The organism is Mycobacterium attenuatum (assembly GCF_900566085.1).
GTDB lineage: Bacteria > Actinomycetota > Actinomycetes > Mycobacteriales > Mycobacteriaceae > Mycobacterium > Mycobacterium attenuatum.
On the sequence record NZ_UPHT01000164.1, the window covers coordinates 1 to 57671 of the forward strand.

Annotated in this window: 57 protein-coding genes and 2 pseudogenes (1 of these 59 running past the window's edge); 24 read left to right on the plus strand and 35 right to left on the minus strand. The window is 66.8% G+C overall.

The annotated features are described in order from the left end of the window. The coding region (locus EET13_RS26065) for a PE family protein (protein WP_136623258.1) at window positions 1-557 on the minus strand (557 nt) is incomplete at its 3' end. 241 nt (window positions 558-798) lie between these two features. Between EET13_RS26065 and EET13_RS26070 the strand changes: the two genes are divergently transcribed. The 3 genes from EET13_RS26070 to disA are packed head-to-tail and all read left to right on the plus strand — an operon-like array spanning window position 799 to window position 3921. Beyond that, window positions 799-1356 (plus strand): copper chaperone PCu(A)C domain-containing protein, encoded by a 558-nt coding sequence (locus EET13_RS26070; protein WP_122444963.1) that lies wholly within the window; start codon window positions 799-801, stop codon window positions 1354-1356. A gap of 58 nt (window positions 1357-1414) precedes the next feature. Beyond that, complete coding sequence (radA, locus tag EET13_RS26075) at window positions 1415-2824, plus strand: DNA repair protein RadA (RefSeq protein ID WP_122444964.1); 1410 nt, start codon at window positions 1415-1417, stop codon at window positions 2822-2824. 20 nt (window positions 2825-2844) lie between these two features. Further along, a complete protein-coding gene (gene disA / locus EET13_RS26080; protein ID WP_122444965.1) occupies window positions 2845-3921 on the plus strand; it encodes a DNA integrity scanning diadenylate cyclase DisA in 1077 nt (358 codons plus the stop codon). A 13-nt stretch (window positions 3922-3934) separates the two neighbouring features. On the opposite strand, the gene EET13_RS26085 is transcribed toward disA, so the two are convergent. Next, window positions 3935-4729, minus strand: coding sequence for a hypothetical protein (locus tag EET13_RS26085; RefSeq protein WP_122445014.1), 795 nt, complete (start codon window positions 4727-4729; stop codon window positions 3935-3937). Between the two features lie 121 nt (window positions 4730-4850). Further along, window positions 4851-5468, minus strand: a complete 618-nt coding sequence (locus EET13_RS26090; protein ID WP_122444966.1) for a carbonic anhydrase — start codon at window positions 5466-5468, stop codon at window positions 4851-4853. On the opposite strand from EET13_RS26090, the gene EET13_RS26095 reads away from it, so the two are divergent. The 7 genes from EET13_RS26095 (at window position 5467) to EET13_RS26125 (ending at window position 13812) form a co-directional block, all read left to right on the plus strand. Next, window positions 5467-6378, plus strand: a complete 912-nt coding sequence (locus tag EET13_RS26095; RefSeq protein WP_122444967.1) for an HhH-GPD family protein — start codon at window positions 5467-5469, stop codon at window positions 6376-6378. The two genes, EET13_RS26090 and EET13_RS26095, sit on opposite strands and share 2 nt — an antisense overlap. Before the next feature lie 369 nt (window positions 6379-6747). Continuing rightward, window positions 6748-8316, plus strand: coding sequence for a proton-conducting transporter transmembrane domain-containing protein (locus tag EET13_RS26100; protein WP_122444968.1), 1569 nt, complete (start codon window positions 6748-6750; stop codon window positions 8314-8316). Next, a complete protein-coding gene (locus EET13_RS26105) occupies window positions 8313-10919 on the plus strand; it encodes a DUF2309 domain-containing protein (protein ID WP_122444969.1) in 2607 nt (868 codons plus the stop codon). Before EET13_RS26100 ends, EET13_RS26105 begins: the two co-directional genes overlap by 4 nt. Continuing rightward, window positions 10901-11224, plus strand: coding sequence for a P-II family nitrogen regulator (locus EET13_RS26110; protein WP_122444970.1), 324 nt, complete (start codon window positions 10901-10903; stop codon window positions 11222-11224). The genes EET13_RS26105 and EET13_RS26110 overlap by 19 nt, the downstream gene beginning before the upstream one ends. 46 nt (window positions 11225-11270) lie before the next feature. After that, window positions 11271-11885 (plus strand): carbonic anhydrase, encoded by a 615-nt coding sequence (locus EET13_RS26115; protein WP_168990894.1) that lies wholly within the window; start codon window positions 11271-11273, stop codon window positions 11883-11885. 67 nt (window positions 11886-11952) lie between these two features. Continuing rightward, complete coding sequence (locus tag EET13_RS26120; protein ID WP_122444972.1) at window positions 11953-12843, plus strand: DUF6671 family protein; 891 nt, start codon at window positions 11953-11955, stop codon at window positions 12841-12843. Window positions 12844-13047: 204 nt separating this feature from the next. Continuing rightward, on the plus strand, window positions 13048-13812 hold the full coding sequence (locus EET13_RS26125; protein WP_122444973.1) for a hypothetical protein: 765 nt from the start codon (window positions 13048-13050) through the stop codon (window positions 13810-13812). Window positions 13813-13863: 51 nt separating this feature from the next. Here the strand turns inward: EET13_RS26125 and EET13_RS26130 are convergent, their stop codons facing one another. Beyond that, the gene (locus EET13_RS26130; protein ID WP_063466410.1) at window positions 13864-14187 is read right to left on the minus strand and encodes a helix-turn-helix transcriptional regulator; all 324 of its coding nucleotides are present in this window, start codon (window positions 14185-14187) and stop codon (window positions 13864-13866) included. A gap of 266 nt (window positions 14188-14453) precedes the next feature. Continuing rightward, on the minus strand, window positions 14454-15230 hold the full coding sequence (locus EET13_RS26135) for an alpha/beta fold hydrolase (protein WP_122444974.1): 777 nt from the start codon (window positions 15228-15230) through the stop codon (window positions 14454-14456). A gap of 14 nt (window positions 15231-15244) precedes the next feature. Between EET13_RS26135 and mhuD the strand changes: the two genes are divergently transcribed. Next, the gene (gene mhuD, locus EET13_RS26140; protein WP_122444975.1) at window positions 15245-15562 is read left to right on the plus strand and encodes a mycobilin-forming heme oxygenase MhuD; all 318 of its coding nucleotides are present in this window, start codon (window positions 15245-15247) and stop codon (window positions 15560-15562) included. Then, window positions 15546-16901, plus strand: coding sequence for a serine hydrolase (locus tag EET13_RS26145; RefSeq protein ID WP_211189142.1), 1356 nt, complete (start codon window positions 15546-15548; stop codon window positions 16899-16901). Before mhuD ends, EET13_RS26145 begins: the two co-directional genes overlap by 17 nt. Before the next feature lie 10 nt (window positions 16902-16911). Here the strand turns inward: EET13_RS26145 and EET13_RS26150 are convergent, their stop codons facing one another. From EET13_RS26150 to EET13_RS26240, 18 genes are all read right to left on the minus strand, one after another. After that, complete coding sequence (locus tag EET13_RS26150) at window positions 16912-17451, minus strand: histidine phosphatase family protein (RefSeq protein WP_122445015.1); 540 nt, start codon at window positions 17449-17451, stop codon at window positions 16912-16914. Between the two features lie 7 nt (window positions 17452-17458). Continuing rightward, a complete protein-coding gene (locus EET13_RS26155) occupies window positions 17459-18250 on the minus strand; it encodes a CbtA family protein (protein ID WP_122444977.1) in 792 nt (263 codons plus the stop codon). A gap of 15 nt (window positions 18251-18265) precedes the next feature. Continuing rightward, entirely contained in the window at window positions 18266-18475 is a 210-nt protein-coding gene (locus tag EET13_RS26160) for a CbtB domain-containing protein (protein ID WP_122444978.1), read from the minus strand. A gap of 225 nt (window positions 18476-18700) precedes the next feature. Next, complete coding sequence (clpC1, locus tag EET13_RS26165; RefSeq protein ID WP_122444979.1) at window positions 18701-21256, minus strand: ATP-dependent protease ATP-binding subunit ClpC; 2556 nt, start codon at window positions 21254-21256, stop codon at window positions 18701-18703. Between the two features lie 369 nt (window positions 21257-21625). Next, window positions 21626-21964: a histone-like nucleoid-structuring protein Lsr2 gene (lsr2, locus tag EET13_RS26170; protein ID WP_063466417.1), complete on the minus strand. Its 339-nt coding sequence runs from the start codon at window positions 21962-21964 to the stop codon at window positions 21626-21628. A gap of 115 nt (window positions 21965-22079) precedes the next feature. After that, window positions 22080-23579 (minus strand): lysine--tRNA ligase, encoded by a 1500-nt coding sequence (lysS, locus tag EET13_RS26175; protein WP_122444980.1) that lies wholly within the window; start codon window positions 23577-23579, stop codon window positions 22080-22082. 107 nt (window positions 23580-23686) lie between these two features. Then, window positions 23687-24505, minus strand: coding sequence for a type III pantothenate kinase (locus EET13_RS26180; RefSeq protein WP_122444981.1), 819 nt, complete (start codon window positions 24503-24505; stop codon window positions 23687-23689). A 2-nt stretch (window positions 24506-24507) separates the two neighbouring features. After that, window positions 24508-24936 (minus strand): aspartate 1-decarboxylase, encoded by a 429-nt coding sequence (gene panD / locus EET13_RS26185; RefSeq protein WP_122444982.1) that lies wholly within the window; start codon window positions 24934-24936, stop codon window positions 24508-24510. Next, window positions 24936-25880: a pantoate--beta-alanine ligase gene (gene panC, locus EET13_RS26190; protein WP_425293732.1), complete on the minus strand. Its 945-nt coding sequence runs from the start codon at window positions 25878-25880 to the stop codon at window positions 24936-24938. Before panC ends, panD begins: the two co-directional genes overlap by 1 nt. Window positions 25881-25882: 2 nt before the next feature. Further along, a complete protein-coding gene (locus EET13_RS26195; protein WP_122444984.1) occupies window positions 25883-26794 on the minus strand; it encodes a Rossmann-like and DUF2520 domain-containing protein in 912 nt (303 codons plus the stop codon). Window positions 26795-26877: 83 nt separating this feature from the next. After that, on the minus strand, window positions 26878-28335 hold the full coding sequence (locus EET13_RS26200; RefSeq protein WP_122444985.1) for a DUF6779 domain-containing protein: 1458 nt from the start codon (window positions 28333-28335) through the stop codon (window positions 26878-26880). A gap of 109 nt (window positions 28336-28444) precedes the next feature. Further along, window positions 28445-28921 (minus strand): DUF3180 domain-containing protein, encoded by a 477-nt coding sequence (locus EET13_RS26205; RefSeq protein ID WP_122444986.1) that lies wholly within the window; start codon window positions 28919-28921, stop codon window positions 28445-28447. After that, a complete protein-coding gene (gene folK / locus EET13_RS26210) occupies window positions 28921-29448 on the minus strand; it encodes a 2-amino-4-hydroxy-6-hydroxymethyldihydropteridine diphosphokinase (protein ID WP_122444987.1) in 528 nt (175 codons plus the stop codon). Before folK ends, EET13_RS26205 begins: the two co-directional genes overlap by 1 nt. Further along, window positions 29445-29846 carry a dihydroneopterin aldolase gene (gene folB / locus EET13_RS26215; protein WP_122444988.1) on the minus strand — a complete coding sequence of 134 codons (402 nt, stop codon included), beginning with the start codon at window positions 29844-29846 and terminating at the stop codon, window positions 29445-29447. Before folB ends, folK begins: the two co-directional genes overlap by 4 nt. Further along, window positions 29839-30681, minus strand: a complete 843-nt coding sequence (gene folP, locus EET13_RS26220; protein WP_122444989.1) for a dihydropteroate synthase — start codon at window positions 30679-30681, stop codon at window positions 29839-29841. Before folP ends, folB begins: the two co-directional genes overlap by 8 nt. After that, complete coding sequence (gene folE, locus EET13_RS26225; protein ID WP_122444990.1) at window positions 30678-31286, minus strand: GTP cyclohydrolase I FolE; 609 nt, start codon at window positions 31284-31286, stop codon at window positions 30678-30680. The genes folP and folE overlap by 4 nt, the downstream gene beginning before the upstream one ends. Window positions 31287-31303: 17 nt before the next feature. Continuing rightward, window positions 31304-33544, minus strand: a complete 2241-nt coding sequence (ftsH, locus tag EET13_RS26230) for an ATP-dependent zinc metalloprotease FtsH (protein ID WP_122444991.1) — start codon at window positions 33542-33544, stop codon at window positions 31304-31306. A gap of 397 nt (window positions 33545-33941) precedes the next feature. Then, window positions 33942-34355 carry a VOC family protein gene (locus EET13_RS26240; RefSeq protein ID WP_122445016.1) on the minus strand — a complete coding sequence of 138 codons (414 nt, stop codon included), beginning with the start codon at window positions 34353-34355 and terminating at the stop codon, window positions 33942-33944. Between the two features lie 183 nt (window positions 34356-34538). Between EET13_RS26240 and EET13_RS26245 the strand changes: the two genes are divergently transcribed. Genes EET13_RS26245 through EET13_RS26255 form a run of 3 tightly spaced genes read left to right on the plus strand, consistent with a single transcriptional unit; the run spans window position 34539 to window position 37710 of the window. Then, entirely contained in the window at window positions 34539-35504 is a 966-nt protein-coding gene (locus tag EET13_RS26245; protein ID WP_122444992.1) for an alpha/beta fold hydrolase, read from the plus strand. After that, on the plus strand, window positions 35501-36691 hold the full coding sequence (locus EET13_RS26250; protein ID WP_122444993.1) for an LLM class flavin-dependent oxidoreductase: 1191 nt from the start codon (window positions 35501-35503) through the stop codon (window positions 36689-36691). The genes EET13_RS26245 and EET13_RS26250 overlap by 4 nt, the downstream gene beginning before the upstream one ends. Then, entirely contained in the window at window positions 36691-37710 is a 1020-nt protein-coding gene (locus EET13_RS26255) for a zinc-binding dehydrogenase (protein ID WP_122444994.1), read from the plus strand. Before EET13_RS26250 ends, EET13_RS26255 begins: the two co-directional genes overlap by 1 nt. On the opposite strand, the gene EET13_RS26260 is transcribed toward EET13_RS26255, so the two are convergent. From EET13_RS26260 to EET13_RS26275, 4 genes and pseudogenes are all read right to left on the minus strand, one after another. Next, entirely contained in the window at window positions 37707-37991 is a 285-nt protein-coding gene (locus EET13_RS26260; protein ID WP_122444995.1) for a WXG100 family type VII secretion target, read from the minus strand. The genes EET13_RS26255 and EET13_RS26260 overlap by 4 nt on opposite strands. Window positions 37992-38019: 28 nt before the next feature. Continuing rightward, on the minus strand, window positions 38020-38316 hold the full coding sequence (locus EET13_RS26265) for a WXG100 family type VII secretion target (protein WP_122445017.1): 297 nt from the start codon (window positions 38314-38316) through the stop codon (window positions 38020-38022). A gap of 74 nt (window positions 38317-38390) precedes the next feature. Continuing rightward, window positions 38391-39557: a PPE family protein gene (locus EET13_RS32485; protein ID WP_122444996.1), complete on the minus strand. Its 1167-nt coding sequence runs from the start codon at window positions 39555-39557 to the stop codon at window positions 38391-38393. 524 nt (window positions 39558-40081) lie between these two features. Further along, window positions 40082-40378: pseudogene (locus EET13_RS26275) on the minus strand (PE family protein); the annotation flags it as partial. A 198-nt stretch (window positions 40379-40576) separates the two neighbouring features. Between EET13_RS26275 and EET13_RS26280 the strand changes: the two are divergent. Next, a complete protein-coding gene (locus EET13_RS26280; RefSeq protein WP_122444997.1) occupies window positions 40577-40927 on the plus strand; it encodes a helix-turn-helix domain-containing protein in 351 nt (116 codons plus the stop codon). Window positions 40928-41551: 624 nt separating this feature from the next. Then, window positions 41552-43096, plus strand: a complete 1545-nt coding sequence (locus EET13_RS26285; RefSeq protein ID WP_122445018.1) for an adenylate/guanylate cyclase domain-containing protein — start codon at window positions 41552-41554, stop codon at window positions 43094-43096. An 83-nt stretch (window positions 43097-43179) separates the two neighbouring features. Here EET13_RS26285 and EET13_RS26290 read toward each other — a convergent pair whose 3' ends face one another. The 3 genes from EET13_RS26290 to EET13_RS26300 form a co-directional block, all read right to left on the minus strand. Further along, on the minus strand, window positions 43180-43974 hold the full coding sequence (locus EET13_RS26290) for an alpha/beta fold hydrolase (protein WP_122444998.1): 795 nt from the start codon (window positions 43972-43974) through the stop codon (window positions 43180-43182). Window positions 43975-44156: 182 nt separating this feature from the next. After that, the gene (locus EET13_RS26295) at window positions 44157-45395 is read right to left on the minus strand and encodes a PPE family protein (protein ID WP_122444999.1); all 1239 of its coding nucleotides are present in this window, start codon (window positions 45393-45395) and stop codon (window positions 44157-44159) included. A 13-nt stretch (window positions 45396-45408) separates the two neighbouring features. After that, window positions 45409-45708 (minus strand): PE family protein, encoded by a 300-nt coding sequence (locus EET13_RS26300; protein WP_122445000.1) that lies wholly within the window; start codon window positions 45706-45708, stop codon window positions 45409-45411. Between the two features lie 944 nt (window positions 45709-46652). Between EET13_RS26300 and EET13_RS32995 the strand changes: the two genes are divergently transcribed. The 3 genes from EET13_RS32995 (at window position 46653) to EET13_RS26315 (ending at window position 49110) form a co-directional block, all read left to right on the plus strand. Then, window positions 46653-47126, plus strand: a complete 474-nt coding sequence (locus EET13_RS32995; RefSeq protein ID WP_425294275.1) for a PE family protein — start codon at window positions 46653-46655, stop codon at window positions 47124-47126. A 15-nt stretch (window positions 47127-47141) separates the two neighbouring features. Then, on the plus strand, window positions 47142-48299 hold the full coding sequence (locus EET13_RS26310) for a PPE family protein (RefSeq protein ID WP_122445002.1): 1158 nt from the start codon (window positions 47142-47144) through the stop codon (window positions 48297-48299). Window positions 48300-48360: 61 nt separating this feature from the next. Further along, window positions 48361-49110 (plus strand): SIMPL domain-containing protein, encoded by a 750-nt coding sequence (locus EET13_RS26315; protein WP_122445003.1) that lies wholly within the window; start codon window positions 48361-48363, stop codon window positions 49108-49110. A 4-nt stretch (window positions 49111-49114) separates the two neighbouring features. On the opposite strand, the gene hpt is transcribed toward EET13_RS26315, so the two are convergent. Genes hpt through dacB form a run of 4 tightly spaced genes read right to left on the minus strand, consistent with a single transcriptional unit; the run spans window position 49115 to window position 53159 of the window. After that, window positions 49115-49705, minus strand: a complete 591-nt coding sequence (gene hpt / locus EET13_RS26320; RefSeq protein WP_168991339.1) for a hypoxanthine phosphoribosyltransferase — start codon at window positions 49703-49705, stop codon at window positions 49115-49117. Between the two features lie 45 nt (window positions 49706-49750). Next, window positions 49751-50737, minus strand: a complete 987-nt coding sequence (gene tilS, locus EET13_RS26325; protein WP_122445005.1) for a tRNA lysidine(34) synthetase TilS — start codon at window positions 50735-50737, stop codon at window positions 49751-49753. Continuing rightward, window positions 50716-51777 carry a zinc-dependent metalloprotease gene (locus EET13_RS26330; RefSeq protein WP_122445019.1) on the minus strand — a complete coding sequence of 354 codons (1062 nt, stop codon included), beginning with the start codon at window positions 51775-51777 and terminating at the stop codon, window positions 50716-50718. Before EET13_RS26330 ends, tilS begins: the two co-directional genes overlap by 22 nt. Then, window positions 51774-53159, minus strand: a complete 1386-nt coding sequence (gene dacB / locus EET13_RS26335) for a D-alanyl-D-alanine carboxypeptidase/D-alanyl-D-alanine endopeptidase (protein ID WP_122445006.1) — start codon at window positions 53157-53159, stop codon at window positions 51774-51776. The genes EET13_RS26330 and dacB overlap by 4 nt, the downstream gene beginning before the upstream one ends. A 140-nt stretch (window positions 53160-53299) precedes the next feature. Here dacB and EET13_RS26340 point away from each other — a divergent pair, with 140 nt between their 5' ends. Next, complete coding sequence (locus tag EET13_RS26340; RefSeq protein WP_122445007.1) at window positions 53300-53788, plus strand: inorganic diphosphatase; 489 nt, start codon at window positions 53300-53302, stop codon at window positions 53786-53788. Between the two features lie 9 nt (window positions 53789-53797). Here the strand turns inward: EET13_RS26340 and EET13_RS26345 are convergent, their stop codons facing one another. After that, entirely contained in the window at window positions 53798-54865 is a 1068-nt protein-coding gene (locus EET13_RS26345) for a DUF475 domain-containing protein (protein ID WP_122445008.1), read from the minus strand. A 224-nt stretch (window positions 54866-55089) separates the two neighbouring features. On the opposite strand from EET13_RS26345, the gene EET13_RS26350 reads away from it, so the two are divergent. From EET13_RS26350 to EET13_RS26360, 3 genes and pseudogenes are all read left to right on the plus strand, one after another. Next, complete coding sequence (locus tag EET13_RS26350; protein ID WP_122445009.1) at window positions 55090-56265, plus strand: PPE family protein; 1176 nt, start codon at window positions 55090-55092, stop codon at window positions 56263-56265. Window positions 56266-56296: 31 nt separating this feature from the next. Continuing rightward, window positions 56297-56489 (plus strand): annotated as a pseudogene (locus tag EET13_RS26355) (hypothetical protein); the annotation flags it as partial. Window positions 56490-56519: 30 nt separating this feature from the next. Then, window positions 56520-57671 carry the 5' portion of a hypothetical protein gene (locus tag EET13_RS26360; protein WP_122445010.1) on the plus strand. It continues 126 nt past the right edge of the window, so 1152 of the gene's 1278 nt are visible here — the first part of the coding sequence; its start codon is at window positions 56520-56522; its stop codon lies off the right edge, out of view.

Genomic DNA, 57671 nt, shown 5'->3' on the forward strand with positions numbered 1-57671 from the left:
CCAAAGATCAGCCCGCCGGACCCGCCGGCCCCACCGGCCGCACCCACACCGCCGGACCCACCAACCCCGCCATTACCGATCAAGCCCGCGGACCCACCGGCACCACCAACCTGACCAACGCCACCAGCCGCACCACGGCCGCCATTGCCCCACAACAACCCGCCGTCACCGCCCGCCTGCCCCGGCGCCGACCCGTCAGCACCATCACCAATCAACGGGCGCCCCAACAGCGCCTGAGTCGGCGCATTGAGCACGCCCAACACCGCCTGCTCAGCATTAGCGAATTCGGTCGCGACATACGCGGCTGCACCGCCGTTCAGCGCGCGCACAAACTCGTCCTGAGCCGACGCGACCTGCGCCGAAAGCTGCTGATACTGCCGCCCATAGGTGCTGAACAACGCCGCGATCGCCGCCGACACCTCGTCGCCGGCCGCGGCCGCCAACTGTGTGGTCGCCGCCGCGGCCGTCACATTGGCCGCACCCACAGCCGAACCGATCGTCACCAGACTCGAGGCCGCCTCCGCTACCGACCCCGGCGCCACCATGAGAAAGGACATGGCAATACCTCCACCAGCGCGACAGCCTCCGTAACTGCCGGTATCCGCCCGGTATAGGCAGGGGCAATGCAGCGACCATGAAATCTTCGTGAAGTCAGCACCTCCACGGCGAAGTCGCATATACCGGCGCTACCGCCGGCGACACCGTGCTACTACTGTGCATAGTCGAGCCGCGGCGGCGGACTGCTGCCGCCGTGGGTGCCAGCATCAAGCGACAACAACGCCCAGCAGGAGGCATTGAGTGAACCGCTTCAAGATCCGCCTCACCCTGGTGGGCCTGGTCACACTGATTGCCGCATCGGTGAGCGCTTGCGGGACCGGCCAGATCTCGCAAACCGCGAACCAGGAGCCCGCCGTCAACGGCAACCGGGTCACCATCAACAATGTGGCGCTGCGGGACATCCGGATTCAAGCCCTGCAGCGCCACGGTGACTTTCTCGAGCCTGGCAGAAAAGTGGATTTGGTGCTGGTAGCCGTCAACCAATCCCCGGATGTGGCGGATCGATTGGTCAGCATCAGCAGTGATATCGGCTCGGTGACGGTGACCGGTGATGCGCGACTGCCGGCGGGCGGGATGCTGTTTGTCGGTACGCCGGATGGCCAGCTCGTCGCGCCGGGCCCGCTGGGATCGAATCAGGCGGCCCGCGCGAGCGTCGTTTTGACCAAACCCATCACGAACGGTTTGACCTACAGCTTCACCTTCAACTTCGAAAAGGCCGGCCAGGGCACGGTGATGGTGCCGATAGCGGCGCCGTTGGCCCAGCCGCACGAGCAAGCGACCGCTCCGGCCCGGCACTAACGTCCACCGCACATCCTGCAACGAAAGGGTTGTCGTACCCGGTCGCTACGGTCACCGAGTGACTAATGCGCGTTCGCAATTCCGCTGCTCGGATTGTCGCCACCGCACCGCAAAGTGGGTGGGGCGCTGCCTGGAATGTGGTAGCTGGGGCACCGTCGAACAGGTACCCGCACTCAACGGCGTCGGCGGTAGAGGCCGCGTGCCAGTACCGGCATCGCACGCCGTCCCGATCAGTTCCGTCCGACCCAACCTGAGCCGGCACCGCCCGACGGGCATCGACGAGCTCGACCGGGTACTGGGCGGCGGCGTGGTGCCGGGGTCGGTAACACTGCTGGCCGGTGAACCCGGTGTGGGCAAATCGACGTTGCTGCTAGAGGTCGCCCATCGCTGGGCGCAGTCGGGGCAGCGCGCCCTGTACATCTCCGGCGAAGAGTCCGCCGGGCAGATCCGGCTGCGGGCCGACCGGATCGGCTGTAAGGGCGAGCAGGTATATCTGGCCGCCGAATCCGACGTGCATGCGGTACTGGGCCACATCGAGGCAGTGCAGGCGGCCCTGGTCATCGTCGACTCGGTGCAGACGATGTCCACCAGCGAGGCCGACGGCGTCGCGGGCGGGGTGACCCAGGTGCGCGCCGTGACCGCCGCCCTGACCGCGGCCGCGAAGGGTCACGGGTTCGGGCTGATCCTGGTCGGTCACGTCACCAAGGAAGGGTCGATAGCCGGGCCGCGCTCCCTGGAGCATCTCGTCGACGTGGTGCTGCATTTCGAAGGCGACCGCAACGGCGGGTTACGGATGGTCCGAGGGGTCAAGAACCGCTTCGGCGCCGCCGACGAGGTTGGATGTTTCCTGTTGCACGACAACGGGATTGAAGGCATCGCCGACCCGTCGAACCTGTTTCTCGATCAACGTTCCGCTCCTGTGCCCGGCACCGCCATCACCGTAGCCCTCGACGGGAAGCGGCCGCTCATCGGGGAGGTTCAGGCGTTGCTGGCCACACCGGTCAGCGGTGCACCGCGACGAGCCGTCAGCGGGATCGACCACGCCCGGGCGGCAATGATCACCGCTGTGCTGGAAAAGCACGCAAAGTTGACCATTGCTGTCAACGACATCTATCTGTCCACGGTGGGGGGGATGCGATTGACCGATCCGTCGGCCGATCTGGCGGTTGCGATCGCGCTGGCGTCGGCGTACGCGAACCTGCCGCTGCCCACCACCGCCGTGACGATCGGCGAGGTGGGGCTGGCCGGCGACCTGCGGCCGGTCAGCGGCATGGACCGGCGGCTGGCCGAGGCAGAACGCCTGGGATTCAACATCGCATTGATCCCACCCGGCCGCGAGGAGGTGCCGACGGGTCTGCGGGCGCTGCGCGCGCCCACTATCGTCGCCGCTCTCGAGCACATGATCGACATTGCCGATCATCGCAGCAGCGCCCCCGCAAAGGTGTGTCGTTTGGACACTCCTCACTAACTGGCCCCGCACATAGCAGAATGCTGGCTGTGACACGTCCGACCCTGCGCGAGGCCGTCGCCCGCCTGGCGCCCGGCACCGGGCTCCGGGACGGCCTGGAACGCATCCTGCGCGGCCGCACCGGCGCGCTGATCGTGCTCGGCTACGACGAGAATGTCGAGGCGATTTGCGACGGCGGCTTCTCCCTCGACGTCCGCTATGCCCCCACCCGGCTGCGTGAGCTGTGCAAGATGGACGGCGCCGTGGTGCTCTCCACCGACTGCAGCCGCATTGTGCGGGCGAACGTGCAATTGGTCCCAGATCCATCGATACCGACCGACGAATCCGGAACACGCCACCGCTCGGCGGAACGGTCTGCGATCCAGACCGGCTACCCGGTGATCTCCGTAAGCCACTCGATGAACATCGTGACGGTATACGTCGGCGGGGACCGGCACGTGTTGACCGACTCGGCGACCATCCTGTCCCGAGCCAACCAGGCGATCGCGACGCTGGAACGGTACAAGACCAGGCTCGATGAAGTCAGCCGGCAACTCTCCCGGGCCGAGATCGAAGACTTTGTCACACTGCGCGACGTGATGACGGTGGTACAACGGCTCGAGTTGGTTCGGCGGATCGGCCTGGTGATCGACTACGACGCAGTGGAGCTCGGCACCGACGGGCGTCAACTGCGGCTGCAACTCGAGGAGCTGCTCGGCGGCAACGACGTCGCCCGGGAGTTGATTGTCCGCGACTACCACGCCAACCCCGAACCGCCGACCAAGGCCCAGATCGACGCCACCCTGGATGAGCTGGACGCACTCTCGGACACTGAGCTGCTCGATTTCACCGTGCTGGCACAGGTTTTCGGCTATCCCACGACGGCGGAGGCACAGGACTCGGCGCTGAGCCCGCGTGGCTACCGCGCGATGGCGGTCATCCCGCGACTGCAGTTCGCCCATGCCGATCTGCTGGTGCGTTCCTTCGGAACCCTGCAGGGTCTATTGGCCGCCAGCGCCGGCGATCTGCAATCCGTCGACGGTATCGGCGCGATGTGGGCCCGCCATGTGCGCGAGGGGTTGTCGCAGCTGGCCGAGTCGACTATCGCAGACCAATAAGCCAACCGGCGAGTTACCCGCCCTGGACCGGCGGGGCCTCAGGCGGTGGGGCCAGCGCCGGACCCGGAGCCGGCGGCGGCCCGGGCGGCTGCGGCGGCTGGTTCAACACGAACGGAACCGGAAGCGACCGGAGGTTGCCCAGCTGCACGACGAGGTTGTACGTACCGGGGCCGATCGCCGGCCGCGGCAGCGGGCAATGCGGCGCTGACCCCATGCCGGTCCAGGTCACCGCGGTTGTCACCTGCTCACCCGGAGTGAACATCTTGACCAGGGTCTCGTTGGAGGGCGCGCAGTCCAGGTTGGACCACAACCGCTTGTTGTCCAGCGAATAGACGTATGCAGCCAGCACCGCGGCCCCCACGTCGCGTTTACAGGCCACCAGCCCGATGTTGGTGACGACCATGGTGAATTTCGGCTGGTCACCGATGTAGTACTGGGGCGCGTTGGTCAGTCCCTTGACGGCGAGCGTGGAATCCGGGCAGTCGTCCCCCTCTTTCAGCACCGGCGGCGGCTGCACCGCGGCGGTGGGAGTCGGCATCTCGGGATTTTGACCCTGCGGAGCTGCCGGCGTGTTGGCGCCGCTTTGCCCGGCCGGTTGCGGCGCCTCGGGTGCGTTGGAGCCCGGATGACTTTGCGCGGAGCCCGGTTTCTCCGCGCTGACCGGTTTGGCGCCGGCGGTGTTTCCGACGAAGGCGACGACCACAGCCACCGCGATTCCGATTACCACGACCGCGATACCCAGGGCTAGTCCCCTGCGCCGCCAGTAGATCTCGGTAGGTAGCGGGCCACGCGGTTCCAGATCCAGCACATTCACACCGTAGGCCCAGGTCACACCGACTCGTTTGACCTGCCTCGGCGTGTCGCGAGGTTAGCTGGGGCTATCGGGGACGAAACGTGTTAGTGCGCCAGGAACTCAGCCCTACTCGGCCCTACTCGCCGATGTCACCGATGTGGTCACGCAACACGGCACGGCCGTCGGCGAGCTGGTATGTCAGGCCCACGATGGCCAGGGTGCCCGCAGCCACCCGCTCCGATATGGCCCTCGAACGGGCCATCAGTTGCGCACCCGTTTCGCGGATGTGGCGCTGCTCGAACTCGTCGACGCGGGTCAGGCCGTCGCGCCTGCCCAGCAGGATCGACGGTGTCACCCTTTCCACCACATCGCGCACGTAGCCCTCGGGCAAAGTCCCGCTGTCCAGTGCCGTCAGCGCGGCATTCACCGCGCCACAGCTGTCGTGGCCAAGGACGACCACCAGCGGCACGTTCAGCACCGTCACCGCGTACTCGATCGAGCCCAGCACCGCCGAGTCGATGACGTGTCCGGCCGTGCGGACCACAAACATGTCGCCGAGACCCTGGTCGAAAATGATCTCTGCGGCCACCCGGCTGTCTGCGCACCCGAAAATCACGGCGGTCGGCTGCTGCCCTGCGGCGAGGCTGGCGCGATGCTCCACACTTTGGCTGGGATGCTCGGGCTTGCCGGCGACGAATCGCTCGTTACCCTCTTTGAGTGCTTTCCACGCGGTTACCGGGTTGGTGTTGGGCATGTCACGCATTCTGCCGTACCAGCCGGTGACCGCTTCCCAGCACATACCATCCGCCAATCTTCTTGGTTGGTACGAGCAATCCTGTCGCGACCTGCCCTGGCGCCGGCCGGACGTCGGCGCATGGCAGATCCTGGTCAGCGAGTTCATGCTGCAGCAGACTCCGGTGTCGCGGGTGCTATCGATCTGGCCGGACTGGGTGCGTCGCTGGCCCACCGCGTCAGCCACGGCCGCGGCGACTGCCGCCGACGTACTGCGCGCCTGGGGGAAGCTGGGCTACCCGCGCCGGGCGAAGCGGTTGCACGAATGCGCGACCATCATCGCTCGCGACCACGACGACGTGGTTCCCGACGACGTCGAAACCCTGGTGACGCTGCCGGGTGTCGGTAGCTACACCGCGCGAGCGGTGGCGTGTTTCGCCTACGGCCGGCGGGTGCCGGTGGTGGACACCAACGTGCGCCGGGTAGTAGCCCGGGTGGTGCACGGACGCGCCGATGCGGGTGTGCCGTCGGCCGCCCGCGACCATGCCGATGTACTGGCGCTGCTGCCGAATAGCGCTGTAGCGAAACAATTTTCGGTAGCTCTCATGGAACTGGGCGCCACTGTGTGCACGGCCCGGAGCCCGCACTGTGGTTCGTGCCCGCTTAGCGACTGCGCATGGCGGACGGCCGGATACCCGGCCGCGGCCGGCCCGTCACGGCGCGTGCAGACATATGCGGGCACCGACCGGCAGGTCCGCGGGCGGTTGCTAGATGTGTTGCGCGACAAAGATTCTCCGGTCAGCCGTGCCGAGCTCGACGTGGCATGGCTGACCGATGTCGCGCAGCGCGACCGGGCGTTGGCGTCGTTGCTTGTCGACGGTCTTGTGACCCGTACTCCCGACGGACGGTTCGCGCTGGCAGGCGAGGAGTAGCTCGCTTTAGCCGGAATGGCCGTGGGAGCCGGCGGTACCGACCCGTGACGAGGCGGTCCAACGACGCCGCACTCACCGGCGCCGGTTGTCGAATCGCACCATCAGCCATGCCCCTCCTGATCACCGAATGACAAAGCAACACAATGGTTTACGCATATTGATGAACGTGCACGGCGACAATGTGGGCAACGACCGGTCGGCCTTGACCTAGCACGATGCGCCCGGCCGATCCGGTGCGGCCGAAAGCACTCGTGCGTAGCAGAAGATATGAATTATATTTCGTGATGTTTGACAGACGTAATCATCATCGCGTAGTTTGCTTCGCATGAACACTCAACGTACCGCGTCAGGGACTGGCGGTGAGCCGCAGTGAACGTCGTCCTCGTCGGCGCCTTGACATTGCCTCTGCTCGCATCGCTGAGCGCGGTCCTTGCCGGCAGGCGGCATCCTGGCCTCGTCGGCCGTTTCGGCGCAGCGGCCGCCGCCGCGGGCCTGGTCTCTGCATTGCTGATAGCAGCGCACGTTGCGGTCGACGGCTCCATTTCCGCCACTCTGCGGTCAGCGCAAGGCAACCTGATCGCGGGGCTGGGAGCTAACCGGCTCAGCGCGTTGCTACTGGTGTTGGTGTACGGAGTGAGCACGGTCGTACAGGTTTTCGCCCTGCGCTACCTTGCCGGTGACCGCCGATCGGGATGGTTCACCGCCGGTACCGGCCTGCTCACCGCGGCCTCCGCCGGCCTCATGACCTCGGGAACACTGATCGGCCTGGCCGTCTCGTGGACCTTGGCCGGCACCGCGCTATGTCTGCTGCAGGCCACCTACTGGGAGCTGCCCGCCGCCCGCGACGGCGTGCTGCGCACGGCGACAGCGTTCCTGCTGGGCGATCTGGCGCTGTGGGCTGCGGTGGGTTTGATCACCACGCAACGGGGCAACGTCAGCCTGTCCGACCTCGGACCCGCCGCCTACCACGACTCGTCACCGGCCCTGCCGGTGGCAGCGGGTTTGATCGTGGTGGCAGCTCTGTCGCGATCGGCGCAGATCCCCTTTCATCGCTGGCTGCCGGCCACCCTCGCTGCGCCCACGCCCGTCTCGGCGCTCCTGCACGCCGGTGTCGTCAATGCCGGCGGCGTGCTGCTGGTGCGGCTGAGCCCGATAGTCAGCGGATCGGCCGCCGCCATGGGCCTGGCCTTCACCGCCGGAACGCTCAGCATGCTCTACGGCGGCGTCGTGATGCTCACCAAATCCGACATCAAGGGCTCGCTGGTGTATTCGACGATGGCCCAGATGGGCTTCATGATCCTGACCTGCGGCCTGGGCCTGTCCGCGGCCGCGGTATTCCACCTGGTGGGCCACGGCTTTTACAAGGCCACCCTGTTCTTGTCTTCCGGCTCGGCGATAGCCAAGCGACGCCAAAAGGCAGCTCGGCCACCGGTGCCGGCGCTGACCTCGGCCCGGTGGGCGGCGATCCACGCCACCGCGCTGCTGCTGCCGGCCGCCGCACTGTATGCGGCCAGCAGCATCGTGCGATTGCCGCACGCCGGGCACGGCTCGGCCCAGGTGCTGCTGGTCTTCACCTGGGCGACGGCCGCGGCGGCGCTGACCGGCTGGTTGGCACGCAGCCCGGGTGCCCGGGCCGCTGTCATCGGAGCGGTCGCACTGCTCGCGGCGGCCGTCGGATACGTCGCACTGGTGGGCGCCGTGACCGGATTCCTGGCTCCTGATCTGCCCCCGGTCACCGTACCGTCCGCCTCGACTGCCGGCATTGTCGCAATTGCGGTCATCCTTGCCGCGCTGACCTTGCTGCCCCGGGCCCCGGCCAACGGCTGGTTCGGCCGACTGCAACGCGCCCTGTACGCCAAAGCGCTTGTCGCCGGCCATGTCCCGGCAAGCCGTCCGCAACAGACCCCGAACAACCAACTGACAGGAGCGCTCCAGTGACCACCGTGGCCGACACCGTCTCAACCCAGACCCGTCGCGCACAGTTGCGCAGCGACGTGAACCTGGCCGCCCGGGTGATACCGACCCACTACCCGCTGGAAACCTTTATCGCGGTCAATCCGCTGGCCGGGCTGGAGTCGATGCCCTTCGAGCAGGCGGTCCGCCGGGCCGGCGACCTCTACGGCAGCCCGGGCGTGCTGGCCGAGACGACGTTTCGCGAGCTGTACCGGGCCGGACGGATCACCGACGCGGACCTCGAGTCGACGCTGCGGCTGCGCTACCCCACCTTGCTGGACGGCCAGCCGGTCCAGATGGGAAACCGCGTGATGACACCTGCGCAACTGTTGCGCGGCGACTTGCTGCACGGCAGCTTGGCCCCCAAGCCGTTGCGCCGCAACATGACTCGTAGCGAGCAGACTGCAGCAGCGGTGGCCGAGCAGGTCGACGCCCAGGCCACCAAATGGTGCGCGGCTTTCTTTGGATCGACGGCTGCGGGCTGGCCGATGCCCGACCACCACAAGGGCTTCTACCACGCGTGGCGGATGTTGGCCCCCGCTGACCACAAGCTGAGCCGACGGGTGCGGGCGTCCTTGCGCGCGTTGCCCATCCGGGCGGACGACGCCGCGCTGCAGGCCCTGGACCTGTTGGGGATACCCGAACACGACCGCATCACCTATCTGCAAGCGCACTTGACGCGGCTTCCGGGGTGGGCCGCCCACGTCCGCTGGTCGGCCGAGCGCGCCACCGGCGTGGATCTACTGGACTACCTGGCCATGCGGCTGACGTACGAGGCGATCCTGATGTCGCACAACAGTTTCAGCGCGACGACCGAGCCGGCGGCCATCCGGCCGAGCATTCCCTCAGCCCGCGACCGGGCTGCCGCGCTGGCCCTAGAATGGGGACTCGACAACACCGGCGACGACATCGACTTGAGTGCTGCCGCAAGAGTTTTGTCAGCATTGCCGGTTACCGCCCGGCAGCTGGTGTGGCAGCAGGCCTACGAGGCGCACTATCGCGACGCCCTCCTGCAAGCCCTGGCGGAAAACGCTGCGGCGCCAAGTACCGGGCGCGCAGCCGCCCAGATCGTGTGCTGCATCGACACCCGGTCCGAAGGACTGCGCCGCCACATCGAATCCCTGGGCGAATACCAGACTTTCGGGTTCGCTGGCTTCTTCGCCGTCGCCATCCGGTTCACCGGCCTGCTCGGCGGGACACCCAACGACCTGTGCCCGGTGCTGATCCGCCCAGAGCATGAAGTTGTCGAAAGCCCGCTGCCGTCAGCCGCCGATGCGGCGCAGCGGGTGCGCAACGGCAGCCTGCTCATGGCCGGCGCCGAGGCGGCATTTCATGCCGCCAAGCAGGCGCTGATCGCCCCATTCGCGTTAGCCGAGGCGGCAGGCTGGGCCGCCGGTCCATGGGCCGCGGCCAAAACGCTGAGCCCGCTGGCCAGTGGCGAACTGCGGCGCCGCCTGCGAGACCGGCTGGCACCCCCGGCCCCTACCGTGCTGTCGATCAACGACACCGTCGCGCTGGCCCACCGCGCCCTGTACGCACAAGTCGCACTCACCACCATGGGCCTCACGAAGCAATTCGCCCGGCTGGTGGTCCTGTGTGGGCACGGCAGCGTCACCGAGAACAACCCGTACCAGGCCGCCCTGGACTGTGGGGCCTGCGGCGGGCAGGCCGGCGGCCCCAACGCCCGCACCGCCGCCGCGATCCTCAACGACACCGATGTCCGGGCCGAATTGGGCACCTTGGGGATCGCCATTCCCAACGACACCTGGTTTGTCGCGGCTCAGCACGACACCGCCACCGACGGCGTCACCGTGTTGGACCAGCACCTGATTCCCGACAGCCATGTACCGGACGTGCGCCGGCTGGCCGCGGATCTCCGGATCGCGGGCGCCGAACTGGCTGCCGAGCGCTGTTCCGGGCTTCCCGGTGGCCCTGCCGACCCCGACCCCGCGCGTGCGTCGCGCCACGTCGCGAACCGGTCGGTCGACTGGGCGCAGGTCTTTCCGGAGTGGGGCCTGGCCGGTAATGCGGCCTTCATCGTCGCCCCGCGCGCGCTCACCCGGGGCATCGACTTGCGGCGACGGGTGTTCCTGCACTCCTACGAAGCCGACGTCGATACGGAGGGAGGCGCGCTGGAAACCATTCTCACCGCACCCATGGTGGTGGCTCAGTGGATCAACTGCCAGTACTACTTCTCCACGGTGGCGCCGGACATGTTCGGGGCCGGAACCAAGACCATCCACAACGTGGTCGGCGGCGTGGGTGTGCTCGCCGGACACGGCGGCGACCTGCAGCTGGGCCTGCCCCGACAGTCACTCACCGACGGCCGCTCATTCGGGCACGAGCCCATGCGCCTGCTGACCGTCGTGCAAGCGCCGCTGCAGCGCATCGACATGATCGTCTCGCGCAACCCCGTCCTGCAGCACCTGTTCGGCAACGACTGGGTGTGCCTGGTCGCCCGGGAAGGCCCCGACGACGGCTGGCAGCGCTGGACCCGCGGCGGTTGGCGGCGCTGGGAGAACACAGCAACCGCCGACGACCCCTACCCCACCTACCAGGAGGTAATGCCATGCCAACCAACGGCTTGACCAAGATGACCAAGATCGAAGTAGTCGTGGCCGGAGAACACGCGCCCGCCGTACGAGATCAGTTCCACAGTGCGGGGGCAACGGGATTCACCAGCGTGTCCGGCGTCTCGGGGCTGGGCCATCACGGCTACCACCAGGGCCGGCTGCTCTTCAACCAACAGGCGGCGCTCGAGTTGCTCATCACAGTTGTCCCGGACGTCAAATCCGAGGCGTTGATCGCCGGGCTGCGCCGCCTGCTCGACGGCTCGCCCGGGGTCATGTTCGTCACCGACACCTATGTCAGCCGACCCGAGTACTTCAGTTAGACCCCGCCCGAACCCCATCAAGACCCCACTAAGAAAGGGAACCATCATGTCCAACCCGTCAATCGCCTGGCAGCGCCTGCAAGCCGGTAATCAACGCTTCTACGCCCCGTTGCGGTCAAGGCAGAAGGCCACCGCCAAGGACCACTCACCGATCGCGGTGGTGTTCCGCTGTGCAGATGCCGACACGCCAAGTGAGGTGGTGCTGGGTCAAAGCTGGGGCTCACTCATTGACATCAGCACCTGGGGGCACGTCATCGACACGGGCGTGCTGGCCACCGTCGAGTACGCCGTCGGCACCCTCAAGACGCCGCTGATCGTCGTCCTCGGCCATGAAGACTGTGCCGCCATGGAGACCGCGCTGGCGGCCTGGAACAACGTCGCCATTCCGGAGGGCGCGGCCCGGGCAGTCGTCGAACAGGCGATATCGTCACTCGCCCGGCAGGACGCCGACATCAGCACTGCCGACGAGCTGTCGGCCGCGCACGCCGTGCACACCGGTGTCTCTCTACTGCACAAGTCGGCGGTGATCGCCAAGGCCGTCGACACCGGACAGACTGCGATCGTCTGTCTGGTCAGCAACGCCGAAGATGGCCGGTTGCGCACCTGCGCGACGTTCGGCCACGTGGACGACAGCGACTCGGCGCTGTTGGAGTGCGTCTAGTCCCCGGGGTGCTGGTCCGGCCGCGAATTCGCGGCCGGACCAGCACCCCTGTCGAGGATGAGCTCAGGTGACCCGGCACGAGGGGTCACGTGATGCCGCAGCGGTTGCGGCGGAGCGCTCGGGCAGCTATGCCGGGGCGATGATCGCGATGGGCACCATGCATGGCAAACAGCGACAAGTGGCACCGGCGTTCGCCGATGAGCTTTGTGCGCACGTCTTCGCCCCGAAGGGGATTGACACCGATCAGTTCGGCACTTTCACCGCAGAGGTGGACAGACCGCTGGCGCCGCTGGCGACGGCCACCGCGAAAGCACGCCTGGGCATGTACGCCGGCGGGGTGCCCTACGGGCTGGCCAGTGAAGCCAGCTACGACACCTGGTTCGGCACGGTGGTGGTGCATGAGGAAATCCTGGTGTTCGTCGATGACACCCGCGGCATCCAGGTTGCCGAGAGTGTCAACACACTGGTCTCGCCAGGCGTGCCGCAACTGGTCGGCACCGCCGATCAGGCCGTTGCCGCAGCACGGCGGTTCGGCTTCCCGCGTCAAGCGGCCGTGGTCAGGGCCAACGTCAACGACGGCTGGCGCGTCATCGGTAAGGGGATCACCGACACGCGAATCCTGGTCAAAGCCGTCGCCGCCGCGGCGGCGGCCGGCGACAATCGCCAGGTCTGGTTGGAACCCGACTTGCGCGCACACCACAACCCCATCCGCCGAGACGTTCTGATCGCCCTGGCGCGGCGGCTCGCCCGGCGACTGGCCACTGCCTGCCCGAAATGCGGATGCCCCGGTTACGGCAAAATCGGGGCACGAGCCGGGCTGCCATGCCAGGTATGCGGATGGCCGACCGCCGCGATCGCCGCCGACATCCACGGGTGTCCGTCATGCGAGCATCGCGACAGCATCGCGCGCGCCGTGGCTGCCGCAGAGCCACACTGTTGTCCGCAATGTAATCCGTGACAAGCGCGGCATTCACACCCAGCGACCGAACCCGTTGCACCGCGGCTCAAGCAGGGCGCGCGGTCGCGTCTGCGACGTAACACCGATTTCGTATCGCCGGACCCCCAACCTCATTCATAGCAAACTCATGTGAATTGTTATTGATGAAAATAACTTCGTTATATACCTTTCGTATTAGACGACGAAGACTTGGAGGAAGGGCATATGGATCTCGACCGCATCACCAACCCTCTGCGGTTGGCCAAAGGCCCTCACCAGCCCGGAACTGGCACCGGCTGCGCCATGAACGTCATCTCGTACATCAACGGCGACGCGAGGATCACCGATTACCCGGCGTGTTCGGCTCGCCCGTTGGCCGCTTTCGTCCAATCGTGCAACGACCTACTGGCCGGACCGGGCGGTTACCTGACACCCGAAAACAGCATCATCGCCCTCGATCTCGGCTGGCAGACGGTGGGAACCGCCGGGGTTTCGTCGCGTGTAGTCCACGCCTGGGTGGCCGAGCTGTTGACCAGCCCGACCTGGGGAGTCGTCCAATACGCCAGAATCACCACGGTCAAGGCGATCTCCGATATCGCCGAACTGCACCGGCGCGTTTCGCGCGGCACTATGCCGACGCTCGCCAGTTGGCATAACGCTCGCGACATCGCGATAGGCGAAGCAAGCACCTTGGTCCCCGCCTCGAACCCCGCCGGCTTCCATGCCTTGCAGGCGGCACATCAGTCGGCCGAGCTCATTGAAGGTCGCCGCCAAGCGAGCATGGACGATGTCACCGGCAGCGCCCTGCGTGCCCACATGCTCGGTACCGGCATTGACTCACCGAGCCGATACGCCCTGGTCACCTCCGAAGCGATTCAGTCATGGCGCCGTCTGGCCGGACTGCCCCAAGCCGCCCGGGCGTCGCGGAATCAGCCGGCAGGTGGCGCACTGGCACGAACCGATCGACACCTCGCCCGGACCTCGGCATGATGCGCCGGGGCGGCGACGAGCGGTCACATCGACCGGGCGTTCACGGGGTGTTCAGGACAGCGCCGCAACAAGCTCGCCGACGGTATGACTGGCCTCGAGTGGGTGGCGTAGCCGACCCTGCGGATTGAGCTCATAGACGTTGCGACGACCAATCTTGGACTTGATGAGGTAGCCCTCGTCGGTCAAGTCGGTCAATATCGCTTGCACAGAACGCTCGGTGATGCCGATTCGCAGCGCCAGCTCTCGAGCAGTCAGGGGCTCGCCAGTCGACACGCACAGCAACACGTGTGCATGGTTCGTCAGGAAGGTCCAGGTACGGTCGGGAGCTTCGACAGCAGGCTGGGCGGCCGCGCTCCGTTTTTCGGCAACGTCCATGGCCCTATTATAGGCTGTTTGAAATTCACGTAAACCACTTCGCTAATCGACCATCGCCTGACGGGCGTCCGGGCGTTCGTCACGGGTGGACTGGCCTGCTTCAAAAGATCGGCCCTAGCCTGAGCGCCACCCCGCATCCCGACACCGAATGTTGTTGTCGCCCCGTTCGGGGGATCAGCTACGTCGCGTCCCTCGAAGGTGCTCGACCATAACGCGGCCGCCTGGGCGCGTCGCCGGATATCGCCGAGCAGTTTCCCGGCGTCGGCTCAGCCGGCACCGATCTCGCCAAAGAAGGATTCGACCGCGCGGCGATACACCAGCGGCGCTTCGTCGTGCACCAGATGACCCGCTTCAGGAACCTTTAAATACGTTGTAGAACAGTTTCTTTCAGCCATCTCACGCATCTGGCCGGGCGGCGTGACCGAGTTGCCGGCCTCGATGAGCAGCGCTGGAACCCGTACCGCCCGCCACTGCGCCCAGTAGTCGCGAGTACCCCATTCGGCGGCGATCTCGATCCACCGTGAGGTATGTCCGTGCAGCCGCCAACCGGCGGCGGTGCGGTCGAAGGCCTCCAGAAAGTATTGGCCGGCGACCGGGCCGAATTCAGCGAAAACCTGTTCGGCGGAGGCGAATTCGACGGGAAGAGCATGCAGCCACGGTTCCCACGGGCCGGTGGTGCGGCCGACGAAATCCGGTGCCATGTCCTCGACCACCAGGGCCGATACCAGGTCCGGAGACCGCGCGGCCAAACACCACGAGTGCAACGCACCCATCGAATGTCCGACCAGCCGCGCCGGTGCCCCCAGCGCACCAACCGCATCACCCAAGTCTGCTACGAAGCGTTCGGTGCTGATCGGGTACGGATCGTCGACGTCACGGCCCCGATGCCACGGTGCGTCATAGGTATAGACGCTTCCCAACCGGGTCAGCCACGGCAGTTGCCGCGACCACGTGCTACCCCGGCCCATCAACCCGTGTACCAGGACCAGCGGTTGGCCCCGCCCGCCGCGATGGGTCAACAGATCGGTCGGCATGCCGGGCACGGTAGCCTAGCGGCATGCCAGTGGTGAAGATCAACGCAATCGAGGTGCCTGCCGGCGCTGGCCCCGAACTGGAGAAGCGCTTCGCCCACCGCGCGCATGCGGTGGAGAATTCTCCCGGGTTCCTCGGCTTTCAGTTGCTGCGACCAGTCAAGGGCGAATACCGCTATTTCGTGGTGACACACTGGGAGTCCGATGAAGCATTCCAGGCCTGGGCGAACGGGCCGGCCAAAGAGGCCCACGCCGGCCACCGCGCCAACCCCGTGGCGACCGGTGCTTCGCTCCTGGAATTCGAGGTTGTGCTCGACGTTGCCGGGACTGGCGAAACGAAGTAGCCGGCAGGCGCCGCCGCCCCGTGCGAGGGCGTTAGGCGCCGCCGCCGCATTAGTGGTCGCCCTGGCACCCGGTTGCGCACACTCGCCCACGCCAACCGCCAACGCAGCCGATCCGGGGCGCCGCATCGACACCAGAACGCCTCCGGGTCTGCGCGCCCAGCAAACCGTGGACATGCTGAACTCGGATTGGCCGATCGGCCCGGTGGGAGTCGGCACGCTGGCCACGCCCACCCAGGTCGGCTCCGTCGAGCACACCATGGAAGAGCTGTGGTGGGACCGTCCGTTCAGCGTCGAGGGCGTAACTATCGGCGCCAGTGTGGCCACGCTACATCTCATCTCGTCTTACGGCGCGCACCAAGACATTCGGATCCACACCGACGACCAAGGCCAGGTCGACCGGTTCGAGCTCGAGACGCAGCCGCCGTCGATCGGCTCGTGGCACGACGTCGACGCCGTGTTGAGCCGCACCGGCGCGCGCTATTCGTACCAGGTCGCCAAGGTGACCAACGGGAACTGCGACCCGGTAGCGGGCGTCAATACCCGCGAATCCTTGCCGCTGGCTTCGATTTTCAAGCTGTACGTGTTGCATGCCCTGGCGGACGCGGTGAAGGACGGCACGGTGTCCTGGGACGAAATGCTTACGGTCACTGTCAAGAGCAAAGCGGTGGGCTCGTCGGGCCTGGAACTGCCTCCCGGTGCGCATGTTTCGGTTCGCACCGCCGCGGAGAAGATGATTGCCACCAGCGACAACATGGCCACCGACTTGCTGATCGAGCGGCTGGGCACCCACGCCATCGAGGAGGCGCTGGCCACCGCCGGCCATCACGATCCCGCCAGCATGACGCCGTTTCCCACGATGTACGAGCTGTTTTCCGTCGGCTGGGGTCAACCGGATCTGCGTGACCAATGGATGCACGCGTCCCAGCAGGTCCGCGCCGAGTTGCTGCAGCAGGCCGATGCCAAGCCCTACCAGCCTGACCCAACGCGAGCCCACACTCCAGCCTCCACGTACGGCGCGGAGTGGTACGGCAGCGCCGAAGACATCTGCCGGGTGCACCTGGCGCTGCAGGCCGATGCGGTTGGCCGGGCCGCGCCGGTCCGTCAGATCCTGTCCGCCGTTGCCGGTATCCAACTCGATCGAAACGAATGGCCCTATATCGGCGCCAAGGCCGGTGGCCTGCCTGGGGATCTGACCTTCAGCTGGTATGCCGAGGACAAGACCGGTCAGCCGTGGGTAGTGAGCTTCCAGCTGAACTGGCCCCGCGATCACGGACCGACCGTGACCGGGTGGATGCTGGAGGTCGCCAAGCAAGTCTTTACGCTGGTGGGTCCGCGATAGACCGCTGAAGCTAGAGCCGCAGCGTCCAGCGATGCTTGCGCAAGTGCATGACGGTTCGGCTAACCGGCGCAATGTCGATGCGCCAGAACGATTTCGGTGGCCCATCCAGAGCCACCAGGATCGCCGCTCTTATCACCGCGGGATGTGTCACCGCCACCGTGTCGGCGGTCAGCGACTGCAGCCATCCGGCGATCCGGCCGATCAGGTCGACGACGGACTCGCCGCCATGGGGCGCCCGGGCGGGATCGGTCAGCCACGTCTGAAGGTCATGGTGGTCGATGTTCTCGAGGGTGGTGCCGCGCCAACGCCCGCAGTCAAGATCAGCCAGCCGGGGGTCCGTTGCTGCTTGTAGACCCAACAGCTCGGCGGTCTGCCCGGCCCGCCGCTCGGGTGCTGCCAGTTGCGTGACACGCCCGATGCCGAGCCGCCCAGCGGTTTCGGCTTGCCGGCGGCCGATATCGTTGAGCGGCTCGTCACCCGGAAACCGCCCGACCGCCATGGCATCGGTCATCGCGTGGGACACCAGGGTCAGCCTGTTGACGTGACTCACCGGCGGATCACGCGGGGATGCGCGCCGGCCGTTCCGTCCCGGCTCCCGCACCCAGCAGCCGCCCCGCCAGTGTCGAGAAGACCAGCCCGATGGTTGCCCACAGCACCACCTGGGTGCCCAGTGACACCAATCTGAATTCGTAGAGAACGTCGGCGGGGAAGCCAGGATAGCTGATCGTTCCGGCAGCGTCGCGCATCGGAGGAGGCGTCTCGTCGAAGGTCGGCAACACCAGCATGACCACCGCGGTCGCGGCGATGTAGGCACCGATGGCAGCTAGCCCGCCGTTCCACGCACCCAGCCGCGGAGCCAACCGGCCACCCAACCACACCGCGGCCAGCGCCAGCACCGCCGACGCCAGCACCATGACCAGATACCACAGGGTGCGCGAGCCGATTGTGTCCGCCTGCCCCACCGCGGGCGGGTTGGGCGGATACTTCACAAACGGGACTAGATACACCGCGATAACGGCTCCGGCGGCCAGGCGCATCGAAAGCTGTTGCGGCCCCATGCTTGCGACTCGTGGGTAAGCAGCGCAGAACAGGACGGCGAACAACGCGCCCATAGCGATGCCGAAGATCAGGACGCCGAAACCTAATCCGGCGTTGCCCTGCACGCTCCGGCTGAACAATTCGGTACCGTGCTCATGCACGCCCTGAGTGTGCGCCGCTTCGGTGCGGCCGTCCTCGTATTCGATTGCGCGGCTCACGACGGGCTCGGCGAACACCCGCGAGAACGCAAAGGCCAGGACAGCGCCCACGGCACCGGCCAGGAGTCCGCGCGCTATCAGACGCTTCTCCATGGTGTCGGAGGCAGCTCAGTGGCAGGGGAAGCCGAGCAGGTGCCTTGCGTCGTGGAAGAACTCGTGCACGTGCGAGTCGCTGCCGAAAAGCGACACCGCACCCTGGTCGAAGCCGACGAAGTAGACGGCCAGCAACGCCAGGACGGCGGTGGCCGCCAACCATAGCGCGGCGCTTACCGCCGAAACATCAACCGGCCGAGTGCGGGCTGCCTGGGAATTCGCCACGGGTGGACTCCTTCTGGGGATCTCGCGTCCCACGTCGGGTGCTGGTGACGGGCAATGGGTCTGACTATGTACAGTGGCGCGACCGTTCTGGACTCTCACCAGATTCCGTTGCCGTCGATGACAACGTCAGTGTAAACCGCCGTTGCCTGCGCGAGCAGACGTTAAAGGCCCCCATTTTGGTACAAATGGGGGCCTTTAACGTCTGCTCGCGCTACTGTGTGGCCGCTACTGCGTGGTCGGCCCCGGAGTCCCAGCGCCGTGCGCTCCGGCCTTCGCCAGATCCGGCTCGACCGGCGGCTTGCGGGTTCCGGTGAAGGTGAACACGGCGTCCTCGCCGGGACCTTGATTGTCTGAGCCGTCCCAGTTGTCGACGTCGACCGTGACTACCTGCCCCGGCCCGACCTCCTCGAAGAGGATCTTCTCCGACAGCTGGTCCTCGATCTCGCGCTGGATGGTACGTCGCAGCGGACGAGCACCCAGCACCGGGTCGAAACCACGCTTGGCCAGCAACGCCTTGGCCTTGTCGGTCAGCTCCAGCGCCATGTCCTTGCTCTTGAGCTGGCCGGCGACCCGGCCGATCATCAGGTCGACCATCTGGATGATCTCGTCGCGGGTCAGCTGGTGGAAGACGATGATGTCGTCGATGCGGTTGAGGAACTCCGGACGGAAGTGCTTCTTGAGCTCGTCGTTGACCTTCTGCTTCATCCGCTCGTAGTCGTTCTCGCCGCCACCCTTGGTGAACCCGAGGCCGACAGGCTTAGAAATATCGGATGTCCCCAAGTTCGACGTGAAGATCAGCACGGTGTTCTTGAAGTCCACCGTGCGACCCTGACCGTCGGTGAGCCGGCCGTCCTCGAGCACCTGCAACAGACTGTTGTAGATCTCCTGGTGGGCCTTCTCGATCTCGTCGAACAACACCACGGAAAACGGCTTGCGGCGCACCTTCTCGGTGAGCTGGCCACCCTCCTCGTAGCCGACATACCCGGGCGGAGCGCCGAACAGCCGCGACGCGGTGAACCGGTCGTGGAACTCACCCATGTCGATCTGGATGAGCGCGTCGTCGTCCCCGAACAAGAAGTTGGCCAACGCCTTGGACAGCTCGGTCTTACCCACACCGGAGGGGCCGGCGAAGATGAACGAGCCCGACGGGCGCTTGGGGTCTTTCAGCCCGGCGCGAGTACGCCGAATGGCTTTCGAGACGGCCTTGACGGCGTCCTCCTGGCCGATGATCCGCTTGTGCAGCTCCTCTTCCATGCGCAGCAGGCGGGTGGTCTCGGCCTCGGTGAGCTTGAACACCGGAATACCGGTCCAATTGCCCAGCACCTCGGCGATCTGCTCGTCGTCGACCTCGGCGACCACGTCGAGATCCCCAGAGCGCCACTGCTTTTCGCGCTCCGCACGCTGGGCAACGAGGGTCTTCTCCCGATCCCGCAGGCTGGCCGCCTTCTCGAAGTCCTGGGCGTCGATCGCCGATTCCTTCTCCCGGCGCGCCTCGGCGATCTTCTCGTCGAACTCGCGCAGGTCCGGCGGCGCGGTCATCCGGCGGATCCGCATCCGGGCCCCGGCCTCGTCGATCAGGTCGATCGCCTTATCCGGCAGGAACCGGTCGTTGATGTAGCGGTCGGCCAACGTCGCCGCCGCCACCATCGCGCTGTCGGTGATGGACACCCGGTGGTGGGCCTCGTAGCGGTCGCGCAGACCCTTGAGGATCTCGATGGTGTGCTCCACCGTCGGCTCGCCGACCTGCACCGGCTGGAAGCGGCGCTCCAAGGCGGCGTCCTTCTCGATGTACTTGCGGTACTCGTCGAGCGTGGTGGCGCCGATCGTCTGAAGTTCACCACGCGCGAGCTTCGGCTTCAGAATGCTGGCCGCGTCGATGGCGCCCTCGGCGGCACCGGCACCCACCAGGGTGTGCAGCTCGTCGATGAACAAGATGATGTCGCCACGGGTGTTGATCTCCTTGAGCACCTTCTTCAGGCGCTCCTCGAAGTCACCGCGGTAGCGGCTGCCGGCGACCAGCGATCCCAGGTCCAGGGTGTAGAGCTGCTTGTCCTTCAGTGTCTCGGGGACCTGGCCGTGCACGATGGCCTGGGCGAGGCCTTCGACGACGGCCGTCTTGCCGACACCGGGCTCGCCGATCAGCACCGGGTTGTTCTTGGTGCGCCGGCTCAGCACCTGCATCACCCGCTCGATTTCCTTCTCGCGGCCGATGACCGGGTCCAGCTTGCCCTCCATGGCGGCCGCCGTCAGGTTGCGGCCGAACTGGTCGAGCACCAGCGAGGTGGACGGTGTGCCAGATTCGCCACCCCGGCCACCGGTGCCTGCCTCGGCGGCTTCCTTGCCCTGGTAGCCGGACAGCAACTGGATCACCTGCTGACGCACCCGGGTCAACTCGGCGCCCAGCTTCACCAGAACCTGAGCCGCCACACCCTCACCCTCGCGGATGAGGCCCAGCAGAATGTGCTCGGTGCCGATGTAGTTGTGGCCCAGTTGCAGCGCCTCGCGCAGGCTCAGCTCGAGGACCTTCTTGGCCCGCGGAGTGAACGGGATGTGCCCGGACGGCGCCTGCTGTCCCTGGCCGATGATCTCTTCGACCTGGCTGCGGACCCCTTCCAGCGAGATACCCAGCGACTCCAGCGACTTGGCGGCGACACCCTCGCCTTCGTGAATAAGACCCAACAGAATGTGCTCGGTGCCGATGTAGTTGTGGTTCAGCATCCGGGCCTCTTCTTGCGCCAGGACGACGACCCGGCGGGCACGGTCGGTAAATCGTTCGAACATCGGCGGTTACCTGCTCTCCTCATCGGTACATTGGTCGGCCCCGAACTAGTCCAGCTCGGCCCCGCGTACCTGCTGTCCACTGTAATGGTCGGCCCGCCAGGGTTCATAACCTTGCGGTGCCTAGCGGTTCCGGACCGTAACGCGCCGTCGCGTCCGAGCCGGCCTTCGTCCTCTTACAACAGAACCGCACCACGTTAACGAGGAAAATGCCCGTCGCGTTTCCGACACGGTCCGGTGGCTGGTTACGCCCCCAGCGAACACCGGACCTGGAAAAGACCCAAGCGGAAGCCCGAGCGAAAAGCTCGAGAGAAGACAAGAAAGACGCAGCGCGGCGCCCGGGCCGGAGCCCGGGCGCCGGTGAGGCGATTGCTAGGTCGCGGCGTGGAACGCGTCGATGACGTCAGCCGGGATGCGGCCGCGAGTCGACACATTGTGTCCATTGCGACGCGCCCATTCGCGGATCGCGGCGCTTTGTTCGCGGTCGATCGCGCCGCGGCCACGCCCGGTGCCCGAACGCCCGCGCCGGCGACCGCCGACACGACGGCCGGCCTCAACCCATTGCTTCAAGTCACCGCGTAGTTTCGCGGCATTCTTAGAAGAAAGGTCAATCTCATAGGTCACCCCGTCAAGCCCGAATTCGACGGTTTCGTCGGCGGCGCCGGAACCGTCGAAATCGTCGACCAAGGTGACGGTTACTTTCTTCGCCATTGGCTTACCCTCGCATTTCTTCCCGTGCAGTTACTGTGCAGGATGGATAGACTCCCCGCTCACCAATCTGCCATAAGAACGGGAAATACTCAATCTGGACACATCGTCGGGCAGTTCAGTTGGAGTGCGGTCGAACAATCGGGAACAAAACTGTCTCCCTAATTGACAGCCCGGTCAAAGACATCAACAACCGATCGATACCCATTCCCGTTCCAGTACACGGCGGCATCCCATACTCCAGGGCGGCCAGAAAATCCTCGTCGAGCAGCATCGCCTCGTCGTCGCCGGCGGCCGCTTCGCGCGCCTGGTCAGCGAGTCTATCCCGCTGCACCACCGGATCGTTTAATTCAGAGTATCCGGTGGCCAGTTCCACTCCGTGCAGGTAGAGGTCCCACTTCTCGGTTACTCCGGCGATACTGCGGTGCTGGCGGGTCAATGGAGTTGTCTCGACCGGAAAATCCTTGACAAATGTGGGCGCCGTCAACGCGTTGCCCACGGTGAGCTCCCACAGTTCCTCGACGAGTTTGCCGTGACGGTAGCCACACTTGGCAAGAATCTCTTCATCGAGTCGGCGCGCGATGTCAGCTAACCGATCGACCGAGGTCTGCGGTGTGATCTCTTCCCCGAGCGCCCCCGACAGGGAGGAATACATCTGGATAGTTGCCCATTCTCCGTCGATGTCGTAGACACTGCCGTCGGGCATCGGAAGTTGTCGGGTGCCGATCGCCTCGTCGGCTACCTCTTGAATAAGCTCCCTGGTGACCACCGCGGAATCGTCATACGTGCCATAGGTCTGGTAGGTCTCCAACATCGAGAATTCCGGGGAATGTGTAGAATCGGCGCCTTCGTTTCGGAACACCCGATTTAGTTCGAAGACCTTGTCGAAGCCCCCGACTATGCAACGCTTGAGGAACAGTTCGGGCGCGATGCGAAGGTAAAGGTCGATGTCGAGGGCGTTGGAATGGGTGACGAACGGCCGGGCCGCCGCGCCGCCGGCCAGCGTCTGCAACATGGGCGTCTCGACCTCGACGAAGCCGCGGCGTTCCAGCGCATTGCGCAACGCCCGGATGACGGCAATGCGCTGCCGGGCCACTTCTCGCGCCTGCGGACGGACGATCAGGTCGACATAGCGCTGCCGAACCCGCGCCTCCTCACTCATCTCCTTGTGCGCGACCGGCAGCGGCCGCAGCGATTTGGCGGCCATCCGCCAGGAATCGGCGAGGACCGACAACTCACCGCGGCGTGAGCTGATCACGGTGCCGTGCACGTACACGATGTCGCCCAGATCGACATCGGCTTTCCAGGAATCGAGCGTTTCCTGGCCGACCTTTTCGAGGCTGATCATCACCTGCAGGCGGGTGCCGTCGCCGTCCTGCAGTGTCGCGAAGCACAACTTTCCGGTGTTGCGCGCGAAGACCACCCGCCCCGCGACACCGACGACGTCGTCGGTCGCGGTGTCGACCGGCAGATCAGCGTGGGCGGCGCGGACCTCGGCCAAAGTATGGGTGCGGTCGATAGCAACCGGGTAGGGGTCATGCCCATCTGCCAATAGCCGAGCACGCTTGTCCCGACGGATCCGGAACTGCTCGGGAATGTCTGTCTCGGCCGAGTCCACGACGAGCCAGCTTAAGGGGTCGAGTCCGCGATCACGGCAGCGAGCCTGCGCTGGCGGCGTGAATGCCGGGCCCGCGGCGCGCGCTGTACGCAGGCTCGCTGCGGGTTCTAGCGCGCGCTCTTCAGGCGGCCGCCCTGGGCGTCGCGGTTTCGTTCAAAGACAAGCCGCAGACCATGCAGGGTCAGGTACTGGTCGTGATGATCGACGGTGTGCAGCTCCGGCAGCAGCAGCGGCGCGGTATGCCCGGTGGCCACCACCGCGATGTCGTCGTCGGCGGAGAAACCCTTGACGTCTTCGCGGATGCGTCCGACCAGGCCGTCGACCAGCCCGGCGAAACCGAACACCGCGCCGGCCTGCATGCACTCCACGGTGTTCTTGCCAACGACCGAGCGCGGCCGGGTCAGCTCGACGCGGCGCAGGGCCGCCGAGCGGGCCGCCGCAGCGTCGGACGACACCTGCACGCCGGGCGCGATAGCGCCGCCGAGGAATTCACCCTTGGCCGACACCACGTCCACGCAGATCGATGAACCGAAATCCACGACGATGGCGGCCTTACCGAACTTGTGGTGCGCCGCCAGACAGTTGACGATCCGGTCGGCGCCCACTTCTTTGGGATTGTCGACCAGCAGCGGGATACCCGTGCGCACCCCCGGTTCGATCAGCACGTGCGGGACCGCCGGCCAGTACTGGTCGAGCATGATGCGCACCTCGTGCAGCACCGAGGGCACCGTGGACAGCCCGGCGGCGCCGGTGAGCCGCTCGGAGTCCTCGCCGATCAAGCCGTCGATGGTGAGCGCCAATTCGTCGGCGGTGACTTCGGATTCAGTGCGTATCCGCCACTGCTGCACCACTTTTGCGTGCTGCTTGGCTCCGGACAGCAGGCCGACGACGGTATGGGTGTTGCGGACGTCGATGGCCAGCAGCACGGCTACCGTACACCCATCCGCGGGTTCAGCAGCTCGGCTGCGTCGGGTATGTCGAAGGGCACATACGCCGGATCGCTGCCCAGGTCGACCTGTTTGTTCCCGGCGTCGACGAACACGATCCGCGGTTGGTAGGCGCGCGCCTCGGCATCCTCCATGGTCCCGTAGGCAATCAGGATGACCAGGTCGCCCGGGTGGACCAGATGAGCGGCAGCACCGTTGATTCCGATGACGCCGCTGCCGCGCTCGCCGGTGATCGCATAGGTGACCAGGCGGGCGCCGTTGTCAATGTCGACGATGGTCACTTGTTCACCCTCGAGCAGATCGGCGGCCTCCATCAGATCGGCGTCGATGGTGACCGACCCGACGTAATGCAAGTCGGCCTGCGTCACCGTCGCGCGATGGATCTTCGACTTCAGCATTGTCCGTAACATCAATTCCTCCAAGGTGATTGGGCATATCGTGCCCGGGGTTCGTCCGGCCCGATGGTGCCGGCGACATTTCCGATCTGGATTTCCACGTTGTCCAGCAGTCTGGTGGCGCCGACGCGCGCGGCAACCAGCAGCCGGGCAGATCCGCTAGCGGGCGCCGGGCCGAGCCCGGTGTCGCGCAACTCTACATAGTCGACCGCAATCCTGGGTGCGGCGTCGAGCACCGCGCGAGCCGCGTCCACCGCGGCGCGGGCACCGGCGCCGGACAATGCAGCCGCATGGGCGCCTGCCGTCAGCGCCGCCGACAGCGCCACCGCCGCTTCCCGCTGGGCCGGGTCCAGGTAGCGGTTGCGCGACGACATCGCCAGCCCGTCGGCCTCCCGCACGGTCGGCACGCCCACCACCTGGACGTCGACATTCAGGTCGGCGACCAGCTGCCGGATGAGCACAAGCTGCTGGTAGTCCTTCTCGCCGAAGTAGGCGCGGTCGGGCCGCACGATCTGCAGCAGTTTGAGCACCACGGTCAGCACCCCGGCGAAATGGCCCGGCCGGGCGCTGCCTTCGAGCTCGACACCCAGCGGGCCGGGTTGCACCGTGGTACGCATCCCGTCGGGGTACATCCCCGCGGCCGTCGGCGCGAACACGATCTCCACCCCTTCGGCACGCAGCTGCGCCACATCGTCCTCGAGGGTGCGGGGGTAAGCGTCCAGGTCCTCGCCGGCGCCGAATTGCAGCGGGTTGACGAATATCGACACCACCACCACCGCGCCGGGTGTCCTCTTGGCCGCCCGCACCAGCGCAAGATGGCCGTCGTGCAGCGCGCCCATGGTGGGCACCAGCATCACTCGCCGGCCGGTGTGACGCAGTGCCCGGCAGACGTCGCTGACCTCACGCGGCACCGAATACCGATTGAGTTCGCCCGGCTTGAACGTGGTCTTGTTACGCATCGTCATCGCGCCAGCACCTCGACAACCGCCTCGGGCGCATGCGCCCGCTGCGCGGTCCGCAGCGCGTTCACCCGATAGGCGTGGGCCAGTTGCGGGTCGGCGTCGATCAGCGCGGCCAGATGCCCGGCGACCGCCGCCGCATCACCCCGAGCGATCGGCCCGGTCAGCGCGGCCTGCCCGCGCTGCAGCGTGTTCTCCAGCGCCGCGCGGGCCAGCGGTCCGATGATGCGTTCGGCGATCCCGCCCGGCTGGTCGTCGACGCACTGCTGGCCCAGCAGTTCGTCGCCGCGCAGTGCGGCACGCAACGCCTCCAGGGCGTCGGCGAGCACCGTCACGATGTGATTGCTCGCATGGGCCAGCGCCGCGTGGTAGAGGATGCGGCTGTCCTCGCGGACGCTGAACGGCTCCCCACCCATTTCCAGGACCAGCGATTGTGCGATCGCATACCCGACGCCGTCGGCCGCGGTGATCCCGAAGCAGGTATCCGGCAGTCTGCTGATGTCCTCGTCGGAACCGGTGAACGTCATCGCCGGGTGAATGGCCAGCGGTATGCAGCCCTGCCCGGTCAGCGGTGCCAGAATCGCGATCCCGTTGGCCCCCGACGTGTGCGCCACCAGCGTCCCCGGTCGCACCGCCGAGGTGGCTGCCAGTCCGGATACCAGACCCGCGAGTTCGCTGTCGGGCACCGCCAGCACCAGCAGCTCAGCCGCGGCAGCGACCTCCGGCGGCGACAGTACCGGGGTATCGGGCAGCCGGCGCTCGGCCCGTTGCAGCGACGCATGCGAGACGGCGCTGCATGCCACCACAACGTGGTCGGCGCGCTCCAGCGCGGCCCCTAACGCGGTGCCTACCCGGCCGGCGGAGATGATCCCCACCTTGAGCCTGGCCGGGCGCAATCCGTCGAACTGCACCATCGCAGACGACCTCACAGGTTTCTTTCGTGCGTTCCAGTCCCTTGGCTGAGCGGGTACCGGACGGTCACTCAAACTGTAGTCGATCAGCTGCCGCGACGGCGACGCCGACCACCGCCCGACGGCTGGACCTGCAGCCGGGCCAGCAGGTCGGCGACCGATTGGCCGGTCTGCGAGTCAGAGCCGTGGCCTCCCGGCTCCGGCTCCGGGCCGCGATGACGGGCCGCCGGTTCCGGAAGCGGCGGCGCGGCAAGGCGGGGTGGCGGCGCGTCTGTCGGACGCATGGGCGGCGATGGTGGTGCCGGGGCCTGCGGACGCGGGGGCGGGGCGGCAGACGGAGGTGGAGCAGCAACGGACGGCACCCCCGATCCTGCAACGTCGGCCCTGGGGACGGCTCCCAGACTCCCCACGCCATGGTCGCGGTATTCCGTCGAATGACGAGGTCGTGATCGGCGACCACCGTAGTCTCGGGGCACCTCGACATGGCCCAGCCTGACGTCACCCTGATCTTCCTCGGGGCCGGAATGCCGGTAACGCCGTCGGCGTCCCGACGGCTGGACGGGCGGCATGGTGGTGGGTTCGGCGGACGCCCAGTGGGTGCCGGGTGTCCCGGGCGGCATCCACGCACCGTCGGCGGCGACGGGTTCCCACGACGGTTCCGGTTGCGGCGCGGGCGACGGACGCGGCGGCCGGTGACGAGGCTCATAGTGCGGACCGGGCCGCTCAGGCGCGGTTTCATAGCTTTGGGGGCTTTGGGGACTTTGGGGGCTTTGGCGACTTTGGGGGCTTTGGGGGCTTTGGCGGCTTTCGTAACGCGGCCCGACCCGCTCGGCCGGATGTTGCTGCCCTGCAGACTCGCCGGGCGGCGGCAATGTGCCCACTGGGGGGACATCTTGGTCGTCGTATGGGGGCATCCCCACCTCGGGAACGTCGATGATCGCTTCCTCGGCGCGGTTGACTGCATCCCCCGGGCGAACCACCGCAACCCGGTCGATCGACACCCAGTCGGCGGCCGGGCTCTGTCCATTCTGGAGGCGGTCGGCCACGGCACGCGAGCGGCGTGTCTCTGTCGTGGCCGCCTTATCCAGCGGCTCTAACGCTGGACGGTGTTCGAAGTCCGTGTCGAACAAGATCTCCAGACTGGTCCGCAGCGCAGCCAATTCCGCCCGCAGCGCAGCCACCTCGTCGGCAGCCGCGCCGCGCAGCTCGATGGCCAGCTCGCGGCGCAGCTGTGACTCCACCGTCAGCTCATATTCATGTCGAGCCGAGATTTCGCGGTCCAACTGCAAGTCGTAAACCAGCTTCAGGTCACGAGCCCGTGCCTGCTCCGCGTCGGCTTGCCGCCGATACAGCACCGACACGAAGGCACCGGCGACGGCGGCCCACAGCGCCAGAATTACCGCGAGCTTGAGCAGTTCCACGCGATTGGTGAAAACCAGTGCCGAACTGGCCGCAATCGCAAGGACCAGCAACGTTGTCAGGAGCACCCAACCCGGCCTGCGGCCGCCGCGCCGGACCCGGGCGCCGCGGGACAGAACGGTCATGGCCTGACTGTACCCGCGCGCGTCGCTCCGCGTGTCGCGCCGGTCCGGCGATTCGCCAGGCGATTCAGCGACGCCGCCAGCAACGTCGGCGAGGGATGCGTGCCCCCGGTCAGGTTTGGGCACCCTCGCCGCCCTCGGTGGGATCCGGCGGCGACTTGCAGCAATGTTGCAGCCACAGCGCGGCAACCACCAGAGCCAACGCGCTGCCGGCCGCCACCACGGTGCCGGTGGTGTCTTCGACAGCAACCCGCTGCCATGACCGCCGCGGCAGCAGGTAACCGAATACCCCGATCCACCAGCCCAGGACCAGGGCACCCACCCAGGCCGACGCCTTGGCGATCAGCAGACTGCGGGCCACCGCGAGCGGGTGCAGGCGGCCGGGTCCGTCGCCGATCTCGCCGTCACCGATCTTGGTCCGGATGTAGCGAGCCCACAGCGCCTCAGCTATGGCAACGCCGAGCAGCGACAGTCCGGTCCACACCGTGATCGGCGGAAACCAGCGAAACAACGCCATGGCCAGCAGATAGCCCACCACCGCGGCCGCGATCACCGCGGCCGTCAGATCGCGCTTGCGGGTAGGGCCCATCAGCTTTCCAGCGTCAGCGGCGTCAGCCGCACACTGGCCCGATCCGCGGGCTCCAGCTCAGCCAGCAGGTCGGCGACGGAGCGCGGCCCATCCTGCAGCGGCATGTGCGCCGCCGGATCGACGTCCAGCCACGGAACCATCACAAAAGCGCGCAGATGTGCCAGCGGGTGCGGCAGCGTCAGATCGCGGTCGGCCGAGAACACGTCCACCCGGCCGGACGCGGTGAGCTCGGAGCAGGTGACCAGGTCGACGTCCAGCGTCCGCGGACCCCAGCGCTCGCCGCGCGCTCGCCCCGCGGCCCGCTCCAACTCGTGGGCCCGGCACAGCCACGCGTGGCAATCTCGTCCTGGATCGTCGGCAATGAGCACCGCGTTGAGAAACGGCTGCTGCTCAACGCCTCCCCACGGGTCCGTCTCGTACACGCGGGACGCGACGACCAACGCCTCACCGAGGCCGTCGACCACCGACCGAAGATGCGCCAGCCGGTCACCGAGGTTCGAGCCGATCGACAGCACCACGCGCGTCATACGGCCCCGCCCGCGGGCACCACCGAACCGCGGCCGCCGCGCCGCGATCGGCGCGTCACCACCGCCACGTCGGCGAACGGCAGCGGGATAGGGGCCTGCGGCTTGTGTACGACCACCTCGACGGCGTGCACGCGCTCGTCTTCCATCACCTCGTCGGCGATCTCGGCGCCGACCGTTTCGATCAGGTCGCGCGGTGTCCCGCCCACGATCTCGCTGGCCCGCTGCGCCAGCCTGACGTAGTCGTACGTGTCGGACAGATCGTCGCTGCGGGCGGCGTCCATCAGATCGATCCACATGGTGATGTCGACGATGAACCGCTGACCGGCCACCCGCTCGTGTTCGTAGACCCCATGCCGGCCGTGAACAATCAAGCCGCGCAGCTCAATTCGGTCAGCCATCGCGTCCGGTCCCTTCACTTCGCCGCCATGCTTCGACAACCTTGAGGGCATCGGCCGATGCCCGCACATCGTGTACCCGCACACCCCAGGCGCCGTGCACGGCTGCCAGCGCCGAAATCACCGCTGTGGCCGTCTCGCGACCGGCGGGCGGGCGGATCGTGCCGTCGGGCCCGGCCAACAACCTACCCAGGAAACGCTTGCGCGAGGCACCCAGCAAAACAGGAAATCCGGTGGCGACCAACTCCGGCAGGCCATGAAGAAGTGCCCAATTGTGTTGTCCTGTCTTGGCGAAACCAAGCCCCGGATCGATTACTAGCTTCGCGGGGTCGACACCGGCGGTCACTGCGTCGTCAGCGGCCGCCAGCAGCTCGGCACGCACCTGGGCCACGACATCGCCATAGTCGGGCACCTCGTGCGGGTTGGCCGCCGACACCGGCCGCCAGTGCATCAACACCCAGATCACCCCGGCTTCGGCCACCAACGGCGCCATCGCCGGGTCGGCCCGCCCGCCGGACACGTCGTTGACGATCTGCGCGCCGTTTTCCAGCGCCGCACGTGCGACGTCGGCGTGCATGGTATCAATACTGACCGTAACACCTTGTGCAGCAATCTCTTTCACTACCGGGATAACGCGGGCCGTCTCGATGCTCGGGTCGACGCGGGCCGCCCCGGGCCGAGTGGACTCCCCCCCGATGTCGACGATCTGCGCCCCGTCGGCTACCAGCGCCAAACCATGCTCGACGGCACTGCCGGCATCGAGGTAACGCCCGCCGTCCGAGAACGAGTCGTCGGTGACATTGACGACACCCATCACCTGCACGGGCGCCGGACTCACTTACGCAGGATGAGATCGAGCGCTTCGGCTCGAGATGCGGCGTTGGTTTTGAAGGCCCCACGCACCGCTGAGGTCGTCGTGACCGCGCCGGGCTTGCGAACCCCGCGCATCGCCATGCACAGATGCTCGGCCTCGACGACCACGATCACACCCCGTGGTTCCAGCTTCTTGACCAGGGCGTCGGCGATCTGGCTGGTCAGCCGCTCCTGTACCTGCGGCCGCTTGGCATAAAGGTCCACCAGCCGCGCGATCTTCGACAGCCCGGTGACCCGGCCGTCGGTGCCCGGGATATAGCCGACATGGGCCACACCGTGGAACGACACCAGGTGGTGTTCGCACGTTGAGTACAGCGGTATCTGCTTGACCAACACCAGCTCGTCATGATCTTCGTCGAACATGGCGTTGAGCACCGCGTCCGGGTCGGTGTAGAGCCCGGCGAAGATCTCACGATAGGCACGCGCGACTCGCGCCGGGGTTTCCCGCAAACCTTCGCGCTCCGGATTCTCGCCGACCGCGTACAGCAATTCGCGTACGGCTGCCTCGGCGCGCGACTGGTCGAAAACCCCGGGGATGGACGGCTTGGGGCGAGAATCCAGCTGCGTCATGGGAATCCTTCGTTTGGTCAGCCGTGGGCTGACGGATTGGACTGGCTAACGTCCCTATTCTGCTGCTCGGACGGCTCGTCGGGGTCCGGTTCGGATTGATCCGGCGGCCGGTAACCCGGGGCCGGCTGCGGTCGACTGGCCGACGGCGGTGGTGGCCATCCCGGAGCGTGCCAGTCGGCGGGCGCACCATAGTCGGGCTGGTAGGCCGAGCGGTCGCGGTCTGCACCGTTGGCGCCGCCACCGGTTCCTGATTGGGCAGCTTGTGCCGCTTCGGCCGCGCGGGTAGCCCGCGCGATCGCTTGCTTGAAGGCCGGCTCTTTAAGCGGCGGCGGCCACGGCTCGCCGCGTTCCATGGCGAGTTCTCCGGGCGTTTTGATCGGCGGCTTATCAGAAGGGATCCGGCCGCCGAAATCGTCGAACATGGTCAGGCGAGGCCGTTTTTCGACGTTGGCGAAGATCGCCTCCAGCTCGGGGCGGTGCAGGGTCTCCTTTTCCAGCAGCTCACCGGCCAGCGTGTCGAGCACGTCGCGGTATTCGGTGAGGATCTCCCACGCCTCGGTGTGCGCCGCCTCGATCAGCTTGCGCACTTCCTCGTCGATTTCGCGGGCAACCTCGTGCGAGTAGTCGGACTGGGTGCCCATCGAACGGCCCAGGAACGGGTCGCCGTGCTCGGTGCCGTATTTCACGGCGCCGAGGCGGGCGCTCATGCCGTACTCGGTGACCATCGCGCGGGCCACCTTGGTCGCCTGCTCGATGTCGGACACCGCGCCGGTGGTCGGCTCGCGGAACACGAGTTCCTCGGCGGCGCGACCGCCCATCGCGAACACCAGTTGCGCGATCATCTCCGACCGGGTCCGCAAGCCCTTGTCTTCTTCGGGCACCGCGACCGCGTGCCCACCGGTGCGCCCGCGGGCCAGGATGGTCACCTTGTAGACGGGGTCGATGTCGGGCATCGCCCAGGCCGCCAGGGTGTGTCCGCCCTCGTGGTAGGCGGTGATCTTCTTCTCGTGCTCGCTGATGATCCGCCCTTTGCGGCGCGGCCCACCGATCACCCGGTCGACGGCTTCTTCCAGCGCGGGACCGGTGATGACGGTGCCGTTCTCCCGGGCGGTCAGCAGCGCCGCCTCGTTGATGACGTTGGCCAGGTCGGCGCCGGTCATGCCGACGGTCCGCTTGGCCAGCCCATCGAGGTCGGCGTCCGGGCCGATCGGCTTGCCCTTGGAATGCACTTGGAGCACCGCGCGGCGACCCGCCAGGTCCGGATTGGTCACCGGGATCTGCCGGTCGAAGCGGCCCGGCCGCAGTAGTGCCGGGTCCAGGATGTCGGGCCGGTTGGTGGCCGCGATGAGAATGACCCCGGCACGCGGGTCGAAGCCGTCCATCTCGACCAGCAGCTGGTTGAGCGTCTGCTCGCGCTCGTCGTGGCCGCCGCCCAGGCCGGCGCCGCGCTGGCGACCCACCGCGTCGATCTCGTCGACGAAGATGATGCAGGGGTTGTTCTGTTTGGCCTGATCGAATAGGTCCCTGACGCGCGAGGCGCCGACACCGACGAACATCTCGACGAAGTCCGAGCCGGAGATGGTGAAGAACGGCACTCCGGCCTCACCCGCGACGGCGCGGGCCAGCAGCGTCTTGCCCGTTCCGGGAGGACCGTACAGCAGCACGCCCCTGGGGATCTTGGCGCCGAGCGCCTGGTAGCGGCCGGGGTTCTGCAGAAAGTCTTTGATCTCGTAGAGCTCCTCGACGGCTTCATCGACGCCGGCAACGTCGGCGAACGTCGTCTTGGGCATGTCTTTGTTGAGCATCTTGGCCCGGGATTTGCCGAAACCGAAGCCCATCCGGGCACCGCCCTGCATGCGGGAGAACATCACGAACAACCCCACCAGCAGCAGCAGCGGAAGCACATAGACCAGCAGCTCACCCAGGATGCTGCCCTGGTTGACGACGGTGCTGACCTTGGCGTTCTTCGCGGTCAGCGCGTTGAAGAGGTCGACGGCGTAGCCGGTGGGGTATTTGGTGATGACCTTGTCGGATCCATCGGTGTCGTTGTTGGCCTTCTTCAGGGTCAGCCGCAGCTGCTGCTCACGGTCGTCGATCTGCGCGCTCTTGACGTTGTCGCTGTTGATCTGCGCCACCGCCACTGAGGTGTCGACGGGCTTGTAGCCCCGGGTGTCGTCGCTGAAATAGAAGAACGACCAGCCCAGCAGCACCACGACGGCGATCGCCGTGAGGGTGCGGATCACGTTTTTTCGGTTCATCGATCATCGGCCGTGCCGGCCAGGTCCTTCCGGATTCGCGCAGCTAGAAATGTCAAGGTTACCGCCCCGTGGCGATCGCAAGCCCAGCTCGGTTGGTTCCACGCTGGGCGCAGCGGGTCGCCACCATCGTTCCCGTGGCGATCGCAAGCCCAGCTCGGTTGGTTCCAAGCTGGGCGCAGCGGGTCGCCACCATCGTTCCCGTGGCGATCGCAAGCCCAGCTCGGTTGGTTCCAAGCTGGGCGCAGCGGGTCGCCACGGTAACCGCCCAGACAACGACCGACGTTCCCGGTGAGATCCCGAACAGCGCCCAGATATTGGTCACACCGATGTCAGGGCCGGCGACCAGTTGCCTGACGAAGGCCAACAGACCAGGCGTGCTCTCCAGGATTTGCCATGGCTATTCGTAGTAGCGCGCCTCGATCACATTGCCGTCTGGGTCAGCGAAGTAGTAGCCCTGCGGCGCCCATCCCCGGGCACCGAAGCTTCGGTTCAGCCGCGCGCCGGTGTCGACGCCGGCTGCCTGTAGACGTCGGTCCAGTGCGTCGTACTCGGCCTTCGACATTGCGATGCAGACGTGGTTGACCGGATGTCCCGCGCTCCCGTCGACCCTCGTCATCGACTCGGTACCAGCAGCATTTTCCACGGGGATGAGGTCGATGATGGCGTCTTCGCACACCCGCACGCTCGGAAACGGCGCGGTTCCGCTTTCGAACTCATCGAACCGCACCGGCGCGAGCCCGACCACCCTCGTGTAGAAATCCATCGCCGCCCGTGGTTCTTTCGTCCACAGCACTACATGGTCCAGCCGCATCAGCCGATGATGCGCGGCGCCAGTCACGATTTCCAGTCCGTGATTTCGCCTGACGTGCCACTCGTGCACCCAACGTGTAACCGCTGCGAGATTCCGGCCTGATTTCACGCCAGCTGCACGCTCGGCGAAGCACCACCCAAATCGGCCCTTTCCGGCCCGCTGCCGTTGTGATTTGGTGAGACGGTGGCTCAATCAACCGAACGGTTAGTAGACACCAATGGTGTGCGGCTGCGGGTGGTCGAGGCCGGAGACCGCGGCGCACCCGTGGTCATTCTGGCCCACGGATTTCCCGAGCTCGCCTACTCCTGGCGGCACCAGATCCCGGCCCTGGCCGACGCCGGCTACCACGTGCTGGCTCCGGATCAACGTGGGTACGGCGGCTCGTCACGTCCCGAAGCGATCGAGGCCTACGACATTCACCAGTTGACGGCCGACCTCGTGGGACTGCTCGACGACGCCGGCGCCGAACGCGCGGTCTGGGTGGGTCACGACTGGGGCGCCGTTGTGGTGTGGAATGCGCCGCTGCTGCACCCCGACCGGGTGGCCGCGGTTGCCGCGCTCAGCGTTCCGCCGCTGCCGCGCGCTCAGGTGCCCCCGACGCAGGCGTTCCGCGCGACGTTCGGCGAGAACTTCTTCTACATCCTTTACTTCCAGCAGCCCGGTGTGGCCGATGCGGAGCTCAACGGGAATCCGGCCCGGACGATACGCCGGATGATCGGCGGTTTGCGGCCACCGGGCGACCAGAGCGCGGCGTTGCGCATGCTGGCGCCCGGACCCGAGGGCTTCATCGACCGCCTTCCGGAACCGGATAGGCTGCCGGACTGGATCAGCCAGGACGAATTGGACCACTACATCAGCGAGTTCACTCGCACCGGGTTTGCCGGCGGGCTCAACTGGTATCGAAATTTCGACCGCAACTGGGAGACCACCGCCGAGCTCGCCGACGTCAAAATTGCGGTGCCGTCGTTGTTCGTCGCCGGGACCGCCGACCCGGTCCTGTCCTTCACCCGCACCGACCGCGCGTCGGAGGTGATCGCCGGCCCGTACCGCGAGGTGCTCATCGACGGCGCCGGGCACTGGTTGCAGCAACAGCGGCCCGATGAGGTGAACGCGATCCTGCTCGAATTCCTCGAGGGGGTGGACTGGTGACGGGCGCTCCACTGCGTTTCGGAGTCTTCATCACGCCATTTCACCCTACCGGCCAATCCCCAACGGTCGCTTTGGAATACGACTTGGAGCGCGTCGTCGCGCTGGACCGCCTGGGTTACGACGAAGCCTGGTTCGGTGAACACCACTCCGGCGGCTATGAACTGATCGCCTGCCCGGAGATCTTCATCGCGGCGGCGGCCGAACGGACCAAGCACATCCGGTTGGGTACCGGGGTGGTCTCGCTGCCCTACCACCATCCGTTGATGGTGGCCGACCGCTGGGTACTGCTCGATCACCTGACCCGGGGCCGGGTCATGTTCGGCACGGGCCCCGGCGCGCTACCGTCGGACGCCTACATGATGGGTATCGATCCGATCGATCAGCGCCGGATGATGCAGGAGTCGCTGGAGGCGATTCTGGCGCTGTTCCGCGCCGGGCCGAGTGAGCGTATCGACCGCCATTCCGACTGGTTCACCCTGCGTGAGGCACAGCTGCACATCCGGCCGTACACCTGGCCGTACCCTGAGATCTCAACTGCGGCAATGATTTCACCGTCCGGACCAAGGCTGGCCGGAGCGCTGGGCACGTCGCTGCTGTCGCTGTCGATGTCGGTGCCCGGTGGGTATGCGGCGCTGGAGAACACCTGGGGCGTGGTGTGTGAGCAGGCCGCCAAAGTCGGCCGCGACGAGCCCGACCGTCGCGACTGGCGGGTGCTGTCCATCATGCATTTGGCCGACACCCGAGACCAGGCCTACGACGACTGTATCTACGGGTTGCCCGACTTTTCGAAATATTTTGGCGCAGCGGGATTTGTCCCGCTATCCAATACCGTGGAGGGAACACTTTCCAGCCGGGAGTTCGTCGAAGAGTATGCAGCCAAGGGCAATTGTTGCATCGGCACGCCTGAGGATGCGATCGCCCATGTCGAGGACCTGCTAGACCGGTCGGGAGGCTTCGGAACCCTGCTGTTACTCGGCCACGACTGGGCCGCACCCCAAGCGACCTTTCACTCCTATGAATTGTTCGCCCGCAAGGTGATTCCGTACTTCAAAGGTCAGCTCGAAGCGCCTCGCGCGTCGCACGAGTGGGCCAAGGGCAAACGCGAGGACTTGATCGGTCGCGCGGGCCAGGCCGTCGTCAAGGCCATCAACGAACACGTGGCTGAGCACCAGCACGGTGAGAGCTGATGCGCGCCTCGGTGTTACGCAATGGACGGATGGTATGCCGCGACGACGTGCCTGAACCGGCTCCCGGCCCAGGTCAGGTGCTGGTCAAAGTGCTGGCATGCGGAATCTGCGGTTCTGACCTGCATTTCGCCGCGCACGGCGAGGAGATGCTGGCGCTTACCGATGAGATGACACGTGGTGCCGCCCGGCGTGATGTCGACCTGAACAGGGACGTCTTCATGGGCCACGAGTTCAGCGCCGCGATACTCCAAGCAGGCCCGGATACCGAGACCCATCCGCCCGGAACATTGGTCACGTCAATTCCGGTGTTGTCATCGGCCAAAGGTTTCGAGCCGATCGTCTACAGCAACGACACAATCGGCGGCTATGCGGAACGGATGCTACTTTCGGCCCCATTGCTGCTGCCCATTCCGCGTGACGTGAGCCCCCAACATGCGGCCCTCGCCGAACCCATGGCGGTGGGGCTGCACGCCGTCAACAAGTCGGGCATAGCGCCCGGCGAGACGGCCCTCGTGCTTGGTTGCGGTCCGATCGGCATGTCCATTATCGCGGCGCTTTGCTTACGTGGCGTCGAAACTATTGTGGCATCGGATTTTTCGTCGAAACGACGGGAACTGGCCGTGACGATGGGCGCGCACCGTGCGGTAGACCCGGCACAGGGCTCGCCGTTTGACACCGTCAAGGCCGCAGTGGTTTTCGAGGCGATCGGCGTGCCGGGGATCATCGACGACGTGTTGCGGCGGGCCCGGCCGGGCACGCGGCTGGTCGTCGCAGGAGTGTGCATGCAGGCCGACACCATGCATCCGTTCTTCGCGATCGCCAAGGAGATCAATATCCAATTCGTGCTCGCCTATGGCCCAGACGAGTTCGCCGAATCGCTGCGTGCGATCGCCGAGGGCGATATCGACGTCAGCCCGCTGATCACCGGGGAGGTCGGCCTGGACGGGGTCGGCGCGGCCTTCGACGACCTCGCCGACCCCGAACGGCACTGCAAGATTCTGGTCACGCCCGAGGCTTAGGCCCAGCTGGAACCGACCGCGCCGTCGGTCTGCGCCATATTGGCACCGGCCGCTTGCACATTGGCGCCGTGAGCATTGGCCTGCTCGTAGATGACCTGGAAGTTGCGGCCCAATTGGGTGATGAATTCCTGGCAGGCCGACGACCCGGCGCCGCCCCAAAAGTCTCCGGCCGCAAGGACGTCGCGAACGATGGCCTGGTGCTCGGCTTCCAGCGAGGCGGCCTGTGCGCGGATGGTGGCGCCGTGGGCGTCGACATCGCCGAACTGGTAGCTGATTGTCATGTCGGTGTTCTCCTGTCGTGGAATCGGCTCAACTGCCGAGGATCTGCTGGGATGCCTGCTCTTGCTGCTCGTAATTGCCGGCGTCGCGAACCAGTCCGTCGCGCACCCCGTGCAGCATCGTGACGATGTTGCGGAACGCCTGATGCATCTGGCCCATGGTGTCGTAGGAACTCGCCTCTGCCGTGCCGGCCCAGCCCGCTCCCGAGATGTTCTGCGAGGACGCCCACATCCGGCGGGCCTCGCCTTCCACGGTCTGGGCGTGCACCTGGAACCGGCCCGCCATATCCCGCATCGCGTGCGGGTCGGTCATGAATCGTGTGGTCATGATGAATGCCTCCTGTGAACAATCGTCGAATCTGGAATGGATCACCGGTTAGTCCAGAGCGTCTCCCCCTCTCCTCAGCCGACCACGCTGCACGGCAACACAGCCAGAGCCGGCATGGCGACGCCGAACTCTCGTGGCGGCATGAAGCGCACCGTTTCCGCGGGGATGCCCCGGCCCGTCATCGGCGCTGCCGCGCCTGCGCCGGTGATCGGCGTGGCCATAGCCGCCGGGGCCGACGCAGCTTCCGGGGCGGCCGCGGCCCAACTCGGCGGCACCGACAAGCTGCCCAACGAGCCGGCCTGACCCATACCCGCCGACAACGGCACCGCGGTCCGGCCCGGGGTCAGCATTTCCGGCACGCGCGTCGGCGGTAGCGCCGGCGTCTCGGGCACCCGCATCGGCGCGGTGGGAATTGGCGTCGCTGGTCGAGGGACCGGCGTTGGCGTGTGCATCGGTATCGCCGGAGCCGGGCTGGGTGCGGCCGGCCGTTGCAGGCCGGGCGTGGTCATGCCCGCGCCTTGCCCGGCGCCCTGGCCCAAGGTGCCGCCAAGGACGGCCGCAAGTTGGCTGACCCCGGCTTGGAAGGCGTTGGTCAGCGCCGACGGGACGGCCGCCAGGCTGCCCGCCGCTTGAGCGGCCAAGCCCTGGACGGCGCCTTGCAGGTTATTGACGGCAACCGCGCCGGCCGCGATCGCGCTGCTGAGCACACCGGCCACGTTGGTCGTGGCTGGCGCCATTGACATCGGGGTCAGCATGGCCGCCGCTGCTGCCGCGCCGGCGTAGGCATACATTGCGGCGGCGTCCTGCGCCCACATCTGGGCGTAGTGCGCCTCCGTGGCCATGATCGCCGGGGTATTGATTCCCAGGAAATTCGTCGCGACCAGCGACGCCAGCAACGCCCGGTTGGCCGCAATCACCGGCGGTGGCACCGTGGCCGCAAACGCCGCTTCGTGCGCGGCCGCCGCCACGGTCGCCTGCATTCCCGCCTGCTCGGCCTGCGCGGCGGTGGAGTGCATCCAGCCCACATACGGTGCGGCGGCGGCGGCCATGGCCGCCGAGGAAGTGCCCTGCCATCCCGCGTCGGCAAGCTCGGCAATCACCGAGCCGTAGCCCGTCGCCGCCGAACGCAGCTCGGCGGCCAGCCCGTCCCAGGCCGCCGCGGCGGCCAGCATGGACGCCGACCCTGGACCCGCATACATGAGCCCGGAGTTGATCTCCGGGGGTAAGGAACCGAAATCCATTGCTAATCCCTCCGTTTGATTGGTTTTGATTGGTTTTGATTGGTTTTGATTGGTTTTGATCGGTTGTGGTCGTGACGACGGGCGCGCTAGTGAGCCCCGGCGTAGCTATCGCGGCCATACGCCCCCGAGTGATGGCCGTAACCGCCATGGGTGGCATGGTGTGCCCCATAGCCCCCATAGGCGCCGTGGCTGTAGCCCCCGTAGCCCCCGTACTCGCTGCGATATGGCGTTGTGCTGGCAGGCTCGATTGGTGTCGGGTGGGCCGGCATCACATCGGGCGCCGGTCGGGGTGCTGGGCTGGTGGGTGACGGGCGAGGCGCCGGTGACGGGCGCGTTGGCGCCAGGTTGGGTGCCGGGCGCGGCGCCGGGCTGGGTGCGCGCTGGGGCGCCACTCTGGGTGCCGGGCTGGGCGCCGGTTGAGGTTCCAGCCCGGGCGCTGGACTGGTGGGTGCCGGAGCTGGCGCCGGACTGCTGGGTGACGGCCCGACCGACGGTTGCGCAGGTGTGCCGGTCGTCGATGCACCGCCGGCGTGGGTCGCGTTGGCTGCATCGGTTGCTGCATACGAATTGGCGCTGAGCCCCAAAGCCCTGACGAACTGCTCATGGATCAGGTGGGCCTCGGTGTTGATTGCTTGATACAGCTGGCCGTACGCGGCAAAGCTCCTCGCCGTCACCATCGATACCTCGTCGGCCGCCGCCGGAATCACCGAAGTGATGGGAAGCACCGCGGTCAGGTTGGCTGTGCTCACCGCTGAGCCGATCGCTTGGAGTCGGCCGGCCGCCGCCATCAGCACTTCCGGCAGCGCGATCACAAAAGACATGTGGTTCTCCTCCTCTTACCGCAGCACCGAAGTCCGGCACAGCTAGTACCCATTTTGTCTGGCTCGTCCCAGTCACGGACATTGTGTCATAAATCATGACATTATGTCTAGTATCAGTTCCAGAGTTCGTATTTTTGGTAGTCAACTCTCCGTAGTGGATGCTTTGACCGTCTTTTGGCATCGGGCTACCCTGGACCCGTGCCGAGGACCAACGCTGCCGGGTGGGGCCTCAAGCGCTTGCTTGAAGCGACGCTCAACCGCGATATCACCGTCGAGCAGCTGCGTGATGCCTGCGGTGTGACCAAAGGCCGGTGGTATGGGGAGAGCGGACGCGCAAACGCCGAGGACTTTCCGGACGCCGAGGAAGCCAGGCGCGCGGCACATACGTTCGGGCTCAGTGCCACCTGGCTCCAAATGGAGCTGGGCCTTATCACCCCCGAAGATGTGCAAGAGGCCGTCGGCGGATCCCAATCGCTGGACCCGTTCCGGGTTACGACGCGACAGCGTGTGCTGGGACCGAATCCGACGGCAGAGCAGCCGCACTCCTAACGGCTGTCGACGGACCGTCTCCCTGCATGGCCGCCGTCCGCTGGTCGATATTTCCGTCAATCGAACGCCGGAACGGCGTCGCGGTCGGCTCCTGACGGCGTAGCGAGCAGCTCGCAAGCTGGCCCGCACATGCGGGTACACCGGCCGACTCGGCAGGCGGCGCCACTGACCGCGACCCGGGCGGCGCGCCATAGCCATCAATGCGGCGGTCACCGACCACACCGCGCCACGGGCTCGGCGCCCGGTTAGCCGGACGGCCACGGGAGCGATTGATTCCGAACACCTTTGGTGCGTTGGTGACCCCGCGGTGAAGCTCCCCAAGTCCGGTCGGCGCCTTGTGCGCCCAACCGTGGGCGGCGCCGGCGTGCTGTCGCTGCGTCCGATGAGGATCGGCACCATCCCGCCGATCACAGGACCCGGCGGTAGCTGCGGCCCCGCCTTCGAGCACCCGAAATGTCTTTGCCGACAACATATTCGATGCAAGCTCCGCCAGACATGCAGGGCCGGCGGCTGACTGTCGATTCAATTCAGCTAGCCACGCACGTGTCGTCCGGACCGACCGCCAGCGGTATCGGGCAGCGGGATCCGCCACGCCGAGAGCCCGCGCCAACTACGCTCGACGCCGTGGCGGAAACGTCGTATGCATCCTGCGGTGATCTCAGCCTGGCATATCAGGTATTCGGCGACGGGCCGGTCGAACTGGTCTGGGCCGGGTCGTTCGCAAGCCACGTCGAATTGTATTGGACGATGCCCGAATTCGGATCACTGATGGAGAAGCTGGGCACGTTCACCCGGATCCTGTTGTTCGACAAGGCCGGAGTGGGGCTGTCGGATCCCGTCCCCCGCGTTCGCACGCTCGACGAACGCGCAGCCGAGATCGAGGCCGTCATGGATGCCGCCGGCTTCGGCAAGGCCGCCCTTCTCGGTGTGAGTGAGGGCGGCCCGGCCGCCATCCTCTTCGCTGCGACACGACCGGAACGGACGCGGGCTCTGATCCTCACCGGTACGACGTCATACAACGCTGCCCAGAGCTGGGATGACCTGGAATGCGACCCGGCGGAGCTGCGGGCGCACGTCGCACGCGAGCTGGGTGAGGGCTACGTGCCGTCTTTGGAATGGATAGCCCGGTCGCAGGAATTCGGCCGCGCCGTGCGGTCTACCTGGGGCAGCGGCGCGGCACTCAAGTGCGTCCTTGCGTCGATCCGATCCACGCGCCAGCTGGGAACGTTCGAGCGCATGTGCGCCAGCCCGGGGATGGCGCGGGCGACGGCCGAAGCGGCATTTCGGATCGATGTCAGGCCGATCCTGCCGACGATCACTGTGCCGACGCTCGTCTTGCATGCCCGCGACGACCCCGGCGTGCCAGTGCAGTCGGGCCGCTACCTCGCAGACCACATTCCCGGCGCGCGCATGGTTGAGCTCGAAGGCGCAGACCACGCGCCCTGGTTCACCGATCCCGACCGGGTCGCGGCCGAGATCGAAGAGTTGCTCACCGGCGGCCATGCCGCACCGGCGCAATCGCACCGCGCCCTGCGTACCGTGTTGTTCACCGACATCGTCGCCTCGACGGAACGCGCGGCGGCTCTGGGCGACGAGCGGTGGCGGGCGGTGCTCCAACGCTTTAGTGAGATCACTGCCGAACTCACCCAACGATTCGGCGGCAGGGTGGTCAAGAGCACCGGCGATGGGCATCTCACCACTTTCGACGGCCCGACACAGGCCATCCGTTGCGCGGAAGCATTGCGCGCCGGCGCTGAGACGCTGAGCATCGAGATCCGCATAGGTATCCACACCGGCGAATGCGAATTGCTGGACGGCGACATCGGGGGGATTGCGGTACACATCGCGGCGCGGATCCTCGGGCACGCCGGGGCGGGCGACATCCTGGTCTCCTGCACGGTCCGTGACCTGGTTGTCGGCTCCGGCGCCGGCTTCGCGGACCGTGGCAGCGTTGCGTTGCGCGGTGTGCCCGGCGCCTGGCAACTCCTGGCGGTCGAACGTCACGGCGCGCGGGCAGGATCGGCTGAGGCGCAATTGGTGTCGACCCCCACCCCCGGTCCTCGCTCCGCGATGCGCCGGTCGGATCGCGCGGTGGCGGTGATGGCGAAGCGGACACCCTGGATATTGCGCGGGGTGGCCCGGTTGTCCGCGGCCACCGGTCGCAGATAACCACATCGCGTTGAGCCGCTAATCGACCGTTGCAAACCGTAAACGCCGGGCGCCAAGAGCGGCCCCGGACTCCGAAGCAACTCCTAAGCAGCGAGCAAGCGATTCCGCGCAATCCAGTCGTCGATATGGCCCATGGTTAGCGTTAGCGCGTCCCCGAAAAAAACGAGGTGATCAGAGCGGGGGATTTCGACAAAGCCGCCCTGCTGGTACCGGGCTGCCGTCATGGGTGCGATCCTTGGCGGCACAACAAGATCGAATTCCCCCCGAATCGCAAGCACCGGCGTGGTGACGGCAGCGAAGTTGACCGTAGTGGCTTTGCGCCGGTCTAGAAATGGGAAGACCATTTCGCAATACGCGCGCCCGGATTCGCACACAAGGTCAGCGAAGAGCTCGCGAGCGAGTTCTTCGGTCTGGACGTTGGCTATCCACCGCCGAAACCGTTGCCACGTCGTGGGATACAGGGGTTCGGCCCACGGGCGCAGCTGCAAAAAGTGCCTTCCAAAGACACTTCCGAATACCCGCATCGTCGCGGGTGTTGGCGCGAAGATGCCCGCCGCCGGCGACGGGCAGGCGGCGACGACCCCGGCATGACGGGTGCGGGCAGCCGCCAGCTGCGCCAGCAAGCCGCCCAGCGAGAGCCCCACCAGCAGCGGTGGCGAGTCCAGCGAGTCGACCAGCTCGACGAGGTCGTCGGCGTAGTCGCGTATGCTCACCGGTCCCACCTTCATCGCGCCGTCGTGCAGCGGCAGTTCGTGATATCGCAGCGTCGGGGTGTGCACCGTGTAACCACGCTCTTCAAAGGCCGCCCGAGCGGGGCCCCAACTGTCGCCGCTTCCCCACGTGCCGTGGATGAGAACGACGTGCTTGGTGTCCGACATGAGACCAAGGATGACACCCCAGTGCCCATAACATCGGGAGAGCCCGGCTCCCGTGTGCGTCGCGGCCTTCGTGGCAGCTGCCGAATTGCCTAGGCGCGCAAGCGACGCGGGAGCAGCGGGTGGTCAACCAACAGCGACTCGGCTGGCTGCGGCGAGTCACCCTGCTGAAGTCGGGCCGGCCGTCATCCCCCGGCCGGCGGCTGCGGCACCACGGTCGGCTTGAACCCGTATCGCGGCGCAGCGAAGTGGGCTGCCATCCCGCGGCCGACACCAGAACCCGGCATCACCGGCATCCCGCCGAACGCGCTTGCGGCGGGTTCAGCGGCCGCGGCGGCGCCGAGGTTGCTGATCGTCACGATGGGGTTGGCCGCCCCGACGGTATTGGCCCAGGAAGCCGGGACCGCCAATCCGCCGACCGAGGCCGCCTTGCCGACGGCTCCCGCTATCCCGCCCAAGCCACTCGGAAGGGCCGCAGGCAATGCCCCTGCCGCGGCTTTCGCCGCACCTTCGGCGGCTTTCGCCGCGCTCTCGGCAGCCTTCGGCACCAGCGATTGGGCGATGCCCTCAATGTCCTTGAATGTTGTGGAGAAGAGTCGGGTCGGGGAAACAAGTCGAATGAACGCGTCGGCGCCGGTGCTGGCATCCAACGTTTGCGAGCCGGTCAAACCCTCCAGCAGGTCGCCAAAAGCTCCAGCCACCACGATCCCGTCGCCGTTGGAATTCCAGGTGTGCCCGACCAGGCCCAACGCCCCCAACGGATTCTTGAGCCAGGGCGCTTCGTTCGTCATGCCGGCCATCTGCAACAGCGACTTGGTGATCTCGGACATCCCTTGCGCGGGCGCCGAGGTGCTGACCGCTTGGGCCACCGCGTTGGCCTGGGCGACCACGCCGGCCAAGTTGACTGTGGGGAGCGCCGGCGGAAAGGGCGTCAATGTCGTGGCTTGCGCCGATGCACCGGCGTAGCCATACATCGCGGCCGCGTCCTGAGCCCACATTTCGGAGTACTGCGCCTCCGTGGCCGCGATCGCCGCGGTGTTCTGGCCGAGGAAGTTGGTGGCCAGCAACGCCATCAACAACGCCCGGTTGGCCGCGACCTCCGGCGGCGGCACCGTCGCCATGAACGCCGCCTCGTACGCCGTCGCAGCGGCCACGGCCTGACTGCCCGCCTGCTCTGCCTGAGCGGCAGTGCTCCGAAGCCAGGCCACCTGCGGCATCGCGGCGGCCGCCATGGACGCCGCGGACGGACCCTGCCACGGCCCGTCGGTCAGGGCGGTGACAAGCGCGTCATAGGACGCCGCCGTCGATTGGAGTTCGGCGGCCAGCGCGTCCCAGGCGGCAGCCGCGGCCAGCATCGGTCCCGAGCCGGGACCGGCATACATCAGAGCGGAGTTGATCTCCGGTGGTAACTGGGCGAAGTCCATGACTTTCGGTCTCCTAGCCGATTGTGGCTGCGTTGGCGGCCTCGGTTGCCGCGTACGACCCGGCGCTGATCCCCAGGGTGGTCGCCAACGCCTCCTGCACCGCTACGGCCTGAGCACTGATCTGCTGATAAATCTGGGCATGCGTGACGAACTGCGTGGCGGTCAGCAGCGACACCAGATCGGCCGCGGCCGGCACCACCCCGGTTGTCGGGCCTGCCGCCATGGCATTCCCGGCACGGACCGCGAAGTTGATGGATTGCAGCTCCGCCGCGGTTGCAGCCAGCATGTCCGGCTGCGCGAGCATGATCGACATGAATGTTCCCTTCCCCGATATCACCCTGCATCAACGACTTTCAACGGCCGGACGCCGCTCAGCGCTGAAGCACATCGCACGACACGCTAAGCCAGCGGTGCGGTAGGAACACAGGTTTCACCCAGCCTGTTCACTGCTGTGTCAATAACAGTTCATTTGCTGTAGCAAACCAGCAGGAAGACTTGAGTTATTCTATGAAACACATCTGAATCAAATATGATTAGAGTTTACTATGAAGGTCGGGAAAGCTGCGGCATGCACGTTATGCTGATCGGTTCGGTCAGCTTTCCGGCACCGCCATCGAGCGGCCGGCCGGCGCCGCATCGAGGTCCCTCGTGCACGCGCCTGTTGGTTACCGCTGAGGTCAAAGCGGATTAAGGGGCCCTCACGCCACTCCGGACGCAGGTCGCGGTGAGCACACCCGAGGCGCGCGACCAATGCCCACCGGGGCCGGGACGCTAGGAGTTGACATATGACAGCGACGTCAGTCGAGCGCGTCATTCCGACGGGCCGACGTGATCATAATTGTCGATTTGCGGCACGGCGCTAATTCGCGGTTGTTGATTTGCGGTCTGAATTGATGCTGGCGAATTAGATCTGGATTTGCGAAACGACCCTCGGCCCGTGCCGCCGCCGAAGGGGCCCCGAGCCCGTCTCGGCCAGCGGGACCAGCAGCCGCGAATTAAGCAACTACGGTTGACATAAATCCTTTCCCAGTGCTACCTTCGCCTCCAGCATCGTTGTGATCGGGCTCACCGTACGTCCCGACCCTGACAGCTGCCACTGAGCTCGCACCACTACAGGAGGCATACCTATGTGCTCCGCGCCAAACGGCCCCGCCGTTAGCAACGTTTGTGCGAGATCGAACGACAACACCATCCACGGCCCCTAGACAAGTACGCCGGAGCCGAGTTCTCCGCAGCGGCGGCGGTCTAGTTAAGCGGTTGATTCACAACGCCTTTCGGTCCGCACGCACACAATCCGACAACGAAGTCGCACTAAATATCCTTGATTCCAAGCACTTTGGGCAGTTCACTGCCCAATTCAGGCCAGACGGCACCGTAGCCGCCGACGCCACATCAACTATCCACCCCGATAAGCCGCGGAGGTTACCTGTCATGTCTATTCTCACCACAGAGCCGGAAATGCTGGGGGCAGCCGCGGCCAACCTGCGCGATCTCGGCTCGACAATGCTGTCCCGCAACGCGGCCGCCGCCGCGGCCACCATGAATGTGACTCCGCCTGCGGCCGATGAAGTTTCGATGCTGACCGCGATGCATTTCGCGGCGCACGCCGCGGCGTTCCAACAGGTGTTCAGCGATGCCATGAAGATTCATGAAGCGTTCGTCTCCGCGATGGCGGCTTGTGCGGATTTGTACAAGGAAGGCGAGCGCACGAATATGGTTGGTCTAGCGTAGAAGGGCGGCGCGACAATGGATTACGCCATGCTGCCGCCAGAGGTCAACTCCGGCAGGATGTGGGGCGGTCCGGGTTCCTATTCACTGCATGCCGCCGCAACCGCCTGGGATGAGATGGCCGCCAATCTCTACGAGGCGGCTAGCTCGTGTGGTTCGACGCTGGCCAACCTGACGCTGTCGTGGCGCGGCGAGTCAGCGACACGAATGGCTTCGGCAGCTGCGCATTTCGTGGCGTGGTTGATGTCGAGCGCCGCGGGAGCCGAACAAGCCGCACAGCACACGAGACTCTTCGCGGAAGCTTACGAGATCGCGCACTTGATGACGGTGCCGCTGCCCGCGGTGCTGACCAATCGCCTTGTCTGCCACGTTCTTACGGCCACCAATTTCTTCGGGCAGAACACCTTGCTGATCATGCATCACGAAGCGGAGTACCTGCGGATGTGGGCACAGGACTCCGCAGCCATGTATGCCTATGCCACAGCGTCGGCGGCGGCCTCCCGCGTCAAACCATTCATTGCGGCAGTGCCGACCACGCGTTCGGGGGGACTGGCCGGCCACTTCGTCGCCCGGGCAGTGGGTGCCGCCCACGCCTCGGGCGAGGCCCTGGAGGACCTGGCGCGCCTGCATGAGCTGGCGCCCGCGGCGCTGGACGCACTCGCGTCGCCTCAGACGTCAGTCAATTCGTCGAAAGTGTGGACCGCGGTGACCGACGCGGTGCACGCGCTGAAGAAGGCGACCTCCTGGTCGCTCCTGGACGCCAAGATCGCGGCCGAACCGACCATCTTTTCCCTGTCGGTCATGGACGGGATGAACATGGGCGGCATTATGGAGCGCTTTGCAACCAAAGCGCTGACCAAGGCGGCGATGGGCGGCGCGGCCGCCGCTGCGGCTCATTTGGCGCCCATAGGCCCCCCGGTACATCCGGTCAGCGCGGTCATGGGTAGCGCGAACTCGATCGGAAAGCTGACGGTTCCGCCGAGTTGGGCCGTCAAGCCCTCGGCAATCCTCCCCGACGCCGACATCTTGCCTATGGCGGCTGCCGCCGACCCCGACTCCGGAGCTCCGTGGCTACAAATGGCGATGTCCAGCCTGGCCGGAACTGGAGTCGCCCGTGCCGGAGCCGCCCCGGTGGCCCGGCCACGGTTTGTCCCCAGGACACCCGCCGGCGGTTAGCAGAGCCGAAGCGGCGGCGCGGATTTCGCCTCGCGGCGCCGCGGCGGCGCTAGGGTAGCGCATGCCGTTCCCACAAAGAGCCCGCAGTGTCGTCCGCAAGTCAGTTGCTTCGGCCGTCGCAGGCCTGGCCGCAGTGTCGTTGTCCGCGTGCGATTCCCACAATGCGTCGCCGCCCGCAGCAAATCCGCGTCAGGTGACGGTATTCGGGTCGGGGCAGGTGCAAGGCGTTCCGGACACATTGACCGCCGACGTCGCAATCGAGTTCACGGCACCCGACGCCACCAGCGCGATGAACCAGACCAACGACCGTCAGCAGGCCGTCATCAATGCGCTGGTGGGCGCCGGACTTGACCGCAAGGACATTCGCACCACCGACGTGGGCCTGCAACCGCAGTACAGCAGCGCAGAACCGGGCGGAACCGCCACGATCACCAGCTACCGCGCCGACAACGCGGTCGAGGTCAAGATCCACCCCACCGATGCCGCGTCGCGGCTGCTGGCGCTGATTGTCAGTACCGGCGGCGACGCCACCCGGATCAGTTCGGTCAGCTATTCGATCGCCGACGACTCGCAGCTGGTGAAGGACGCACGGGCCCGCGCGTTCGACGACGCCAAGAACCGCGCCCAGCAGTATGCGCAGTTGTCGGGCCTGCGCCTGGGCAAGGTGCTGTCGATCTCCGAGGGATCCAGTTCCACCGCGCCGACGAGGACTGCCCCGCCGGCGCCGCCGCGCGCGGCGACCCCGGTGCCGCTGGAACCCGGTCAGCAAACGGTCAGCTTCTCGGTGACCGCGGTGTGGGAACTGGACTAAAGCCCTACTGGTAGACCCTGGGGTCCAGGGTCCCGATGTAGGACAGGTCCCGGTAGCGCTCGTCGTAGTCCAGGCCGTAGCCCACGACGAAGTCGTTGGGAATGTCGAAGCCCACGTAGGTGATATCGACGTTGGCCCCCACCGCCTCCGGCTTACGCAGCAACGTGCACACCCGCAACGACCGCGGATGCCGGCTCTTGAGATTGCGCAACAGCCACGACAGCGTCAAGCCCGAGTCGACGACATCCTCGACGATCAGCACATCGCGGTCGTGGATATCGCGGTCGAGGTCCTTGAGAATTCGCACCACTCCCGACGACGACGTCGAGGACCCGTAGGAACTCACCGCCATGAACTCGAACTGGGTGGGCAACGGAATGGCGCGCGCCAGGTCGGTGACGAAGAGCACCGCGCCCTTGAGCACGGTGATCAGCAGCAGATCCTGTCCGGATGTCCCGTACAGGTCGCGATAGTCGTCGCCAATCTGGGCGGCGAGTTCGGCGATGCGGCGCTGAATCTGCTCCTCGGTGAGCAGCACGGACTTGATATCTCCCGGGTACAGTTCCGCCGTCTGCCCCGGGAAGGTCTCAACCACGACCACAGCGTAGCGACGTCCACCGACAGGCAACCAGCGCAGGCGTCAAATCGGTTTGGCGACAGGCTCGTGGCGCAAGGTCAGCGCGCCATCACGTCGTCCGGCGAACAACCGCTGACCCCGAACTGTCGATCCGATCGCCACTGCGCCCTGGCCGTGCCAGTCGGTGACCAGCGCGTCGACACCGCGGATCTGTTTGTCGGTCAACCCCGTCGCGCCGCCGGCCAGCAGCCAGCCGCGGATGACGCGGCGCCGCACCGGGCCCGGCAGCGCGGTCAGCGCCGTGGTGTCCAGTGCCGAACCGGATACCGCGGCACCCAGCGCCCGGGCGGCGATCGTGTCGATCAGATCGGTGTCCTCGCGCAATGCTGTCGCGGTGCGGGCCAGCGCCTCGGCCACACCCCCGCCCAGGACATCCTCGAGCAACGGCAGCACCTCGTGGCGCAGCCGGGTCCGGGTGAAGCGCCGGTCGGCGTTGTGCGGATCCTCCCAAGCGGTCACGCCCAGCTCCCGGCAGGCGGCGTGTGTCATGTCACGACGCAGGCCCAGCAGCGGCCGGCACCACGGCGGATCATAGGGGCGCATGCCGGCGATCGACCGTGGCCCCGAGCCGCGGCCAAGCCCCAGCAGCACCGTCTCGGCTTGGTCATCGAGCGTGTGCCCCAACAACACCGGACCGTCGCGATGAGCCTGAAGCGCGGCGTAGCGGGCGGCTCGGGCCGCCGCCTCCAAACCGCCTTCACGGCCCACCTGAACGCAGACCACCTGCGCGTCAGCGCAACCCAATGAAATAGCTTGTGCCCGTGCAGTTTCGGCGATGATAGCCGAATCCGGCTGCAACCCGTGGTCGACGATCAGCGCCGTGGTGGGCCGCAGGCGGGCCGCAACAGCAGTGAGGGCCAACGAGTCCGGACCGCCGGACAGCCCGACGCACCACCGCTCGGCGGAGCCGAGGTTCTGGGAGCCGAGATATTGGGCAACGAATTTCTCGACAGCCCTGCGCAGCTGCGCTACAGCACCCGGTCGATCCATCGCCGCGGGTTTTCGATCTCGGCTGGTAGGGGCAGCGTCTGTGGACCCGTCCAGATCGTGTTGAACCGCTTCATCCCGACCCGGCCCACCACCTCGTCGACGAAGGCCTTGCCGCGGGTGTATTGGCTGAGCTTGGCGTCGAAGCCCAGCAGCGCGCGCAGCAGCCGTTGCAGCGGCGGTTGCTTGCGCTGCCGCCGTTCATCGAAGCGAGCGCGGATGGTGGCCACCGACGGCACCACCACCGGCCCCACCGCATCCATCACGTGCTCGGCGTGGCCTTCCAGCAGCGTGCCGAGTACCAACAGCTGATCCAGCGCCTGGCGCTGCGCCGCAGACTGCACGGCTCGCACCACACCCAGAATCCCGGAGACCTGTCCCCCGGAATCATCGGACGAGTCGGCGCGATGCCGGACGAACTCGGCCAGCCGGCTCACCACCTGGCCGAGGTTGTCGGCCGGTTCCCGGGTGAGCAGACCCAGGGCTTCCTGCATATAGCCGGCCAGCCAGGGGTTGGCGGTGAACTGCACCCGATGGGTGACCTCATGCAGGCATACCCACAGCCGGAAATCCGACGGGTCGACCCGCAACTGCCGCTCGACGGCGATGACGTTGGGGTACACCAGCAACAGGCCGCCCATTGCGGCGTCGTCGCCGGCCGCGAACGGGTCGTACTGGCCGAGAATCCCGGAAGCCACGAATGCCAGGACCGCCCCCGTCTGGGCACCGGTGATCCGGCCGGCGAACAAAGCCCGCGGCCTGTCGCCGCCGTTGGTCATCGCCCGCATCGATTCAGCGGCCGCCCGTACCCATCCCGGCCGGTCCAGGACGCGCGCCGGAGGCACCGCCCCAGCGGTGATCAGCCCCGTCACGTCACGCACCGGCGGTTCCGCCTTCGCCGCCGCGCGCATCAGCTCGCCGATCACCTGGCGGCGAGTGTATTCGCTGGACGGCGGACCCGGGCGGGCCAGCCGCTCCCCCACCGTGGCCGCAAATCGCCAATCGACGGTGTTGCCGAGGGTCAGCTCCGAGGATGCCGTCACGCCGTGCACCCGCAGAACCACAACTTGGTCGCCAGGGCGTCCATCGCGTTGCGCCCGTTCGGCCCGGCATCGTTGGACAAGAACGCGAACGTGAGTACCCGTCCGCTGCTGTCGGTGAGCACCCCGACCAGCGAGTTGATGGCTGTCAACGAGCCGGTTTTGGCGCGTAACCAGCCGGCCGGGCCCAAGTTCGTGGCCCGGTCGAGGAAGCGCTCGCCCAGCGTGCCGCTGCCGCCGGCGATCGGCAGCAGATCCAGCAGCGGACGCAACGCCGGCTGATCGGGGCCGGCCGCGGCCTGCATGGCCCCGTCGAGGGTGCGGGCGGTGAGCCGGTCGTTGACCGACAATCCGCTGGAATCGGCCAGCGCGGCGCCGGTGGTGTCGATGTGCACGGTGTTGAGCCGGGTCAGCACCGCGTCGACGGCACCGGTGAAGCTTTGCGGCCGGTTGATGGCTGCGGCCACTTCACGGGCGATGCATTCGGCCATCACGTTGTCGGAGGCGTTCATCATCTGAGACAGCCGCTGGATCAACGGCGCCGACTGCACCACCGCCAGTTGCCGTGCGCCGGCCGGCGCCGAAGCGATCGTCACCGCCGCCGGGTCCAGGCCCAAGGCCTTGGCCAGCTCCCGTCCGGCGTCCAGCGCCGGGGTGCGCGACCGCCGTGAGTTGACCGTGGTGGGCTGGATCCGGCCGCCGTCGATCATGGCCGCCTCGATCGGCGCGATATCGCCGTTGTCGACGTCGGCCGGATCCCAGCCCGGTGCCATGGTCGGGCCGGTAAACGCCGAGATGTCGACTTGCACGGCGGTCGGCGTCATGCCGCTGCGGCGGATCTGTTCGACCAGGTCACTGATGCGCGCCGCCCCGCGGTACCAGGTGTCGACGCCGGGTGGTGCCGCCGACAACGTCGGGTCCCCGGCACCCACCAGTACCACCGGCCCCTGGGCGTCGCGGCTGCCGGCCACCACCCGGGTGCTGACCCGGGCTTGCCGGTCCAGGGTGAGCAGTGCCGCCGTCGCGGTGAGCACCTTGTTGGTCGACGCCGGGATCATTGGCACATCGTCGAGCTGACGCCACAGTTCCTGGCCGGTCAAAGCGTCGGTGATCCGGCCGCCCAGCTTGCCCAGGTTGGGGTCGGCTGCGGCCTGAGCCATCGCCACGGCCACACCAGCAGCGCTAGGAGCCGCGGCAGTGTCAGCAACCGGAGTCACCCCGGGCTTGACCGTGGGCGGGCGCGGCGGCGGTACCGGTGCTCGCGCGCCGGCTCCGTGACTGCCGGTGGTGAAGAACGCAGCGGCCGCCACCACGGCGGCAACAAACGCCAGCACAGCCACCCCCACGAACACGTGGGTGGTTTTCCGCCAGCGTTTGGAACCCATGACTCTCCTGCCTAACCGCGTCCTTTCCGGTCCTTTCCGTGTCCCATTGTGCCGAACCGGCCGCGGGGCAACGCCACGGTGTCGCTGGACTAGGGTGTACCCCCGACGCAACCGACTCACCAATGCCAAGGAGCCACGCGGTGCAATTCGACGTGACCATCGAAATTCCCAAGGGCCAGCGCAACAAGTACGAGATCGACCACGAGACGGGCAGGGTCCGCCTGGACCGCTACCTCTACACCCCGATGGCCTATCCTGCCGACTACGGCTTCATCGAGGACACCCTCGGCGAAGACGGCGACCCACTGGACGCGATGGTGCTGCTGCCGGAGGCGGTGTTCCCCGGCGTGCTGGTGGCGGCCCGGCCGGTCGGGATGTTTCGCATGGTCGACGAGAAGGGCGGCGACGACAAGGTGCTGTGCGTCCCGGCCGATGACCATCGCTGGGACCACATCCAGGACCTCGAGAACGTTCCCGCCTTCGAGCTCGACGCGATCAAGCACTTCTTCGTGCACTACAAGGACCTGGAGCCGGGCAAGTTCGTCAAGGCCGCCGACTGGGTCGGCCGCAAGGAGGCCCAAGCCGAGGTGCAGCGCTCGGTAGAGCGGTTCCAGGCCGGCGGGCATTGATTTCGGCCATCACCTGGCGATTCGCCGGTTGCGCAGCACGCTGTTGGTGACGGCGGCCGCGATGAAGATCACCCCGATCGAGGCGGTGATCCACTCCGGCAAATGTAAGCGGTGGTCGATGGATATCAGCATGATCACCGCGAGGGCCCCGATCGCCCAGTGGGCACCGTGCTCGAGATACACGTACCGGTCCAGGGTCTCCTGGCGGACCAGATAGATGGTGATCGACCGGACGAACATGGCGCCCACCAGGCCGAGGCCCAGCGCGATGATGATCGGGTCGCTGGTGATCGCGAAGGCTCCGGTGACACCGTCGAAGGAAAAGGACGCGTCGAGCACCTCGAGATAGAGGAAGAGCGTGAAGCCGGCTTTGCCGACAGCCCCCGCTGCCGCGACGTCTGACGTTGCTTGCGGGGGTCGGAACGCCCGGCTCAAACCGTTGACGACGAGGTAGGTCACCAGTCCAAGCAGCCCGGCGATCAGGACGCTCGCCCTCTCGTCGCCCGAGTGCGTCAACTCCGTGCCGACGACGACCAGCGCAACACACGCCACCACCACCGGCACCTGGCCGAGCCGGCCGACTCGGGCGAACGGCGCTTCGATCCACTTCAGCCACTTGATGTCCCGGTCGTGAAAAACGAAGTCCAGGAACAGCATCAGCAAAAACATTCCGCCGAATGCCGCGATCTGCGGATGGGCGTCTTTGATCAACATTTCGTAGCTGGGTGCGCCGTCCGGAAACACCAGCGCCCCATTGGCCGGCGGATTGAGCGCCAGGTCCATCGCATGTACCGGATCCAGCCCGGCGGTAACCCACACGATGACCAACGGAAACACCAACCGCATCCCGAACACCGCGATCAGGATCCCGACTGTCAGGAACATTTGCTGCCAGAACCGGCTCATTTGCTTCAGGATGGTGGCGTTGATGATGGCGTTGTCGAACGACAGCGACACTTCCAGCACCGCCAGCACCACCAGCAAGAACAGCGCGGTCGGCCCGCCGTGCCAATAGCCGATGACCAACGCCGCCGCCGTTACCAGCAGGGATAACCCGAACACACGGATGGTTGACATCGGTCCTTTCCTGGGCACCGCCCGAAACGGCGCGACCGGAGCACGGTGTCCAGCGCATTTCATCTTTACCCAACGGCCGCTCAATAAATGCCTGGAACGCTTGTGCTCACACACGACTCGAACCATTCACAGCGGTCGAGGCGACGGACGAAGGAGCTTCCCTTGGCACCCTTGAAGCCCGATGAAGCCCGAAGAGCCCAGGCGATGAGGGGACACAGGCCGTGATGGGATGGCATTTTGCGTGGTTGCCACCGGAGATCAACTCGGCGCGGATTTTTGCCGGTGCGGGTTCGGGGCCGCTGCATGTGGCGGCGGTGGCCTGGGAGGGGCTGGCAGCGGACTTGGCGACGTCGGCGTCGGCGTTTGATGCGGTGATTGCCGGGTTGGCGGGTGGGCCATGGACAGGTCCGGCGTCGGTGTCGATGGCGGCTGCGGCGGCCCCGTATGTGGGGTGGTTGAGCGCAGCAGCGGCGCAGGCCGAGACCGCTGCCACACAGGCGCGGGCGGCGGCGACGGTGTTCGAGACAGCCTTGGCGGCGACCGTGCATCCGGCGACCGTCACGGCCAATCGGGTGCTACTCGGGGCGTTGGTGGCGACGAATTTCCTAGGGCAGAACACACCGGCGATTGCGGGTACCGAGTTCGACTATGCCGAGATGTGGGCTCAAGATGTCGGCGCGATGGTGGGCTATGACGCCGGCGCGGCGGCCGCCGCCTCGACATTGGCGCCGTTTGTGGTGCCGCCGCTGGACTTGGCGGGTATCGCTGCGCAGGCGAGCACGGCGGCGACGGCGGTCTCGGCTGCGGTGTCGCCGGCGCTGCAGGGCGTGGTAGCCCTGATTCCGGGGGTGGCGACGGGGGTGCAGTCGATGGTGTCGGCGCTGCCGGTGTCGTCGGTGATGCAGGCGGCGCAGTTTGCGGCCACTCCGGCAGGCATGGTGATCGGACCGCTGTTGCAGTTGGGCCAGTCGGCCAGTGCGGGCACAGCCGGCTGGGCGGGCGCGGCCGGGGCCGGGGAACTGGCCGAGGTGCCCAGGTTTGTCGGTGATGCCAATCCGATGAAGGGCCTTGGCGGTGCAGGCGCGGGTCTGGGAGCGGGGATGTCCGCGGACCTGGGTAAGGCGCGGTTGGTGGGGGCGATGTCGGTGCCGCCGACCTGGGAGGGATCGCTTCCGAGGGGATTGTCCAGCGCGGCGCTTGCGGGGTTGGGCACCGTGCCCAATGCGGCCGAGTTGGCCGCCATGCAGGGCGGCGGGACGGGCGGGATGCCGATGATGCCAATGCCGATGGGCGCCGGTGGTGCGGGCGCGGGGATGCCCGCGGGGATGGGTCGTGGGGGCGCGACTCCACACGTGACACAGTCGCGCCCGAGTGTGATCCCACGCACCGGGATCGGCTAGGGCCGGCGCGACGGGGTGATCCGCGCTGCTCTGGGGTGGTGCGGGGTCGGTATCTTGCCACGAGTTCATCGCCCAGCTCGGGCGCAACTTCCAGGTGATCTACTGACAGGCCAAGTACAGGCCAACAGGTCCAAGCCGCCGGCGCCAACATCGCCCAAGCCGACTTCGCCGTCGGCTCCAGCTGGGGCCTAGCGGACCACCAGGCGGGCGCCAGGCCCGCATAGTATCTGCAGGCGTGGCACGCATCAGGTGGATTGGCCGTTAGTGCGGCCGCGTTGACCGACGTCGGCGGTACCGCGGGCACGGCTCCTGAGGGCCCGATCACCCGCGGCAGCGTCGCGCGGGTCGGCATAGCCACGGCAGTCACCGGACTGTGCGGCTACGCGGTGATCTACTTGGCCGCCCGCAATCTCGCACCGAGCGGCTTCTCGGTTTTCGGGGTGTTCTGGGGCGCTTTCGGACTGGTCGCCGGAGCCGCCTTCGGACTGCTGCAAGAGACCACCCGGGAGGTCCGGTCGATGCAGTACCTGGACGTTGTGCCGGACGGTGGACGCATTCATCCGCTGCGGGCCGCCGCGTTCGTCGGCATCGCCGCAGCCGTCGTGATCGCCGGAAGCGCGCCGCTGTGGAGCGGGCGGATGTTCGTCGAGGCGCGGTGGCTGTCGGTGGGATTGCTCAGCGTCGGCCTGGCCGGATTCTGCCTGCACGCCACGCTGATGGGGATGCTGGCCGGGATGAACCGGTGGACCCAGTACGGAGCGTTGATGGTGACCGACGCGGTCATCCGGGTGGCGGTGGCCGCGGCGACGTTCGTCGTCGGATGGGGCCTGGCCGGCTTCTTGTGGGCTACCGTCGCCGGCTCGGTGGCCTGGCTGATCATGCTGGCTGTGTCGGCCACCACCCGCGGCACCGCACGCTTGCTGACGCCCGGCAGCACCGCCACGTTCCTGCGGGGCGCGGCCCATTCGATCACCGCGGCCGGTGCCAGCGCGATCCTGGTGATGGGCTTTCCGGTGCTGCTGAAACTGACCTCCGACGAGTTGGGCGCCCGGGGTGGCGTCGTCATCCTGGCGGTGACGTTGACCCGCGCTCCGCTGCTGGTCCCGCTGACAGCCATGCAGGGAAATCTCATCGCCCATTTCGTCGACGAAAGCACCCACCGGGTTCGGGCGCTGCTGTCGCCCGCGGCGGTGATCGGCGGGATCGGTGCCGTAGGGGTGCTGGCGGCCGGTCTGGTCGGCCCGTGGCTGCTGCGCGCCCTGTTCGGGCCGCAATACCAGGCCAGCGGCGCGCTGCTGGCCTGGCTGACGGCCGCCGCGGGGGCGATCGCGATGCTGACGCTCACTGGCGCCGCCGCCGTAGCGGCCGCGCTGCACCGGGCGTATTCGCTGGGTTGGGTCGGCGCT

What these genes read in the sequence shown, in the direction of transcription:
- lsr2 (WP_063466417.1), bottom strand. Translation starts at nt 21,964, where the DNA reads ATGGCGAAGAAAGTAACCGTCACCTTGGTCGACGATTTCGACGGTTCC.
- EET13_RS26255 (WP_122444994.1), top strand. Translation starts at nt 36,691, where the DNA reads ATGCGCGCCTCGGTGTTACGCAATGGACGGATGGTATGCCGCGACGAC.
- mhuD (WP_122444975.1), top strand. Translation starts at nt 15,245, where the DNA reads ATGCCAGTGGTGAAGATCAACGCAATCGAGGTGCCTGCCGGCGCTGGC.
- EET13_RS26300 (WP_122445000.1), bottom strand. Translation starts at nt 45,708, where the DNA reads ATGTCGATCATGCTCGCGCAGCCGGACATGCTGGCTGCAACCGCGGCG.
- EET13_RS26295 (WP_122444999.1), bottom strand. Translation starts at nt 45,395, where the DNA reads ATGGACTTCGCCCAGTTACCACCGGAGATCAACTCCGCTCTGATGTAT.
- EET13_RS26125 (WP_122444973.1), top strand. Translation starts at nt 13,048, where the DNA reads ATGGATCTCGACCGCATCACCAACCCTCTGCGGTTGGCCAAAGGCCCT.
- folB (WP_122444988.1), bottom strand. Translation starts at nt 29,846, where the DNA reads ATGGCTGACCGAATTGAGCTGCGCGGCTTGATTGTTCACGGCCGGCAT.
- clpC1 (WP_122444979.1), bottom strand. Translation starts at nt 21,256, where the DNA reads ATGTTCGAACGATTTACCGACCGTGCCCGCCGGGTCGTCGTCCTGGCG.
- EET13_RS26350 (WP_122445009.1), top strand. Translation starts at nt 55,090, where the DNA reads ATGGGATGGCATTTTGCGTGGTTGCCACCGGAGATCAACTCGGCGCGG.
- EET13_RS26130 (WP_063466410.1), bottom strand. Translation starts at nt 14,187, where the DNA reads ATGGACGTTGCCGAAAAACGGAGCGCGGCCGCCCAGCCTGCTGTCGAA.
- EET13_RS26110 (WP_122444970.1), top strand. Translation starts at nt 10,901, where the DNA reads ATGCCAACCAACGGCTTGACCAAGATGACCAAGATCGAAGTAGTCGTG.
- folE (WP_122444990.1), bottom strand. Translation starts at nt 31,286, where the DNA reads ATGACGCAGCTGGATTCTCGCCCCAAGCCGTCCATCCCCGGGGTTTTC.
- EET13_RS26195 (WP_122444984.1), bottom strand. Translation starts at nt 26,794, where the DNA reads ATGGTGCAGTTCGACGGATTGCGCCCGGCCAGGCTCAAGGTGGGGATC.
- EET13_RS26095 (WP_122444967.1), top strand. Translation starts at nt 5,467, where the DNA reads ATGTCACGCATTCTGCCGTACCAGCCGGTGACCGCTTCCCAGCACATA.
- EET13_RS26310 (WP_122445002.1), top strand. Translation starts at nt 47,142, where the DNA reads ATGGATTACGCCATGCTGCCGCCAGAGGTCAACTCCGGCAGGATGTGG.
- tilS (WP_122445005.1), bottom strand. Translation starts at nt 50,737, where the DNA reads ATGGATCGACCGGGTGCTGTAGCGCAGCTGCGCAGGGCTGTCGAGAAA.
- disA (WP_122444965.1), top strand. Translation starts at nt 2,845, where the DNA reads ATGCTGGCTGTGACACGTCCGACCCTGCGCGAGGCCGTCGCCCGCCTG.
- folK (WP_122444987.1), bottom strand. Translation starts at nt 29,448, where the DNA reads ATGACGCGCGTGGTGCTGTCGATCGGCTCGAACCTCGGTGACCGGCTG.
- EET13_RS26290 (WP_122444998.1), bottom strand. Translation starts at nt 43,974, where the DNA reads ATGTCGGACACCAAGCACGTCGTTCTCATCCACGGCACGTGGGGAAGC.
- dacB (WP_122445006.1), bottom strand. Translation starts at nt 53,159, where the DNA reads ATGGGTTCCAAACGCTGGCGGAAAACCACCCACGTGTTCGTGGGGGTG.
- EET13_RS26090 (WP_122444966.1), bottom strand. Translation starts at nt 5,468, where the DNA reads ATGCCCAACACCAACCCGGTAACCGCGTGGAAAGCACTCAAAGAGGGT.
- EET13_RS26265 (WP_122445017.1), bottom strand. Translation starts at nt 38,316, where the DNA reads ATGACCACACGATTCATGACCGACCCGCACGCGATGCGGGATATGGCG.
- EET13_RS26260 (WP_122444995.1), bottom strand. Translation starts at nt 37,991, where the DNA reads ATGACAATCAGCTACCAGTTCGGCGATGTCGACGCCCACGGCGCCACC.
- EET13_RS32485 (WP_122444996.1), bottom strand. Translation starts at nt 39,557, where the DNA reads ATGGATTTCGGTTCCTTACCCCCGGAGATCAACTCCGGGCTCATGTAT.
- EET13_RS26155 (WP_122444977.1), bottom strand. Translation starts at nt 18,250, where the DNA reads ATGGAGAAGCGTCTGATAGCGCGCGGACTCCTGGCCGGTGCCGTGGGC.
- EET13_RS26200 (WP_122444985.1), bottom strand. Translation starts at nt 28,335, where the DNA reads ATGACCGTTCTGTCCCGCGGCGCCCGGGTCCGGCGCGGCGGCCGCAGG.
- EET13_RS26205 (WP_122444986.1), bottom strand. Translation starts at nt 28,921, where the DNA reads ATGGGCCCTACCCGCAAGCGCGATCTGACGGCCGCGGTGATCGCGGCC.
- EET13_RS26240 (WP_122445016.1), bottom strand. Translation starts at nt 34,355, where the DNA reads ATGCGGCTGGACCATGTAGTGCTGTGGACGAAAGAACCACGGGCGGCG.
- EET13_RS26315 (WP_122445003.1), top strand. Translation starts at nt 48,361, where the DNA reads ATGCCGTTCCCACAAAGAGCCCGCAGTGTCGTCCGCAAGTCAGTTGCT.
- panC (WP_425293732.1), bottom strand. Translation starts at nt 25,880, where the DNA reads ATGCGTAACAAGACCACGTTCAAGCCGGGCGAACTCAATCGGTATTCG.
- ftsH (WP_122444991.1), bottom strand. Translation starts at nt 33,544, where the DNA reads ATGAACCGAAAAAACGTGATCCGCACCCTCACGGCGATCGCCGTCGTG.
- EET13_RS26115 (WP_168990894.1), top strand. Translation starts at nt 11,271, where the DNA reads ATGTCCAACCCGTCAATCGCCTGGCAGCGCCTGCAAGCCGGTAATCAA.
- panD (WP_122444982.1), bottom strand. Translation starts at nt 24,936, where the DNA reads ATGTTACGGACAATGCTGAAGTCGAAGATCCATCGCGCGACGGTGACG.
- EET13_RS26345 (WP_122445008.1), bottom strand. Translation starts at nt 54,865, where the DNA reads ATGTCAACCATCCGTGTGTTCGGGTTATCCCTGCTGGTAACGGCGGCG.